Origin of the sequence: Pseudoalteromonas sp. 20-92, from assembly GCF_030847595.1 — a bacterium.
Lineage (GTDB): Bacteria > Pseudomonadota > Gammaproteobacteria > Enterobacterales > Alteromonadaceae > Pseudoalteromonas > Pseudoalteromonas fuliginea.
In genome coordinates, this window is the sequence record NZ_JANJGQ010000003.1 from 57,672 (window position 1) to 115,342 (window position 57,671).

47 protein-coding genes and 6 tRNA genes (2 of these 53 cut by a window edge) are annotated in these 57,671 nt (G+C 38.9%); 22 read left to right on the forward strand and 31 right to left on the reverse strand.

Annotated features, from left to right (window positions below; genetic code table 11):
• The 3 genes from NRL14_RS03965 to NRL14_RS03975 form a co-directional block, all read left to right on the forward strand.
• Positions 1 to 263 carry the final stretch of an oligopeptide/dipeptide ABC transporter ATP-binding protein gene (locus tag NRL14_RS03965; RefSeq protein WP_007376837.1) on the forward strand. 730 nt of this gene lie to the left of the window's left edge, so only the last 263 of its 993 coding nucleotides appear in the window; its start codon lies beyond the left edge, outside the window; the stop codon is at positions 261 to 263.
• A complete protein-coding gene (locus NRL14_RS03970) occupies positions 263 to 1,024 on the forward strand; it encodes an ATP-binding cassette domain-containing protein (RefSeq protein WP_007376838.1) in 762 nt (253 codons plus the stop codon). Before NRL14_RS03965 ends, NRL14_RS03970 begins: the two co-directional genes overlap by 1 nt.
• Before the next feature lie 421 nt (positions 1,025 to 1,445).
• Positions 1,446 to 1,937 carry a VOC family protein gene (locus NRL14_RS03975; RefSeq protein ID WP_306724068.1) on the forward strand — a complete coding sequence of 164 codons (492 nt, stop codon included), beginning with the start codon at positions 1,446 to 1,448 and terminating at the stop codon, positions 1,935 to 1,937.
• Between the two features lie 66 nt (positions 1,938 to 2,003).
• Here NRL14_RS03975 and NRL14_RS03980 read toward each other — a convergent pair whose 3' ends face one another.
• The 11 genes from NRL14_RS03980 to NRL14_RS04030 all read right to left on the reverse strand — a co-directional run bounded on the left by NRL14_RS03980 (position 2,004) and on the right by NRL14_RS04030 (position 11,499).
• Complete coding sequence (locus NRL14_RS03980) at positions 2,004 to 3,905, reverse strand: SurA N-terminal domain-containing protein (RefSeq protein WP_007376840.1); 1,902 nt, start codon at positions 3,903 to 3,905, stop codon at positions 2,004 to 2,006.
• A gap of 171 nt (positions 3,906 to 4,076) precedes the next feature.
• On the reverse strand, positions 4,077 to 4,367 hold the full coding sequence (locus tag NRL14_RS03985; protein ID WP_373462516.1) for an HU family DNA-binding protein: 291 nt from the start codon (positions 4,365 to 4,367) through the stop codon (positions 4,077 to 4,079).
• A gap of 191 nt (positions 4,368 to 4,558) precedes the next feature.
• Complete coding sequence (lon, locus tag NRL14_RS03990; protein ID WP_008134748.1) at positions 4,559 to 6,919, reverse strand: endopeptidase La; 2,361 nt, start codon at positions 6,917 to 6,919, stop codon at positions 4,559 to 4,561.
• A 151-nt stretch (positions 6,920 to 7,070) separates the two neighbouring features.
• Positions 7,071 to 8,354, reverse strand: coding sequence for an ATP-dependent protease ATP-binding subunit ClpX (gene clpX / locus NRL14_RS03995; protein WP_007376843.1), 1,284 nt, complete (start codon positions 8,352 to 8,354; stop codon positions 7,071 to 7,073).
• Between the two features lie 134 nt (positions 8,355 to 8,488).
• On the reverse strand, positions 8,489 to 9,106 hold the full coding sequence (gene clpP, locus NRL14_RS04000; protein WP_007376844.1) for an ATP-dependent Clp endopeptidase proteolytic subunit ClpP: 618 nt from the start codon (positions 9,104 to 9,106) through the stop codon (positions 8,489 to 8,491).
• Positions 9,107 to 9,271: 165 nt separating this feature from the next.
• On the reverse strand, positions 9,272 to 10,576 hold the full coding sequence (tig, locus tag NRL14_RS04005; RefSeq protein WP_007376845.1) for a trigger factor: 1,305 nt from the start codon (positions 10,574 to 10,576) through the stop codon (positions 9,272 to 9,274).
• A 377-nt stretch (positions 10,577 to 10,953) separates the two neighbouring features.
• Positions 10,954 to 11,030 (reverse strand) — tRNA-Pro (locus NRL14_RS04010).
• Positions 11,031 to 11,098: 68 nt separating this feature from the next.
• A tRNA-Pro gene (locus tag NRL14_RS04015) sits at positions 11,099 to 11,175 on the reverse strand.
• 14 nt (positions 11,176 to 11,189) lie between these two features.
• Positions 11,190 to 11,265, reverse strand: a tRNA-His gene (locus tag NRL14_RS04020).
• A 23-nt stretch (positions 11,266 to 11,288) separates the two neighbouring features.
• Positions 11,289 to 11,365, reverse strand: a tRNA-Arg gene (locus NRL14_RS04025).
• A 57-nt stretch (positions 11,366 to 11,422) separates the two neighbouring features.
• Positions 11,423 to 11,499 (reverse strand) — tRNA-Pro (locus NRL14_RS04030).
• 352 nt (positions 11,500 to 11,851) lie between these two features.
• Here NRL14_RS04030 and folD point away from each other — a divergent pair.
• Positions 11,852 to 12,706: a bifunctional methylenetetrahydrofolate dehydrogenase/methenyltetrahydrofolate cyclohydrolase FolD gene (gene folD, locus NRL14_RS04035; RefSeq protein WP_002958348.1), complete on the forward strand. Its 855-nt coding sequence runs from the start codon at positions 11,852 to 11,854 to the stop codon at positions 12,704 to 12,706.
• A 72-nt stretch (positions 12,707 to 12,778) separates the two neighbouring features.
• Here folD and cysS read toward each other — a convergent pair whose 3' ends face one another.
• The gene (cysS, locus tag NRL14_RS04040; protein ID WP_007376846.1) at positions 12,779 to 14,158 is read right to left on the reverse strand and encodes a cysteine--tRNA ligase; all 1,380 of its coding nucleotides are present in this window, start codon (positions 14,156 to 14,158) and stop codon (positions 12,779 to 12,781) included.
• Positions 14,159 to 14,313: 155 nt separating this feature from the next.
• Between cysS and NRL14_RS04045 the strand changes: the two genes are divergently transcribed.
• The 3 genes from NRL14_RS04045 (at position 14,314) to NRL14_RS04055 (ending at position 16,472) form a co-directional block, all read left to right on the forward strand.
• Positions 14,314 to 14,805 carry a peptidylprolyl isomerase gene (locus tag NRL14_RS04045; RefSeq protein WP_007376847.1) on the forward strand — a complete coding sequence of 164 codons (492 nt, stop codon included), beginning with the start codon at positions 14,314 to 14,316 and terminating at the stop codon, positions 14,803 to 14,805.
• Between the two features lie 89 nt (positions 14,806 to 14,894).
• Positions 14,895 to 15,632 carry a UDP-2,3-diacylglucosamine diphosphatase gene (locus tag NRL14_RS04050; protein WP_306724069.1) on the forward strand — a complete coding sequence of 246 codons (738 nt, stop codon included), beginning with the start codon at positions 14,895 to 14,897 and terminating at the stop codon, positions 15,630 to 15,632.
• A gap of 54 nt (positions 15,633 to 15,686) precedes the next feature.
• Complete coding sequence (locus NRL14_RS04055) at positions 15,687 to 16,472, forward strand: ABC transporter substrate-binding protein (RefSeq protein ID WP_306724070.1); 786 nt, start codon at positions 15,687 to 15,689, stop codon at positions 16,470 to 16,472.
• Here the strand turns inward: NRL14_RS04055 and miaE are convergent, their stop codons facing one another.
• Positions 16,473 to 17,240 (reverse strand): tRNA isopentenyl-2-thiomethyl-A-37 hydroxylase MiaE, encoded by a 768-nt coding sequence (gene miaE / locus NRL14_RS04060; protein ID WP_306724071.1) that lies wholly within the window; start codon positions 17,238 to 17,240, stop codon positions 16,473 to 16,475.
• A 205-nt stretch (positions 17,241 to 17,445) separates the two neighbouring features.
• On the opposite strand from miaE, the gene NRL14_RS04065 reads away from it, so the two are divergent.
• Entirely contained in the window at positions 17,446 to 18,045 is a 600-nt protein-coding gene (locus NRL14_RS04065) for a Yip1 family protein (RefSeq protein ID WP_306724072.1), read from the forward strand.
• Positions 18,046 to 18,161: 116 nt separating this feature from the next.
• On the opposite strand, the gene purF is transcribed toward NRL14_RS04065, so the two are convergent.
• From purF to fadI, 11 genes are all read right to left on the reverse strand, one after another.
• Positions 18,162 to 19,688 carry an amidophosphoribosyltransferase gene (gene purF / locus NRL14_RS04070; RefSeq protein ID WP_007376852.1) on the reverse strand — a complete coding sequence of 509 codons (1,527 nt, stop codon included), beginning with the start codon at positions 19,686 to 19,688 and terminating at the stop codon, positions 18,162 to 18,164.
• An 18-nt stretch (positions 19,689 to 19,706) separates the two neighbouring features.
• Complete coding sequence (locus NRL14_RS04075) at positions 19,707 to 20,201, reverse strand: CvpA family protein (RefSeq protein ID WP_007376853.1); 495 nt, start codon at positions 20,199 to 20,201, stop codon at positions 19,707 to 19,709.
• 195 nt (positions 20,202 to 20,396) lie between these two features.
• Positions 20,397 to 21,032 (reverse strand): SPOR domain-containing protein, encoded by a 636-nt coding sequence (locus tag NRL14_RS04080; RefSeq protein WP_007376854.1) that lies wholly within the window; start codon positions 21,030 to 21,032, stop codon positions 20,397 to 20,399.
• A gap of 11 nt (positions 21,033 to 21,043) precedes the next feature.
• The gene (folC, locus tag NRL14_RS04085) at positions 21,044 to 22,309 is read right to left on the reverse strand and encodes a bifunctional tetrahydrofolate synthase/dihydrofolate synthase (RefSeq protein WP_007376855.1); all 1,266 of its coding nucleotides are present in this window, start codon (positions 22,307 to 22,309) and stop codon (positions 21,044 to 21,046) included.
• Between the two features lie 25 nt (positions 22,310 to 22,334).
• The gene (accD, locus tag NRL14_RS04090) at positions 22,335 to 23,210 is read right to left on the reverse strand and encodes an acetyl-CoA carboxylase, carboxyltransferase subunit beta (protein ID WP_007376856.1); all 876 of its coding nucleotides are present in this window, start codon (positions 23,208 to 23,210) and stop codon (positions 22,335 to 22,337) included.
• 155 nt (positions 23,211 to 23,365) lie between these two features.
• Positions 23,366 to 24,160: a tRNA pseudouridine(38-40) synthase TruA gene (gene truA, locus NRL14_RS04095; RefSeq protein ID WP_007376857.1), complete on the reverse strand. Its 795-nt coding sequence runs from the start codon at positions 24,158 to 24,160 to the stop codon at positions 23,366 to 23,368.
• Between the two features lie 148 nt (positions 24,161 to 24,308).
• Positions 24,309 to 29,552, reverse strand: a complete 5,244-nt coding sequence (locus tag NRL14_RS04100) for a FimV/HubP family polar landmark protein (protein ID WP_306724073.1) — start codon at positions 29,550 to 29,552, stop codon at positions 24,309 to 24,311.
• Positions 29,553 to 29,905: 353 nt separating this feature from the next.
• Positions 29,906 to 30,922 (reverse strand): aspartate-semialdehyde dehydrogenase, encoded by a 1,017-nt coding sequence (locus NRL14_RS04105; protein WP_306724074.1) that lies wholly within the window; start codon positions 30,920 to 30,922, stop codon positions 29,906 to 29,908.
• A 48-nt stretch (positions 30,923 to 30,970) separates the two neighbouring features.
• Complete coding sequence (locus NRL14_RS04110; protein WP_306724076.1) at positions 30,971 to 32,092, reverse strand: 4-phosphoerythronate dehydrogenase; 1,122 nt, start codon at positions 32,090 to 32,092, stop codon at positions 30,971 to 30,973.
• 502 nt (positions 32,093 to 32,594) lie between these two features.
• On the reverse strand, positions 32,595 to 34,841 hold the full coding sequence (fadJ, locus tag NRL14_RS04115; RefSeq protein ID WP_306724077.1) for a fatty acid oxidation complex subunit alpha FadJ: 2,247 nt from the start codon (positions 34,839 to 34,841) through the stop codon (positions 32,595 to 32,597).
• The gene (fadI, locus tag NRL14_RS04120; protein ID WP_008138643.1) at positions 34,841 to 36,151 is read right to left on the reverse strand and encodes an acetyl-CoA C-acyltransferase FadI; all 1,311 of its coding nucleotides are present in this window, start codon (positions 36,149 to 36,151) and stop codon (positions 34,841 to 34,843) included. The genes fadJ and fadI overlap by 1 nt, the downstream gene beginning before the upstream one ends.
• A gap of 306 nt (positions 36,152 to 36,457) precedes the next feature.
• On the opposite strand from fadI, the gene NRL14_RS04125 reads away from it, so the two are divergent.
• The 9 genes from NRL14_RS04125 (at position 36,458) to NRL14_RS04165 (ending at position 45,749) form a co-directional block, all read left to right on the forward strand.
• The gene (locus NRL14_RS04125) at positions 36,458 to 37,414 is read left to right on the forward strand and encodes a MoxR family ATPase (protein WP_007377762.1); all 957 of its coding nucleotides are present in this window, start codon (positions 36,458 to 36,460) and stop codon (positions 37,412 to 37,414) included.
• A gap of 3 nt (positions 37,415 to 37,417) precedes the next feature.
• Positions 37,418 to 38,362: a DUF58 domain-containing protein gene (locus NRL14_RS04130; RefSeq protein WP_010554656.1), complete on the forward strand. Its 945-nt coding sequence runs from the start codon at positions 37,418 to 37,420 to the stop codon at positions 38,360 to 38,362.
• 2 nt (positions 38,363 to 38,364) lie between these two features.
• A complete protein-coding gene (locus tag NRL14_RS04135; RefSeq protein ID WP_004335624.1) occupies positions 38,365 to 38,799 on the forward strand; it encodes a DUF4381 domain-containing protein in 435 nt (144 codons plus the stop codon).
• Entirely contained in the window at positions 38,792 to 39,778 is a 987-nt protein-coding gene (locus tag NRL14_RS04140) for a VWA domain-containing protein (RefSeq protein ID WP_306724078.1), read from the forward strand. The genes NRL14_RS04135 and NRL14_RS04140 overlap by 8 nt, the downstream gene beginning before the upstream one ends.
• Positions 39,778 to 41,709, forward strand: a complete 1,932-nt coding sequence (locus NRL14_RS04145) for a VWA domain-containing protein (RefSeq protein ID WP_306724079.1) — start codon at positions 39,778 to 39,780, stop codon at positions 41,707 to 41,709. Before NRL14_RS04140 ends, NRL14_RS04145 begins: the two co-directional genes overlap by 1 nt.
• On the forward strand, positions 41,703 to 43,361 hold the full coding sequence (locus NRL14_RS04150; RefSeq protein WP_306724080.1) for a BatD family protein: 1,659 nt from the start codon (positions 41,703 to 41,705) through the stop codon (positions 43,359 to 43,361). Before NRL14_RS04145 ends, NRL14_RS04150 begins: the two co-directional genes overlap by 7 nt.
• Positions 43,362 to 43,422: 61 nt before the next feature.
• Positions 43,423 to 43,980, forward strand: a complete 558-nt coding sequence (locus NRL14_RS04155; protein WP_007377767.1) for a sigma-70 family RNA polymerase sigma factor — start codon at positions 43,423 to 43,425, stop codon at positions 43,978 to 43,980.
• On the forward strand, positions 43,980 to 44,732 hold the full coding sequence (locus NRL14_RS04160) for a DUF3379 family protein (RefSeq protein ID WP_306724081.1): 753 nt from the start codon (positions 43,980 to 43,982) through the stop codon (positions 44,730 to 44,732). Before NRL14_RS04155 ends, NRL14_RS04160 begins: the two co-directional genes overlap by 1 nt.
• Before the next feature lie 162 nt (positions 44,733 to 44,894).
• Entirely contained in the window at positions 44,895 to 45,749 is an 855-nt protein-coding gene (locus tag NRL14_RS04165; RefSeq protein ID WP_306724082.1) for a Tim44 domain-containing protein, read from the forward strand.
• Positions 45,750 to 45,797: 48 nt separating this feature from the next.
• Here NRL14_RS04165 and ggt read toward each other — a convergent pair whose 3' ends face one another.
• Together ggt and NRL14_RS04175 are read right to left on the reverse strand one after the other, a co-directional pair.
• The gene (gene ggt, locus NRL14_RS04170; RefSeq protein ID WP_306724083.1) at positions 45,798 to 47,471 is read right to left on the reverse strand and encodes a gamma-glutamyltransferase; all 1,674 of its coding nucleotides are present in this window, start codon (positions 47,469 to 47,471) and stop codon (positions 45,798 to 45,800) included.
• A 92-nt stretch (positions 47,472 to 47,563) separates the two neighbouring features.
• The gene (locus NRL14_RS04175; protein ID WP_306724084.1) at positions 47,564 to 48,106 is read right to left on the reverse strand and encodes a GNAT family N-acetyltransferase; all 543 of its coding nucleotides are present in this window, start codon (positions 48,104 to 48,106) and stop codon (positions 47,564 to 47,566) included.
• Positions 48,107 to 48,157: 51 nt separating this feature from the next.
• Between NRL14_RS04175 and NRL14_RS04180 the strand changes: the two genes are divergently transcribed.
• A complete protein-coding gene (locus NRL14_RS04180; RefSeq protein WP_008138625.1) occupies positions 48,158 to 48,523 on the forward strand; it encodes a hypothetical protein in 366 nt (121 codons plus the stop codon).
• Between the two features lie 74 nt (positions 48,524 to 48,597).
• Here NRL14_RS04180 and NRL14_RS04185 read toward each other — a convergent pair whose 3' ends face one another.
• Entirely contained in the window at positions 48,598 to 50,820 is a 2,223-nt protein-coding gene (locus tag NRL14_RS04185; RefSeq protein ID WP_306724085.1) for a TonB-dependent receptor, read from the reverse strand.
• A 557-nt stretch (positions 50,821 to 51,377) separates the two neighbouring features.
• On the opposite strand from NRL14_RS04185, the gene NRL14_RS04190 reads away from it, so the two are divergent.
• From NRL14_RS04190 to NRL14_RS04205, 4 genes are all read left to right on the forward strand, one after another.
• A complete protein-coding gene (locus NRL14_RS04190) occupies positions 51,378 to 52,505 on the forward strand; it encodes a porin (protein ID WP_306724086.1) in 1,128 nt (375 codons plus the stop codon).
• A 12-nt stretch (positions 52,506 to 52,517) separates the two neighbouring features.
• A complete protein-coding gene (locus tag NRL14_RS04195) occupies positions 52,518 to 52,925 on the forward strand; it encodes a phosphate ABC transporter substrate-binding protein (RefSeq protein ID WP_033015656.1) in 408 nt (135 codons plus the stop codon).
• Positions 52,926 to 53,308: 383 nt separating this feature from the next.
• The gene (locus tag NRL14_RS04200; RefSeq protein ID WP_008136002.1) at positions 53,309 to 54,454 is read left to right on the forward strand and encodes a porin; all 1,146 of its coding nucleotides are present in this window, start codon (positions 53,309 to 53,311) and stop codon (positions 54,452 to 54,454) included.
• A gap of 12 nt (positions 54,455 to 54,466) precedes the next feature.
• A complete protein-coding gene (locus NRL14_RS04205; RefSeq protein WP_306724087.1) occupies positions 54,467 to 54,874 on the forward strand; it encodes a phosphate ABC transporter substrate-binding protein in 408 nt (135 codons plus the stop codon).
• Positions 54,875 to 54,956: 82 nt separating this feature from the next.
• On the opposite strand, the gene NRL14_RS04210 is transcribed toward NRL14_RS04205, so the two are convergent.
• The 4 genes from NRL14_RS04210 to tpiA all read right to left on the reverse strand — a co-directional run.
• Complete coding sequence (locus NRL14_RS04210) at positions 54,957 to 56,582, reverse strand: methyl-accepting chemotaxis protein (RefSeq protein WP_306724088.1); 1,626 nt, start codon at positions 56,580 to 56,582, stop codon at positions 54,957 to 54,959.
• Positions 56,583 to 56,790: 208 nt separating this feature from the next.
• Positions 56,791 to 56,875 (reverse strand) — tRNA-Leu (locus tag NRL14_RS04215).
• A gap of 79 nt (positions 56,876 to 56,954) precedes the next feature.
• Positions 56,955 to 57,308: a preprotein translocase subunit SecG gene (gene secG, locus NRL14_RS04220; RefSeq protein WP_306724089.1), complete on the reverse strand. Its 354-nt coding sequence runs from the start codon at positions 57,306 to 57,308 to the stop codon at positions 56,955 to 56,957.
• 1 nt (position 57,309) lies between these two features.
• Positions 57,310 to 57,671 carry the 3' end of a triose-phosphate isomerase gene (gene tpiA / locus NRL14_RS04225; RefSeq protein WP_306724090.1) on the reverse strand. 388 nt of this gene lie beyond the right edge of the window, so the window shows 362 of its 750 coding nt (coding positions 389-750); its start codon lies off the right edge, out of view; its stop codon occupies positions 57,310 to 57,312.

The window sequence follows — 57,671 nt, forward strand, 5'->3', positions numbered from 1 at the left end:
ACAAAATTTTTAGTCAGCCTCGCCACCCTTATACACAAGCTTTATTAAAAAGCCTACCTGATTACGAACAAGGCCTAGCTCATAAAGAGCCTTTTTACGCATTAAAAGGCACCATACCTACATTACAGCATTTACCGATAGGTTGCCGATTAGGACCACGCTGCCCACAGGCTCAAAAAGCCTGCGTAGTTACACCTAAGCTTACAAAGCACAACGGGCACAGCTACGCGTGTCATTTCCCGCTGATTAAGGATATGAGATAATGCAACCAGTATTGAAAGTACAAGCTTTGTCTAAAACATTTAATATTCGTGCAGGCTTATTTAGTCGTAAAAAATTTGCGGTACTTAAAAATATTTCATTTTGCATTGGCAAAGGTGAAACTATTGCTGTTATAGGCGAAACGGGAGCGGGTAAAAGCACACTTGCCAAACTGCTTTCAGGCGCTGACAGCGCAGACTGCGGACAGATCTTATTAGAAGGCAATATTATTGAAGATAACGGTATTCGTGATAATCAGTGTCGCTATATTCGTATGATTTTTCAAGATTCAGCGGCCTCTCTTAATCCAGGTTTAACCATTGGTGATACGCTTGATGACTGCCTACAATACAATACTGACTTTGATAAAGCTGAACGGACTGAAAAAATTAGCGCTACGCTGTCAAAAGTTGGATTATTAGTCGATCACCAACATTACTATCCACACATGTTTAGTGTGGGGCAATTACAGCGCGTAGCACTTGCTCGTGCGTTAATTTTAGATCCAAAGGTTGTTGTACTTGATGAGGCACTATCATCACTAGACCCTTCTGTTCGAGCACAAATAGTTAATCTACTTCTCAAATTACAACAAGAAACAGGCCTGACATATGTGATGATCACTCATCATTTAAGCTTAGTTCGTCATATTAGCGACCAAGTTCTTGTACTTGATAAGGGAGAAGTCGTTGAATATGGCGCCACTGAAGTTGTTTTCCAAACACCTCAATCGAAAATCACCCAACGTTTATTAAGCTGTTAAAACAGAATTTTTTCGTATCTAACCTGAACTCTGGTTAAGAGATTTACTATCATATTGAATCATGGTGATATTTAAATTTAATTTCTCTAGCCAGAAATTTCCAGTGAAAACAAGGCGAATTTACGCGTCAATAGCTGCTCGAGATAGATTTACTATCCAGCGTTCAGGTTATCTATTCTGCTTTGTAATATAACCTCGTTTATTAAGGTCTCTTGTTAAATACAATGCATTTAACAGTTATACCAATTCGCTTAATTAAGTGATCTATTTTGAAGTAAGAAAATCGTGTCGATAACAAAGCAAAAATTTCGTTATTTAGTTGTTCTATATCAGAAATTTTTAACGCTTTTAACGCCAGATTTAATCCCTCAAACTGATTAAGTATTATTGCGGATTGGTATTAATACTACAAAGAGGATTTATGTTAAAAAAGACACTACTCGCTAGCATTTCATCGCTATTACTTTTATCAACAACGGTTATCGCGGATGTAGCACCTAATTCAAATGTTAAAAACTGGGTTGGCGGAGTTGACCACTTAGGATTAACCGTGTCAGACCTTGATTCGTCTAAAGTTTTTTTTACTGACGTACTTGGTTTTAAAGTGCTCGGGAGTAACCCAAGTTACCCAGCTTACTTTTTATCAAACGATAAAATAACGATTACGTTGTGGCGTGTTAAAAATGATGAAAAACGTGTGGAGTTTAATCGAGCAGAAAATGTGGGGTTACACCACTTAGCACTCAGTGTTGAGAGTATTGAAAAGTTAGCGCAGCTACACGATCATTTAAAAACGCAAAATAATATTAAAATAGAGTTTGCACCCGAAAATCTAGGTAAAGGTCCAACAAAACACATGATGATTAGAGAGCCTAGCGGTAATCGCATAGAGTTTATTGCAAGAGGCAAATAATACCAACTATATTGAAGACAATAAAAAAGGCGCTTTAAAAGCGCCTTTTTTTATGAGCTAAATTAATTACTCAACGGGTTGTGCAACCGTTGGTAAGTTAAGCTCAGCATTCGCTTTTAACGCTTCAATAAATACCATGTAGTTTTTATTAGCTTGCGCCATAGTGATACTTTGCTTTGCTTGTGGGTCAATATTAGCTGTAACTTGTGCATCTGTTACCGACTTAAGTGCAACAATTGCAGCATCACCATTATTTAAATCAACTACTTCAAACACTGCAGAACCTGCAGGATGAGCCATTTTAAATGCTTTAGTTACAATTGCTGGCGAAACAGTATAGCTTTGACGTGTTAATTGCGCTTCTTGGCGAAGTGTTAAGCTTTGCTCATTGGCTACATCACTTAAACTCTTACCTGCTTTTACTTCTGCAAATAAACTACGTGCTTTATCTTTAGCAAGCTCAGATGATTTTTCATTAACTAAACGTGCTTTAATTTGCTCGCTTACTTCACTTAGTGGCTTAGTGGCAGCTGGTTTGTGTTCATTTACACGAACAATAATCGCATGCTCATCGCCAAGCTCAATAACTTCAGAGTTAACTTTATCTTCCAGTAAATCAACTGACGATAACGCAGCAATTACAGAGGGCGTATTTAACGGCTCTGGTAATGCGTTAATTGCTAAAAGCGGCGTTGATTTAATCTCTACCTCTGCAACTTCGGCAGCATCGTCTAAGCGATCTGAAATTTCAAATGCTAGTGCACCCATTTCAGTTTGCTTTTCGTAAAAGGCATCTATTTTTTCAGCTTGTTCAAGCTCCGCACGTAAATCAGCTTTAACATCATCATATGCTTTAACTTGTTGCGGCTGAATATCAGTAAGTTTAATTATGTGGTAACCAAACTCTGATGCTACAACCTCTGAAAAGTCACCTTTATTTTTAAGCGCAAATGTCGCGTCTTCAAATGCCGGGTCCATTACATCGCGTTCAATCCATTCAAGGTCGCCGCCCATTTCACCACTAACAATATCATCAGATGATGACTCTGCTAATTCAGCAAAATCTGCACCTTGCTCTAATTGTGCGTGCAGTGCATTGGCTTTTTCTTTTGCTGCATCATCGTCTTCGCTGTTATCGATTAAGATATGTGAAACACGGCGTTTTTCTGGCTCAACGTATTGTGCCTTATTTTGATCGTAATACGCTTTAACATCATCTTCAGTAACTGACTCAACCGTAATATCTGTGGCTTTAAGCTCAATATAATTAACTGAGATAAGTTCTGGCGATAAAAACTGTGATGCATTTAGCTCGTAGTAATCAGATACTTCTTGCTCTGATACTTCAACACTTGCTGCTAGCGCTTCTTTGTTTACAACTAAGTAATCAATGCTGCGCGTTTGCTGCTGTAGAGAAATAGCGCTTTTAAGCTCGCTCTCAAGAGCAAAGTCAGTACCGGCTACGGCAGTAACAAGTTGACTGCGCGTCATATCTTTACGAAGGTATTCACGAAATGCATCTGGTTGAAAATTCATTTGACGAATAACTTGTAGGTAACGGTCGTTATTAAACTGCTCACCTACTTGAAAATACGGTAATTCTAAGATTGTTTTACGTACACTTTCGTCGCTTACGCGAAGGCCTAAATCAGCCGCTAGCTGTGATTGCAATTCTTGTTGTACTAAGCGGTCAACTACACCTTGACGTATTTGTGCCATGTAATTTGGATCTGCAGAAATTTGTGCAAAATATTCACCAAATTGTTGTTCTAATCGACTACGCTCATTTTGGAACGCACGATTAAATTCAGTTTGGCTAATTTTAATTCCATTTACTTCAGCAACAGGTTGTTCCGTGGTTTGACCTAGGTAACTACCAATCCCAGCTAAAGCAAAAGATAAAATCACCGCGCCTAAAATTATTTTGGCTACAGGTCCTTGTGAACCTTCTCTGATTTTCTCAAGCATTTGTTTATCTCTTTTTGATCAAGGTTTTTACCTTGTCACATGTAAAAAAAGCGTATCTTACCAGATACGCTTTTTCACTTGAAGTAATTGGCGGTAAAGTTACTTAATTCATCATTTAGATTGATTAAGTAAATTTACATTCGCCATAACTAAACTGTATGAAAACAGTGATTAGTTTACTGCGTCTTTAAGCGCTTTACCGGCTTTAAAAGCAGGAATATTTGCAGCAGCAATTTGAATAGCTTCACCAGTTTGCGGGTTACGACCTGCACGTGCAGCACGCTCACGTACTGAGAAAGTACCAAAGCCAACAAGTGCAACTGAGTCACCATCTTTTAGCGCACCAGATACAGATCCGATGAATGAATCTAGAGCACGACCTGCAGCCGCTTTAGAAATGTCAGCATCAGCTGCGATTTGATCGATCAATTGAGATTTATTCACAATATCATCCTCTTTCATTGTTATTATCAAGAGCGATGGTTTTTTAAACTAACATCACTTTTTTGAAAATTTTAGAGCAAACTAATTATGCTCACATGATTATATTTTTCTTAAGCCTAGGCCCCGTAAGGGCTAGGCTTGAAAACCAGTGCTTAACTTATCATATCGTTTAGATTTGAAAAGCCCTAAAAAGCACTTTTTTCGGTTTTTTACTGTTTTTTTGGTGTTTCGACTGAAAAACTCTCAACCGGATGCACTAAAGCCAGTTTTAAAACTTCGTCAATCCATGTAACTGGGTGAATATCTAAGCCCGCAAGCACATTGTCTGGGATCTCTTTTAAATCACGTTCATTAATTTTTGGAATGATGACTGTTTTAATTCCACCACGATGCGCCGCGAGTAATTTTTCTTTTAAACCACCAATTGGTAATACTTCACCACGTAGTGTAATTTCGCCGGTCATTGCAACATCCGCACGTACAGGGTTACCCGTTAAACTAGACACTAAACCAGTCACCATAGCAGCACCTGCGCTCGGACCATCTTTAGGTGTTGCACCTTCAGGCACATGCACGTGAATATCACGTTTTTCATAAAAGTCGCTATTAATACGAAATGTATCTGCACGATTACGCACGACCGTCATGGCCGCTTGAATCGACTCTTGCATTACATCGCCCAGTGAACCTGTATAAGTAAGCTTACCTTTACCTGGTACCGCTGCGCATTCAATAGTAAGTAAGTCACCGCCTACTTCAGTCCATGCAAGACCAGTTACTTGGCCAATACGGTCGCCATCTTCCGCTTTACCGTAATCGAAACGCTGTACACCTAAAAAGTCTTCTAGGTTATCTTGATTGATAGTCACGGTTTTAGTGTCTTTTTCAATTAAGATATTTTTAACCGCTTTACGACATAGTTTTGAAATTTCACGCTCAAGATTACGTACACCCGCTTCACGTGTGTAGTAGCGAATAATGCCAATAATTGCACTATCAGCAATCTCAATCTCATGCTCTTTCAGGCCATTACGTTTCACTTGTTTAGTAATTAAGTGCTCTTTTGCGATGTTTAGTTTTTCATCTTCGGTGTAACCCGATAAACGAATAACTTCCATACGATCCAGTAATGGACCAGGAATGTTAAAGCTGTTTGATGTCGCTACAAACATAACGTCAGATAAATCGTAATCTACTTCAAGGTAATGATCGGCAAAATGGCTGTTTTGTTCAGGATCAAGCACTTCTAATAGCGCTGATGCTGGGTCGCCACGCATGTCTGATGACATTTTATCGATTTCATCTAGCAAGAATAATGGATTTTTAACACCCACTTTAGTCATGTTTTGAATTAACTTACCTGGCATTGAACCAATATAAGTACGGCGATGGCCACGAATTTCAGCTTCATCACGCACACCGCCTAGCGCCATACGGATATATTTACGACCTGTAGAGCGTGCGATAGATTGCCCAAGTGATGTTTTACCCACACCCGGAGGGCCAACTAAACATAAGATTGGACCTTTTAGTTTATTAGTACGCTGTTGCACCGCAAGGTACTCCAGAATACGTTCTTTAACTTTATCAAGGCCATGGTGATCACTATCAAGAATTTTTTGCGCGCCTGCTAAGTCTTTTTTAACTTTAGAGCGCTTTTTCCACGGCACATTAATTAATGTATCTATATATGAACGCACTACGGTCGCTTCTGCTGACATTGGCGACATCATTTTGAGTTTATTAAGCTCTGTGGTCGCTTTATCTTGTGCTTCTGTTGGCATACCAGACTCTTCAATGCGCTTTTTAAGTGCTTCAAATTCATCCGGTACATCATCAAGCTCACCCAGCTCTTTTTGGATGGCTTTCATTTGCTCATTTAGATAATACTCACGCTGAGATTTTTCCATCTGCTTTTTAACGCGAGTACGAATCTTTTTCTCAACTTGCAGTAAGTCTATCTCGCCTTCCATAAGCGCCATTAAATATTCAAGACGCTCTGTAACGCTTGAAATTTCTAGCACTTTTTGCTTTTCAGGTACCTTTAATGGCATATGAGCAGCCATTGTATCGGCTAGCCGCGCAGGATCATCAATACCTGAAACTGACGTTAGTACTTCTGGTGGGATTTTTTTATTTAGCTTTACATAGCCTTCAAATTGGCTAATTGCGCTGCGAATAAATACATCTTGCTCTTGCTCATCAATTAAGTCAGATTCAATAAATTGAGCATTAGCAACAAAAAAGTCTTCGCTATCAACGAAGTCTTCAATTTGTGCACGTTGCGTCCCTTCTACTAAAACTTTAACGGTGCCGTCTGGTAACTTTAATAACTGAAGTACAGTAGCAATAGTACCAATACGATAAATATCATCTTGTTCTGGCTCATCTACAGTTGCATCTTTTTGTGCAACTAAGAAAATTTGTTTATCTTTGTCCATTGCCGCTTCAAGGCATTTTATTGATTTTTCACGGCCTACAAAAAGCGGGATCACCATGTGTGGATACACCACAACATCGCGCAGTGCTAGCACTGGGATTTCGACTCGGTCGGTTCTCTCAAGCGTCATTATAATTTCTCTTCGCACTTCATTTATTTTAAAGATTACTCAAGTATATGGGGATAACCTAATTAAAGTTCAACAATTTTCCCATACTCGATTAAATTAATTATAAAAAAAGGAGCCTAAGGCTCCTTTTTTCATTCAAATAGCTTAAAAACTATTCTGATGCAGCTTTATCTTGTTTATTATTTTCATAAATCAAGATTGGGTCAGATTCACCTTTAATAACGGTTTCATCAATAACCACTTTACTTACATCATCCATTGAAGGAAGCTCGTACATTGTATCAAGCAATACACCTTCAACGATTGAACGAAGACCACGCGCACCTGTTTTACGCTCCATTGCTTTGTGGGCAATTGCAGCTAAGGCATCATCGCGGAACTCAAGTTCAACGTCTTCCATGCCAAACAACACTGAAAACTGTTTAGTAATCGCGTTTTTAGGCTCACTCAAGATTTGTACAAGTGCTGCTTCATCAAGCTCAGTTAACGTTGCAACTACTGGCAAACGGCCTATAAATTCAGGGATTAAGCCGTATTTAACTAAATCTTCTGGTTCTACGTCTTTAAATGTTTCACTTAAAGAACGACTCGCCGCAGACTCTTTTACGCTAACGCCAAAACCGATACCGGTATTTTTATGGCTACGTTGCTCAATTACTTTATCTAGGCCTGAAAATGCACCACCACAAATAAACAAGATTTTAGATGTATCTACTTGTAAAAACTCTTGTTGTGGATGTTTACGACCACCTTGCGGTGGAACTGAGGCAATTGTACCTTCGATCAGTTTAAGTAGCGCCTGTTGAACGCCCTCACCCGATACGTCACGCGTAATTGATGGGTTATCTGATTTACGAGAAATCTTGTCAATTTCATCGATGTATACAATACCACGTTGTGCTTTTTCAACATCGTAATCGCACTTTTGTAAAAGCTTTTGAATGATGTTTTCAACATCTTCACCTACATAACCCGCTTCGGTTAATGTAGTGGCATCGGCCATAGTAAACGGCACATCAAGTAGACGCGCTAACGTTTCTGCAAGTAATGTTTTACCACTACCAGTTGGGCCGATAAGCAAAATATTACTTTTACTTAATTCAATATCTTGCTTAGTCGATTGATTGCGCAGTCGTTTATAGTGGTTATAAACTGCAACAGACAATACTTTTTTAGCATGATCTTGACCAATAACATAATCGTCTAAGTGTTTACGAATTTCTTTTGGTACAGGTAGTTTATCAGACGTGTCATGCTTAGGAGCAATGTCTTTAATTTCTTCCCTGATAATATCGTTACACAACTCTACACATTCATCACAAACGTATACTGATGGGCCTGCAATTAATTTACGTACTTCATGCTGGCTTTTGCCGCAAAAAGAGCAGTATAACAATTTATTACTTTTGTCGCCGTCTGTAGGAGTGTCAGACATTCAGCTACCTCATTTTATTACGTTGGCCACCAAAACTGTTGGTGGCTATTTCAATACGCTTTAACTATACCAAAATTTATTGGTTTTCGCATAGTAACTCTAAGTGGTAAGCAGATAACCTGCTCACCAAGCGCTTACTTTTTATCGCGATTTGTAAACACTGAATCAACCAAGCCGTAATCTACAGCCTGCGAAGCACTCATAAAGTTATCACGATCAGTATCTTTGGAAATCACATCTAACGGTTGGCCTGTATGCTCAGCCATTAAGCGATTTAGTTTGTCTTTAATAGACAGAATTTCTTTCGCATGAATTTCAAAGTCAGATGCTTGACCTTGGAAACCACCTAATGGTTGGTGAATCATCACGCGTGAGTTAGGTAGGCAAAAACGCTTACCTTTAGCACCAGCAGTAAGTAAAAAAGCACCCATGCTTGCAGCCTGACCTACACATATTGTACTTACATCAGGTTTGATGAAGTTCATAGTGTCATATATAGCCATACCTGCAGTTACTGAGCCACCTGGTGAGTTGATGTATAAAAAGATATCTTTATCAGGGTTTTCTGATTCTAAAAATAGCATTTGCGCTAAAATCAGATTTGCCATGTTGTCTTCAACTTGACCTGTTAAAAAGATAATACGCTCTTTTAATAATCTCGAATAAATATCATACGAGCGCTCGCCTTTAGGTGTTTGTTCAACAACCATAGGGACCAATGCATTTAGGGGATCTGTAATACCAGTATTCATACTTATTTAATTCCTTATGCGCTTATACTTATCCTTACTATAAGAAAAGCATAATTATCGTTTTTCGCAAATTAAAGGCCAAAAACTAAAATGGCCCGGGCACGCTGTATAAACAGAGTAGCACGAGCCATTTAATCGTTAGCGAGAGCTTAAGTCAATGACTTATTAAGCACCTTGCTGTGGATTCATGATGTCATCAAATGCTTTTTCAACGTCAGTTACAACTGCTTTAGCTAAAATAGCTTCAACAGCTTGCTCTTCCATTGCTACATTACGCATTTGCTGCATAAGTTGATCATTTGCTTTGTAGTATTCTACTACTTCAGTTGGATCTTCGTATGCAGAAGCAACTGTTGCGATTAATGCTTCAACTTTAGCATCATCAACTTTAATCTCGTTAGCTTTGATCACTTCACCTAATAAAAGGCCAGTTTTAACACGTGTTACAGCTTGCTCATGGAACAATTCAGCTGGAAGCTCAGGCATATTTTTAGCATCACCACCAAAACGTTGAGCCGCTTGCTGACGTAGTGCATCAACTTCTTGATCAACAAGCGCTTTAGGCACTTCAATTTCGTTGTTAGCTAAAAGACCTTTGATTGCTTGGTCTTTAACACTTGCTTTAACCGCTTGGTCTAGCTCACGTGTCATGTTCTTTTTAACTTCTTCTTTAAGCGCGTCTACGCCGCCTTCGGTAACACCGAATTTAGTTGCAAACTCTTCGCTTAATTCTGGTAATTCTTGCGCTTCAACTTTTTTCACTGTGATAGTGAATTGAGCCGCTTTACCTTTTAAGTTTTCAGCGTGGTAATCATCAGGGAACGTTACATCAGCAACTACTTCTTCGCCTGCTTTTTTACCTACGATGTTATCTTCAAAACCTGGGATCATACGACCTTGACCAAGTTCTAATGGGAAGTCTTCAGCTTTGCCGCCTTCAAATACTTCACCGTCGATAGTACCTACGAAATCAACTGTTACACGGTCGTTTTCGCCAGCAGCTGCATCAACATCAGCCCACGCTGCATGTTGCTTACGAAGTGTTTCTAGCATGTTAGCTAAATCTTCGTCAGTTACTGTTACCGCTGGTTTCTCAACAGTAATCTTATCTAAACCTTGAACTTCAACTTCAGGGTAAACTTCAAACGTTGCTGAAAACTCTAAATCTTTACCTGCTTCAAGTGATTTAGGAGCGAATGTAGGCGCGCCAGCTGGATTGATTTTTTCAGAAACGATTGCTTCGTAAAAATTACGTTGCATTACTTCGCCAGCAACTTCTTGACGAACTGCAGGGCCAAAACGCTTGTTAATTACAGATACTGGAACTTTACCAGCACGGAAACCATCTATACGCTGTGTTTTTGACAGTTGTTGTAGGCGTTTTTTTACTTCGGTCTCAACGTTCTCTGAAGGAACGGTGATAGTTATACGGCGCTCAAGGCCTTGGGTCGTCTCAACAGAAACTTGCATGATTTACCTCAATATTCAATTTTGGCGATTGTTCGCCTTCCTTACAAACAAAGTGATCTGCATGAGTCTTGATAAAGTTTAAGCGGTTTTTCACACTTAAAAGCATCCGTCGCTACCATGAGATACCATTGCTGCTTTGCCCTTCGGGCACTATGTTAAACAATAGACGCGGCATTATAACCTAATATTTATGATAGTCGAGTATAGGGCGCAATTATTTGGACTAGATATGGGACTATAGAAGCTAACTGAATAAAAAACAGACTAACTAAGCGTTAGATGAAATGAAATACAAATTATTTAATATAATTATAGGTTAACGTGTATTGATTTATAATATTAGAGGATTTTATTTACTAATCTTACTAGATAAGAAATGGTCGGCGATGCAGGATTTGAACCTGCGACCCCTTGGACCCAAACCAAGTGCGCTACCAAACTGCGCTAATCGCCGACATTGAAGAATTAACTTCTTTTTCATACTGAATACTTAAACTGAGAGCTTAAGACCATTTTAAGAAATGGTCGGCGATGCAGGATTTGAACCTGCGACCCCTTGGACCCAAACCAAGTGCGCTACCAAACTGCGCTAATCGCCGATATTCGTTGTAAATGGGGTGACTGATGGGGCTCGAACCCACGACAACCGGAATCACAATCCGGGGCTCTACCAACTGAGCTACAATCACCGCTATATTTACATGTTTTCAAATGGTGCACCCAGAAGGATTCGAACCTTCGACCCACGCCTTAGAAGGGCGTTGCTCTATCCAGCTGAGCTATGGGCGCATCGAAAACTTCGTAGTTTACCAATAAGCTATTCGATTATAATAAATTATAAAAAAATGGTCGGCGATGCAGGATTTGAACCTGCGACCCCTTGGACCCAAACCAAGTGCGCTACCAAACTGCGCTAATCGCCGATACTTACTATTGTTTGCGAGTGACCTCGTTGACAACGGGGTGCATAATAGTGATTTGACGGGGTTAGGTCAAACGTTTTTTTTATTAAATCAATCAAGTGTTCATTTTTAGTGCACAATGGTTAAATATTATAATAGAAGACTGAATTTTAAACTATTTAACCACTCAAGTACTATATAACTTAAAAGCAACTTGGCGCTGCAATGCTTTTCTGCGAAAATAGTAGGCACATTATAAAACGAGTTAAATAAAGACTGTATTTTCTTTATTAGCATTTTTACCCCTATTTTATTATGCATTCGTTTTTAGAGTATCGGTATCTAGTTAATTAACCCCAATTAAAGGTCACCCATGACGGCAAACATCATTGATGGTAAGGCAATCGCAAAACAAGTACGTAGCGCTGTAGCAGAACGCGTAAGTGAGCGTGTAGCAAATGGTTTACGTGCACCAGGACTTGCAGTAGTACTTGTAGGACTTGATCCAGCAAGCCAAGTTTACGTTGGTTCAAAACGTAAAGCCTGTGAAGAAGTAGGTTTTATTTCTAAATCATTTGATTTACCTGCGGACACACAAGAGCAAACTCTTTTAGATTTAATTGACGAGCTAAATAATGATGCCGAAGTTGATGGAATTTTAGTGCAGTTACCACTGCCCAAAGGTCTTGATGCTGAAAAGATTTTAGAACGTATTACCCCGCATAAAGATGTTGATGGATTTCATCCATATAACATTGGCCGATTAGCACAACGTATGCCTGCTCTTCGCCCATGTACGCCAAAAGGTATTATTACATTACTTGATTCTACGGGCGTACGTTATAAAGGTATGCATGCAGTTGTCGTTGGCGCATCAAATATTGTGGGTCGTCCAATGTCGTTAGAGCTTTTATTAGCCGGTTGTACAACCACAGTATGCCATAAGTTTACTCAAGACTTAGAAACGCATGTTCGCCGCGCTGACTTATTAGTTGTGGCTGTCGGTAAACCTGAATTTATACCTGGAGATTGGATAAAAGAAGGCGCTATAGTCATCGATGTAGGCATTAACCGTTTAGATACGGGTAAATTAGTCGGTGATGTTCAATACAGTGTGGCTGAACAAAAAGCGCATTTTATTACACCTGTACCAGGTGGCGTTGGCCCGATGACGGTCGCAAGCTTAATTGAAAACACACTTGAAGCGTGTGAGAAATATCACAGCTAAGCTGTTAAAAAATCAAAAAAGGGTTGCCATTTGGCAACCCTTTTTTAGTTGAACGTGAATTACTTTAAACGCTTACGCTTTACGCCACGTTGTTTTACCGGCTGAATCTTCAAGTATTACACCTAACGCATTAAGTGCATCACGAGCTTCATCAGCAGCAGCCCAATCTTTACTAGTACGCGCTTCATTACGTTTTACAATTAATGCTTCAATTGTCGCAACTTCGCCATCATCTTGCCCGCCTTGTAAAAAGGCTTCCGGTGCTTGTTGAGCAACACCCAAAACGTTACCAATACTGCGTAATATAAACGCAAGTTGCCCAGCTTGAACTACGTCACTTTCTTTTACGCGGTTTAACTCTTTAGCAAGTTCGAACAACACAGGTAGTGCTTCTGGTGTATTAAAGTCGTCATCCATCGCTTTTCTAAATTTAGCAACAAACTCATTGCCTTCTAAATCGCATTCTACTGGCTCAACATCACGAAGCGCTGTATAAATACGTTCAAGTGATGAACGCGCTTGGTCTAAATTTTCTTGTGAGTAATTTAATTGGCTACGGTAATGACCTGAAATTAAAAAGTAACGAACAGATTCAGCATCGTATGCTTTTAAAACTTCACGCACTGTAAAAAAATTATCTAACGACTTAGACATTTTTTCTTTATTTACTTGTACCATGCCAGTATGTATCCATGTATTTACATACTTGCCGTTGTTTGCACAGCACGACTGGGCAATTTCGTTTTCATGATGTGGAAACTGTAAATCAGACCCCCCACCGTGAATATCAAAATGCTCACCTAAATGCTTTGAGCTCATTGCCGAACATTCAATATGCCAACCAGGACGCCCTTCTCCCCACGGTGATGACCATGATGGTTCACCTGCTTTTGCTTTTTTCCATAACACAAAATCAAGTGGATCGTCTTTATCTTGCGCCACTTCAACGCGAGAACCTGATTGCAACATTGTTAAATCTTGCTGAGAAAGCGCGCCATATTGCTCAAACGTTGATACATCAAACAATACATCGCCATCAGCTGCGACATAGGCATGGCCTTTTTCAATCAAGCGCTTAACCATAACGATAATTTCATCCATATGGCTTGTAACTGTTGGTTCAATATCTGGGCGTAGCATATTTAGGCTATCAAAATCTTCATGCATCGCTTTAGTCATGCGAACAGTTAAGTCGTTTATTGACTCACCATTTTCGTTCGCACGTTTAATTATTTTATCGTCGATATCTGTAATGTTACGAACATATTTTAAATCGTAACCAATATGGCGTAAGTAGCGCACAATAACGTCAAAACCAACAAAAGTACGCGCGTGTCCAATATGGCAGTAATCATAAATGGTGATACCACACACATACATGTCGATTTTTCCTTCGACCATCGGTTTAAATTGCTCTTTTTGTCGCGTGAGTGTGTTGTATATATTTACCATTTACTTTGAGTCCTTGACTATTTACTTGAACAGTTATGTTACCACTTGAAAAGCCCCTGCTCTAGCGCTTTATAACAAACCAAACATCTACTTTGTTAATCTTAGCCAACTACGATAAAATAGCGCCAATATTTAAACCGGATATAGGAAAACACATGGTTGTTCTACACACTAATTTTGGTGACATCACCATTAAAATGTTTGAGCAAGAAGCTCCAAACACAGTTAAAAACTTTTTAGAGTATGCAAATGCTGATTTTTTCAACGGCACTATCTTTCATCGCGTAATCGATGGTTTTATGGTTCAAGGCGGTGGTTTTGTTCCAGGTATGGAACAAAAAGAAGTAAACGACCCAATTCAGAATGAAGCTAATAACGGCCTGTCTAATAAAATAGGCACTTTAGCTATGGCACGTACACCTGATCCTCATTCAGCTACAGCACAGTTTTTCATTAACGTGAACAACAACGACTTTTTAAACCACAGCAGCGAAACATCGCAAGGTTGGGGTTATTGTGTTTTTGCTGAAGTTGTAGAGGGCATGGACGTAGTCAATAAGATTAAAGCAGTTGCAACAGGTAGTACTGGTTTTCACCAAGACGTACCTCTTGAAGATGTGATCATCGAAAGCGTTACTGTTAGCTAATAGTACGTTTACCCACGTAATGTGGAGTATCAGCGGGCATTTACGCAATGTGTATACGCCCGCTTTATTTATATCGAAAAGATTGTTCTATGACTCACCAAACTTACTTTATTGCAGATTTACATCTAAGCGAAAACCGCCCCGACATTAGCGCTGCATTTTTTGACTTTTTAAATACACATATACTAAATAAAAATGTAGATGCACTTTATATTTTAGGTGATTTTTTTGAAGTTTGGGTTGGAGATGACTACATTACAGCGCTGAGTGCCGATGTAGCAAAGCATTTAAGCGCCGTTAATGATGGTGGGACACCTGTTTATTTTATACATGGCAATCGTGATTTCATCATGCGCAAGCAATATGCAGACATGGCCGCAATGACTTTACTCGATGAACAAACGGTCATTGATTTATATGGTACGCCAACAGTCATTTTACATGGCGACGAAATGTGCACTCAAGATACTGAGTATCAAAACTTTAGAAAAAAGAGCCGTGGTTGGTGGTGGCCAAAACTAATGCTTGCAATGCCGCTTTGGTATCGTAAAAAAATAGCGCGCAACGCCCGCGAAAAAAGTAAGTTAAGTCAAGCTGATAAACCTATCGAAATTTTAGACGTTGTCGATGACGCTGTACTTGCAACCTTTGCCAAACATAACGTTAATAATATGATTCATGGTCATACTCACCGCCCTAATGTTCATACATATAAAATTAATGAACAAACACTTACTCGCACAGTGCTAGGTGACTGGTATACCCAAGGTTCTTATTTAGTGGTCACCCCCAAATCACAAGAGTTAATCAACACGCCTTTCGCATAATTTCGAATTCTGACTACTCTTGTTCAGTAAAGTTTAATAAAAGTGAGGGGCTAAATGATAAAGCTGATAATTTTCATCCTAGTGACTGTTATTCCAACAAAGGCATTATGCGAGCAAACATGGCAAATTGTTACTGAGAACTTTCCCCCATACTTTAGTAATGACTTACCTAAAAACGGCTGGCTCTATGAGATAACCCGCGCGGCCCTTATAACACAAGGTATTAATAGTGAAATAGAATTTACCACATGGGATCGCGCTTTAAAATTATTAGAAAAAAAGAGAAAAACAGCTATTTTAGGCGCTTTTTATTCTGAAAAGCGGAATGAGGTTTTTTATTATTCTCGTCCACTTGCACGTGCCCACACTGGAATTTTTAAACGAAAAGAAAGTACAATTAATTTTGATGGCACCACTCAATCATTAGTACCTTATAGTATTGGTAAAGAAGATAGCGCTTTTATAAGCCAAGAATTCACTAGAAACACCGAATTGGCAATCACGTCCACTAAAAGCCTCCCTACTAGCTTATACTTACTGCAACAAGGGCGTATTGATCTGGTCGCAGGCACTAAAGAGGTTGGCAAGTATTGGCTTGAGTACAGTACAGAAGTTAATTTAGATAAGAATAAAATTGAGTACTTGTTACCCGATCTTGCTACTCACAAGTTATATTTAGTTGTTTCTCAATCAAACTATAGAGCTAAAGAATATTTACAAAAGTTTAATAGGGGGATTGATGCAATAGTAGAAAACGGAAGTATTGCTGATATTATGAAAAAACATAATTTCAGCAATGCAAAAATTACTGAATACATTAATTTTTTAAAAGAAAATTAACTAGTTTGACACTGTAGGTACGCCACTATGAAACTTAAAGTCAGTGTCAGTTGTAGAAATTAGTTCTTTTTCTTTTTCACCAAAAAAGTTCACGCGTTCGGTAATATCAAAATCAGCTATTTCTTGCGCTAAAGTTAAATAATCTTGGTAATGACGCGCTTCTGAGCGTAATAACGAAATATAAAAATCACCTAAACGTTTATCAACATGTGGCGCAAGCTTTGCAAAACGCTCACACGAACGTGCCTCAATATAAGCGCCTACTATTAGCTTATCGACTAATGCATCAGGCTCGAATGTTTTAACATGACGAAGCATACCTTTTGCATAACGACACGGTGTAATGCTTTGATACTCTACACCGTACTCGTCCATAATTTCGAGCACTTGATAAAAGTGATGCAGCTCTTCTTTTATTAATAAAACCATTTTATCGATTAGGCCTTGCCCGTATTGTGAGCTAGATTTAGGTATTATTGATTTAGTGAGTTTATTTTTAGCCGCCAGATCGCGCCAGTTACCTTCACGCTTATAAATAAGTGCTTCAAATGGCTTTAGCCATTCAAGTAAGGCATCACTTCCCTCTTTATCAACAGCATATTTACGTATTAAAAACATCGCACTTTGAGCCGCTTTTAATTCACAAATTAAGTGATCTATTAAAATGACTGATAGGTTTTCTTTTTTAATTGCGTGCTCCACCCATTGCTCTGGCGTGGTACACAATAAAAAGTTATTAATCGGCTCTAAAAGTTGGCTGTGTGGCACGTTGACTGCTCATTACTAAATAAATTTGATAGACCATTATTTTAACACGAAATTTTGCTTGGGATAAATCAAAGCCCTAACTTGCGTAAAAGTGTTAATAGCGAGTTAACTTGACTTTGCAAAATAAGTGAACCATAACTGTACATAGACTGTATAAAAATAAACCAACCAAAACAATAATACGTTCCTTTATGGAGTAAATACTATGATACTAAACCATCTTTGGGGAATCTATGCTCATCCCCTAGAAGAGTGGCAAACAATCGATAACCGCCACGAAAGTTTAACCTACAGCTTGTCACATATTTTATTAATTGCTATGTTCCCCTCAATAATGGGCTACTACTCGTCTGTTTATTTAGGATGGAGTATAGGCGCAGGTGATGCGGTATTTTTAACACACGATAGTGCACTGCTAATTGCAGGCGCGATGTATTTTGCTTTAATAGCGGGCGTATTCGCATTGGCGTATTTAGCCCATTGGATGGCGGTTACATTTGGCTCTAAGCCTACATTTACACAAACACTTGAACTTGCAGCATACACTGCAACTCCAGTGTTTATGTCGGCACTCGCCGCTTTTTGGCCTGTACTTTGGTTTGTAGTGTGTGTTGGAATTATTGCACTGGCTTACTCGGTTTATTTACTCTACACCGGCGTACCAATACTTATGCATATCCCAGAAGAGCGTGGCTTTATTTACGCCAGCTCGGTAGTAACGTGTGGATTAATATTACTGGTTATTATTTTAGCTGTAACAGCTATGCTTTGGACAAATGGGATTGTTAGTCCAATGTTTACTTAATAAAGTTTACCTAACAGAGAGTCGTGTTTGATAGAAATGTTCCCTTTCTTTCCTTCGCAAAAAAGGAGCTAATTAGCTCCTTTTTTTATGTTTAACGACTTTTTATTAACTAACTGTTAATCAGCTTCGTTTTCGTCTTGGTTGTGTATCTCTAAACCTGAAGACATTGCACTTTCGCGGGTGCTTTTTGCAGAATCGTTACGTAGCTTATCAATACGATTTAAATAGTTTTGATCAATATCGCCTGTAATATATTGGCCATCAAATACTGACGTTTCAAACTTAGTAATTTCAGGGTTTTCTTGGCTAACCGCAGCAATTAAATCTTTTAGCGATTGAAAGATTAAACCGTCAGAACCAATACTTGCATTAATATCTTCTACTTCACGTCCGTGAGCAATAAGCTCAGCTGCTGAAGGCATATCAATACCGTACACATTAGGGAAGCGTATTTCAGGCGCTGCTGATGCAAAGTAAACGTTTTTAGCGCCAGACTCTCGGGCCATTTCAACAATTTGTGCTGATGTTGTACCACGCACAATTGAGTCATCAACCAATAATACGTTTTTACCTTTAAACTCACGATCAATTGCATTTAGCTTTTGACGTACTGACTTTTTACGCATCTCTTGACCAGGCATGATAAACGTACGACCAATATAACGGTTTTTAACAAAGCCTTGGCGGTATGGTAAATCAAGCACACGTGCGATTTCCAGTGCTACATCACATGACGTTTCTGGGATTGGGATAACTACATCAATATCTTTGTCAGCCCATTCACGTGCAATTTTTTCGCCTAGTTTAGTCCCCATGTTTACGCGTGTTGCATACACAGACATACGGTCTATTGTTGAATCAGGACGTGCAAAATAAACGAATTCAAAAATACATGGCGAGTAAGATGCTTTATCAGCACAACTAAGCGAATGAAATTCACCTTCTTCTGTAACATATATAGCTTCGCCAGGCGCAACATCACGAATAAACTCAAAGCCATCAGGCTTTAACGCAACGCTCTCTGATGCAAACATGTATTCCGTACCCTTTTCGGTTTCGCGTTTACCAAATACAAGTGGGCGAATACCATTGGGGTCGCGAAAAGCAACAATACCGTGACCGATGATCATAGCAATTGTTGCATAACCACCGCTTACTTTATTATTTACTTCGGTTACCGCAGTAAAAATATCTTCAGGGTCTAAATGCAACTTATCAGATTTGCTTAATTCATGTGCCATAACATTAAGTAAAATTTCAGAGTCTGATGTTGTATTAACATGACGACGTGCTTCTGAGAATAACTGCTCTTTTAAAGTTTCTGCATTAGTAAGGTTACCATTATGGGCAAGCGCTATACCAAACGGTGAGTTAACATAAAAAGGCTGTGCTTCAGATGAGCTTGAAGATCCTGCGGTAGGATAACGCACATGGCCAAGACCAATTGTACCTTGTAGTCGTTTCATATGACGAGTGTGAAAGGCATCTTTCACTAAGCCATTTGCTTTGCGTAAGCTAAACGTATTATTCTCAATGGTAATGATACCCGCGGCATCTTGACCACGGTGCTGCAAAACAGTTAAGCCATCATAAATCGCCTGGTTAACAGGAGATGTTCCGACTATTCCAACGATACCACACATGTAATTTATCCTCGCCGATTAACGGTTTACTGAATTTAAAAAGCTCGAGTTGTTTTCTAGGTACGAAAAGAACCATTCAACAACAAAGCCAAATTCTGGAATCAAAATAGAATTGCCCCACCAGTGCGTATTGGGTGCACCAGTAAAAGCATCAAGAAAGAAGAGTAACGCGCTCACGACCAACACGCCTCGTAGAGCACCAAACACTATGCCAAAAACACGGTCGGTACCCGATAAACCAGTACGATGTACAAGCTCACCTAAAATATAGTTTAGTAAACCGCCTAACAGTAGCGTCGCAAAGAATAATATGGCTATGGCCGCAGCATTTCTTAAAAGGGGTTCAGAAATGGTTGTTAGGAAGGAAGCTAAATATTGGTAAAACAAGCTAGAGATGATAAAGGCGCCAGCCCATACCGCTAATGACATTGCTTCTTTTACAAAGCCGCGTATTAAACCGATGATGGTAGACAGTGCAATGATGCCAATAATGGCGTAATCAACCCAGATCATAAGAACCAATTAGTCGCTAATTTGGGGCGCATTCTATACCCAAACATCGTTAGTATGCAAGTTTAAACGGGAGAATACTGGGTTGTAGTCAATACAAAAAATTAACATTTTAGAATGGGTATTGCGGGCGAGTGATAATCATAAAAAAAAATATTAATAAATAAAAAAGGCTTGTTATACAAGCCTTTTTTATAATTATTTTGTTACTTCGTATTGCGTAACTTTACCATTTAATTTAGTAAGCTTTTTAAGCTGGGGGAGCTGCTTTTGTAATTCACTTTTATCAAGTGAAGGGCCAACAAATACTTTGGTTAATGTCCCATTTGGGGTTTTAATCGGTTTAGTAAACGTTTTAAACCCTTCAACCTTTAGTTTAGCTTGTAATGCTTTTACGTTTGCAACATGTGAAAAACTACCTAATTGAATAACATAAGCCATACTCGTTAGGTTTTCATCACTTTTACGCGGTGCAATCGGTTTTGGTTTAGCTTGAACAGGAGTCGTTGGTTTTGCTTTAGGCTCTATGCTTGCTTCAACGACTTTATCCTCTACAGCATAATCACTTTCCACTATTGCATTTTGCTGCTCAAAAGCCTCATCGTCAGCTTGAATATCTTCGATTTCATCTTGCTTTAGTGGCTCTGCGTTAGCAACATTTTCATCAATTGACTCTTGAAGATCGATTGTTTTGAACTCAGGGCGATCAGGAATCGCTTTAAAGCCTTCTTTATAATGCACTTTTTCGCCATCGAGTATATTAGGGATAAACACAATTGCTGCGATCACCACTATACTTGTTCCGACTAAGCGATTAATAAAACTTGAGTTCACCGACATCCTCTCTATTTTTTAAAGTAATTAATAGCGCCGGCCACAGTAAAAAAAGAACCAAATACAATCAACATAGTATCACGTTGTTGTTTTGGTAAAATTACACTTAGTGCCTGTGCCACACTATCATAGCTATTGATAGTATTATGATGAGACAATTCCTGCAGTGCATTTTGTAAATTACTTGCAGTGTCGCCTCGCGGGCTACTTAAGCTCGCTAACGACCACTCATCGACCAGGTTGCTTACTTCTTTAAGTACACCGACTTTGTCTTTATCAGCAAGCATAGCGACTAATGCATGAATTTTAAAGCCTTTATCTTTATAGCTTGATAACTTATTGGCTAAATAACGCGCCGACTCAGGGTTATGTGCCACATCTGTAAAGACTAAAGGCTCAGTACTTAACTGCTGAAACCGCCCTTCTACAACTAAATTAGCTAGGCAATCTCTTATTATCTGCACACTAGGTAATAAGTTTAAAACACTTAGCGCAGTTAGCGCAGTGGCTGCATTTTGACACGGTATTGCTGGCTTATCTATTTCAAGATTATGCTGTTTATATTGCCAATTAAAGCTCTCAGCATTTTCTTTGAAAATAAAGTCACTGCCCGACAACGTCATATTGGCATTAATTTCCTTGCCATAATCAGTCATTGTGTGAGGAATATTTAAATCCCCGATAATAGCGGGCGTATTTTCACGAAAAATACCGGCTTTATCATAAGCCACCAACTCACGGGTATCACCTAAATACTCTTTATGGTCTAAGTCTATAGTGGTAATCACACTTGCATACGGCGTTACTATATTTGTAGCGTCAAAGCGCCCACCTAAACCAACCTCAAGTAATACATAATCGACGTTACAGCGTTTAAAAATTGCCAATGCCCCCAAAGTACCATATTCAAAATAAGTCAGAGGAGTGTCTTTACGGCCTTGCTCAAGCTGGTGAAAAGCATCTATATGAAATTGGTCTGCCAATTCTTCCCCATTAACTCGTACACGCTCGTTATAACGAATTAAATGTGGAGATGCGTAAGTACCCACGCTAAAACCTTGCGCTAGTAATAGCGACTCTAAGCAACGTGCAGTGGTGCCCTTACCATTTGTACCGGCAATAAGAATAATTTTACTTGGAGTGTTTAAAAGGCCAATATTGTTGGCAACATTAGCAACTCGTTCTAAGCCCATTGCAATGTTAGCAGGGTGAACACTTTCTAAATAAAAAAGCCAATCATCAAGGCTTGATGATTGGCTAGGAATTGTTTTTGTCATAGCGTGTAATCAGTAAAGCTGAAATTTACGCTACTCTATGCTCTTGTTCCGTAGAAGGCAAGTTCATAAATTTAGCTAAAATGCGTGCAAGGGTATCGCGCATTTCACGGCGGTCAATAATCATGTCAATTGCACCGTGTTCTAGCAAAAATTCACTACGCTGAAAACCTTCAGGTAATGTTTCGCGAACAGTTTGCTCAATAACACGAGGACCCGCAAAACCAATTAACGCTTTAGGTTCTGCAACGTTAATATCGCCCAGCATAGCAAGTGATGCAGATACACCACCCATTGTTGGGTCAGTCATTACTGAAATAAACGGAAGGCCTTTTTCAGTCATTTTTGCAAGCGCAGCACTTGTTTTAGCCATTTGCATAAGCGACATAAGCGCTTCTTGCATACGTGCTCCGCCTGATGCAGAAAAACAGATAAGCGGCATATTGTGCTCTAAACATTGATCAACAGCATCAACAAAACGAGCACCAACAACCGAAGCCATTGAACCACCCATAAATGAGAACTCAAATGCTACCGCTGCCACTGGAATACCTTTTAATCGGCCTTTCATCGCCACAAGTGCATCTTTTTCACCACTTGCTTTTTGGGCTGCACTGATACGGTCAGAGTACTTTTTAGAATCTTTAAACTTAAGAATGTCTTTAGGCTCATGTTGTGTACCAAGCTCTTGACGATCACCTTCATCTAAAAAGTGCTCTAGGCGCTTACGGCCACTAACACGCATGTGGTGGTCACACTTAGGACATACGTTTAATGACTTTTCTAATTCAGCTTTATATAAAATTGAATCACACGATGTACACTTAGCCCAAACACCTTCTGGGATTTCTTTACGACCTGATGATTTTGTCGTTTTAGGTAAGATTTTTTCTAGCCAACTCATTTGCAACTCTCTTAATACTGTTCTGTGTCGCGAGCCTGCTAATAGCAATTAGCAGACAAATTTTTTCAATTAAAACATGAATTACACTAACGCGGTATAAAAAACTGGTCTTAGTAGTTAAAAGTGCTCATAAAAAGCACTTATACTAACCTTAATTAAACATCTATATCCGGCAAAAATAAAGGGCCTAAAGGTGTTTGAGGAATATCAAATTGCTCAGGGTAGTCAACATCCACTAAATACAAACCAGCAGCCTTAGCGGTAGCACTGGCCTTTGCGCGTTCTTTACAATCAAGTAGCTCTTTTATCCATATAGGTTGGTGTTTATGCAAACCAACATCCATTAAACTGCCTGTGATATTACGCACCATGTGATGTAAAAACGCATTCGCTTTAATATCAATAATAACGTAAGTACCTTGGCGACGTACCGATAAATGATGAATTGTTCTTGTCGGTGTATTCGCTTGACAATGAATGGCCCTAAAAGAAGTAAAGTCATGTTTGCCAATTAAATACTGACACGCTTCCTGCATTTTGGTTTCATCTAGTTGATGATGGAAATGCGTAACGCCTTCATTTAGTACAGCTCCTCGCAAAGGCGAGTTATAAATAATATAACGATAACGACGTGCTGTAGCACTAAAACGAGCGTGAAAATCATCTGCAACGGGTTGAGCAAAACGAATAGCAATATCTTTAGGCATTAAAGTATTCATACCTAGTGTAAATGCAACCATATCGCGATCGGCCTCAGTGTCAAAGTGTATTACTTGGCCTGTACCGTGTACACCCGCATCTGTACGACCTGCACATATAACTTCAACTGGATGATTACAAATGCGCGACAGCGCCTTTTCTACTTCTTGCTGTACGCTATTTACATGAGATTGACGTTGCCAACCACTATAACGTGCGCCGTTGTATTCAACTCCAAGTGCTACTCGCATAATTACTGCTTTACCTACTGTGCTAATGAACGAGGCATTTTATGCTATCTAACGATGCAATAAAAGGAGACCTGTCGTAATCAAACCAATACACATAAAAAAACCCGTATTTAGCTAAGCCAGATACGGGTTCTTATAAACATTTTAATTATTTTAGTTTAGCTTTTAAACTAAGCGCCTCTTCTTGAACTTCTTCAGGACCTTTGTTAATAACATCCTCAATGACTTTAAGCGCAGAATCAAAATCATCAATTTCAATATAAGCACGCGCTAAATCTAATTTAGCTGAGTAGCCACCACTTTCAGCATCAACATCCGTCGGATTATCACCGGCAAGTAACGCGTCAAATTCACTCAAGCCAACATCCATATTAACGTCGTTGTAAGGTTCGTGTTCAATTTCTGCGTCGTCACTTTCTTCTAATAATGAATCAATATCTACAAATTCATCATTATCAAGTTGCTCAACATTGTTACTTTGGACAAGCGGTTCTTCAACAACTAACGCCTCATCAACTCCTAAGTCTTCTTTTAGCAAACTGTCAAAATCAACGTCAAACTCACTACTATCTTCAACACTTAATTCTTCTGGCTCAGCTAATTCGTTAAGTAATGAATCAAAATCAGTTTCCGTTAGCTCAGCCATAAACTCATCATCAAGCTCATCATCTGATGCCATATCACTGCTATTAAATAACTCAGTTCTGGTTATTTCAGCTTCACGATCGGCATTCGTTTGCTCACCAGCGAGCTCATTAGAAAGCGCTTCATCTGGGTTTTCCGAAATCATAGTTTCAGAGCCTGCAGTGCTTTCTAATTCAGCATCAAGTTCCGTAAAATCATTCTCAAGTAACAGCTCGTCGTCAAAATCATCATCCAAGTTATTTAAATCGTTTCCAGCTGAGAGCGCATTCATTAAGTCTTGTTCGGTTTGACTCGGTAATGAATGTGTTGGTTCGTCATCTAAATTTACCGATAATTCATCGCTATCAGCATCATCCTCTACATTAAGAGTTTCATCTATTTCAGCGTTTGAATTATTTTGTGGCTCAGCATCAATTGCTAAATCTGTATCAAGCTGCGCAGAATCATTATCGAGTAATAATTCGTCGTCAGGCTCTAAAGTTTGAGTTTCTTCAAGCTTGGGAGTTTCAGGTTCATTAACCGTACTAGCATCATCTAAGCTTATCGGTAATTCATCGTTATCTGTATCAAGCTCCGTAAAGTCATTATCAAGCAATAATTCATCGTCAAAATCATCATCTAAGCTATTTAAATCATTTTCAGCTGAGAGAGCATTCATTAAGTCTTGTTCGGTTTGACTCGGTAATGAATGTGTTGGTTCGTCATCTAAATTTACCGATAATTCATCGTTATCCTCTACATTAAGAGCTTCATCTATTTCAGCGTTTGAATTATTTTGTGGCTCAGCATCAATTGCTAAATCTGTATCAAACTGTGCAGAATCATTATCGAGTAATAATTCGTCGTCCGGCTCTGTAGGTTGAGTTTCTTCAAGCTCGGGAGTTTCAGATTCATTAACCGAAATATCAGCATCTGAATTTACCGATAACTCATCGTTATCCTCTACATTAAGAGCTTCATCTATTTCAGCGTTTGAATTATTTTGTGGCTCAGCATCAATTGCTAAATCTGTATCAAGCTGAGCAGAATCATTATCTAAATTTACCGATAATTCATCGCTATCTTCTACATTAAGAGTTTCATCTATTTCAGCGTTTGAATTATTTTGAGGTTCAGCATCATTGACTAAATCTGTATCAAGCTGCGCAGAATCATTATCGAGTGATAATTCGTCGTCCGGCTCTGTAGGTTGAGTTTCTTCAAGCTCGGGAGTTTCAGATTCATTAACCGCAATATCAGCATCTGAATTTACCGATAACTCATCGTCATCCTCTACATTAAGAGTTTCATCTATTTCAGCGTTTGAATTATTTTGAAGTTCAGCATCATTAACTAAATCTGTATCAAGCTGAGTAGAATCATTATCGAGTAATAATTCGTCGTCAGGTTCTAAAGGTTGACTTTTTTCAAGCTCTGGAGTTTCAGATTCATTAACCGTAATATCATCATCTAAGCTTATCGGTAATTCATCATTATCGAATTCGTCAAGGTTTTCAACTATTTGACTGTTTTGTGGTTCAGCATCAATTGCTAGATCTTTATCAAGTTCAGTAAAGTCATTATCGAGTAACAGCTCATCGTCTAAATCATCCTCGAGGCTATCTAAATCGCTTCCTTGCGCAAGTGCACTCGCTAAATCTTGTTCAGTTTGACTTGCTATAACTTGTTTAGTCTCAGATTTTAAATCAATATCTTGCGTAGACTCAACATCTTGTTCATCAGTAGCATCTGAGTAAGGTTCGTCTATATCTAATTCAGTATATTCGTCTGAATTTTCATCACTCACTACCATATTGGTATCTGAATGTTCAGGTAATCGATTTGTGCTTGCATCATCTGCTAATGGATCATCACCTAAATCAATTTCAACTTCTTCAATATCATTATCTAAATCTTCTAAAGACCACTCTGGCGTTTCAATATAATCATCTTCTACTTGCTGTAACTCATTTAAGAGTTCATCGACACTTTTTAGTTCGTCATCATTGTATTCTTCTAGTGCATCTTCTGGATCAAGTAAGGTCTCTGAAGTATCTGAAAAATCATCTAGGTCTGCCGCAAGTTCAGGCTCTTCTATAAGCGCAGGCTCTTCTTCAAGTTCAGGCTCTTCTAAAAGCGCAGGCTCTTCTTCAAGTTCAGGCTCTTCTATAAGCGCAGGCTCTTCTTCAAGTTCAGGCTCTTCTACAAGTTCAGGCTCTTCTTCAAGTTCAGGCTCTTCTAAAAGAGCAGGCTCTTCTAAAAGCGCAGGCTCTTCTTCAAGCGCAGGCTCTTCTTCAAGTTCAGGCTCTTCTACAAGTTCAGGCTCTTCTTCAAGTTCAGGCTCTTCTAAAAGCGCAGGCTCTTCTTCAAGTTCAGGTTCTTCTAAAAGCTCAGGCTCTTCTTCAAGTTCAGGCTCTTCTAAAAGCGCAGGCTCTTCTTCAAGTTCAGGCTCTTCTACAAGTTCAGGCTCTTCTACAAGTTCAGGCTCTTCAATTAATGTAGATGCTAGAGACTCTACATCAGCAACATTTAATTCTTCCTGCGCTTCGGCTAAATCATCGGCAGAATCGGCTAATGCCACATTAATATCAGAGTCACGCTTTTCAGTCTCAGCTTCTTCATCTGCGGATTCATCAATTAAATTATCAATACCATCTAAATCAAAATCATCTTTTTCTTCGACTAACGCATCAGCTGCACTGTCATCCCCAGCGTCATCAATTAAACTATCAATATCATCTAAATCAAAATCATCATTTTCTTCGACTAACGCATCAGCAGCACTGTCATCCGCAGCGTCATCAATTAAACTATCAATATCGTCTAAATCAAAATCATCTTTTTCTTCGACTAACGCATCAGGCGCACTTTCATCCGCAGCGTCATCAATTAAACTATCAATATCGTCTAAATCAAAATCATCTTTTTCTTCGACTAACGCATCAGCAGCACTTTCATCCGCAGCGTCATCAATTAAACTATCAATATCGTCTAAATCGAAGTCGTCACTTTCTTCGACTAAGGCTTCATCAACGCTATCGTCTGTAGCCTGGTCAATTAAGCTATCAATGTCGTCTAAATCAAAATCATCTTTTTCTTCGACTAACGCATCAGGTGCAATGTCATCCGCAGCGTCATCAATTAAACTATCAATATCATCTAAATCAAAATCATCACTTTCTTCGACTAAGACTTCATCAACGCTATCGTCTGTAGCTTGATCAATTAAGCTATCAATATCGTCTAAATCAAAATCATCTTTTTCACTTGAAAGACTATCTTCTGTATTATCTAAATCTGATTCAGTATTTGTTTGATCTAATAAGTCATCAATATCAAAATCATCATCTTCAGCGAGTTCTTCGCTAAGGGCGGCCATTTCATCATTCGATTCTAGGCTATTATCTTCTTCTATATCGTTTGTTTGTGGTGAGTCAAACTCCGATAAGCCATCATCTTCATTAAATAAACTATCTAAATCATCATTACTTAAAATATCATCACTATTTGATGATTCTAGTGGCGAATCTAAATCAATATCACCTTCTGGGCTATCATCAGGTGATTTATCGAAATCTTGTTGCATGAAAATATCAAGTTCATCGTCTTCAATATTTTCATCGTCAAAAACAATATCATCGCTTAATAAACTTTCTAATTCATCCTGATCAAGTAGGCTATCAGACTCAGTAAAGTCCTCTAGGCTGTCATCAAAAGCAATATCATCATCCGGTAATGGGGTATCATCGTCCGGTAAGATATCATTTTCTAAACTATCATCTAGCTGAATACTTAAGTCATCAAGTGGTTCCGGGACGATAGGGTCTTCAATATTTTGAGTATCTAAATCGTCATCGTTTGCGTAGGTAGGTGTTTGTGGTAAAAAATCATCGTCGCTTTGGACATCATCTTTACTAGCCCGCTTGCGTAAGAACATCACAACAGCAAAAACAATCAATAACCCAGGAATAACCATCAATAATCCAAGAACAAAAGGATTAGATAAAAAAGATCCCAGATCAAATTCAGCTTCTGGCTCTATTTTCTCAGCCTTTTGCTGTTCTATCATTTCATTTTGTTTAATTATTAGTTCTTTTAACTGTTGCTGTATTTCACTGTCTTGACCGAGCTGCATACGCACATTTTCAAGCTCTTTGGAGATGCCCGTAAGCTGTTTTTTTAAATTATTATTTTCAACTAAAATTTCTTCTACGTTATCAACTGAACTTTTAAATTGTTGTTGAAGCTCAACTAACTTACTAGTTTGATCTGTTTTAATTTCTTTAATTTCTTTTTGTAATTCTTTTTTTGCGTCATCTACATCAACTTTACGAGCTTGAGTAACTTGAGTTTGAGCTGAATTAATTTCACTTTGCGTAAGCGTACCGTTTTTTTTCTTTTCCCATAACGCATCATCTTGTTCAGAACGTTGTTTAGCGAGTTGTGTATTAACATTTCTAATTTCAGCTAGAGTAGGAATTTTTAAATAGGCACCACTTTGCATGTGGTTAAGGTTTTGCTCTAAAAATGAATTAGGATTTTTGTTATACAAAGCCTGCATAACTTGATAAATGCTAACCGAGTTGTCCGGGCGTACCTTAGCCGCTATACGCCAAAGCGTATCCGTCGGTTTTATTGGCCCAATAGATCGCCCTTGCGCACCATAGTCAGCGCCCTTTGGCCCCTTTAACTGGGTACTGTCTTGAGAGTAAACTGATGTTACTATCAATGCAGACGCTAATATAATAAGTGTAGCTAAACCGCGCATGCTGATCCTTTAATGTTTAAATGTTAACGCAGCACCGAGAAAGTTAAGTGCATAAACATTGATTAATCTTGCTTTTATCAGTCAAATGACTGATTCACATTTGTTATTACAATCTATTTTTGTTGCAAGCTCTATTCCAATTACAAACTATAAACCAGTTCAGGAGTAATATCCATTGCAACACATTGAAAATAAATACCTAAAAACATTATTAATAATATAAATTTATCGAGGATTATCAGTAGGTTTATATACTTCGTGAGATAAGTGGCAAAAAAATGGCGGTAACCCGAATAAAAAGCGGCAAACAATTGGTGCTTACCGCTTCTAAACTAATCGTTAGCTATAAAATATTACATGTAATTAGCAATAAGTTCTTCTGCAATTTGTATACTGTTAGTTGCAGCGCCTTTACGCGTGTTGTCACTTACAACCCACATATTTAAACCATGAGGGTGCGAGATATCAGCTCGTAAACGACCAATATAAACAGCGTCATTTCCACTTGCATCAGATACTGCCGTTGGATAATCACCTTCATCGTCAATCAACTCAACACCAGGGGCATCTTTTAAAAGTTGCTTAACATGCTCAAAGTCATAAGGCATACGCGTTTCAATATTAATTGATTCAGAATGTCCAAAAAATACAGGCACACGTACGCATGTAGGATTTACAGCAATAGTCGTATCACCCAAAATTTTATGGGTTTCATTTACCATTTTCATTTCTTCGCGTGTGTAGCCGTTCTCTTCAAAGCTATCAATTTGAGGAATAACGTTAAATGCTATTTGCTTTGGAAAAACTTTATTATCCATAGGACGAGCATTCATTAAATTAGCAGTTTGTTTTGCAAGTTCATCAACCGCTTCTTTACCTGCGCCCGATACAGCTTGGTAAGTAGATACATTGATACGGTCTATTCCGTAAGCATCATAAATTGGTTTAAGTGCTAGCATCATCTGAATAGTTGAACAGTTAGGGTTAGCGATAATATTACGATTTCTAAAATCAGCTAGGCTTGACGCATTAACTTCTGGCACTACTAATGGGATTTCAAAATCATTTCTAAAGTGTGATGTGTTATCAATTACAATACAGCCGGCGTCTGCTGCAATAGGTGCATATTTTTCAGATACACTGCCACCAGCAGAAAACAAACCTATGTGCGCTTGGCTAAAGTCAAAGCCTTCAACGTCTAATACTTCAATGGTCTCACCACGAAACTTTATATCTTCACCCGCGCTGCGGCTGCTAGCAAGTAAAAAAAGCTGATCAACAGGAAACTTACGGTCTGCTAGCGTTTCAATGATTTGACGGCCTACTAAACCAGTAGCGCCAAGTACGGCAACGTTATATTTTTGCGACATATTTCTTCCTCTATAAACGACATTAAAACAACATCGTTAGTTAAATAACTATTTAGCTATGGTAAAACCAAGTTGACTAAGTGCAGCTAGTTGTAAGCTATCACCTTGTATCGACAAGGTGCTAAATTCTCGTCTTACCGGATAGCTTTTTCGTAAACTATCAAAACCATCACTTTCTAAGTGGCGAAGTAAAATACCATCATCACGGCGAACGTCGTAAATTAAATGCACTAAACGGGCAACATCCTGCTCATTGAAGTTTGGCGTAATAACCGATTGTGTAATAGCTGGAGTAGGTAAAAAATCATTCAACGATTTACTCGCATCGACACTTTTCAGTTCACACAGTTTTTGATACAGCATTTGTGTACCACGAGCTTTGCCTTCAAGCGTATGACCCGCAATATGCACACTGGCGTAGCGAACATGTTCTAGTAATTCAGTTAAAATATTGGGCTCTTTTTCCCATACATCAAGCACTAAATCCAGATCGGCTCCCGCTTCCATTACCTCAAGCAACGCTTGGTTATCAATTACATCGCCTCGGCTTGCATTAATCAGCGTAAGCCCTGGCTTAAGTGCTTTTAATCGCTCTTTACCCATCATGTGCAGCGTTTTATGCTCGCCACTTTTAACAAGGGGAACGTGAAAAGTAACAACATCTGATCTTGCTAATAACTCATCAAGCGCTATGTGATCTTGTAGTAAGCCTTGTTCGTGCTTAATTGGATCGCATAACAGTACATCAACATCTAGTGCTTTTAATTTTTCAGCTAAACACGTACCAATGTTGCCCATCCCGACGATACCTATTGTTTGACCACACAATGGGCGCGCATTTTCTTGGCTTAATGCAAATAAGCTACTAATTACATATTCAGCTACCGCAACGGCATTACAACCAGGCGCGCTAGTAAAAGCGATATCTCTATCATGCAGTAATTGCGTATCAATATGGTCAATGCCAATTGTGGCTGTACCCACAAAGCTAAGCTTATTAGCTTGTGACAACAGCTCATAATTAACATTGGTCACTGAACGAGTAAGGAGTACATCTACATCAATTAATTGTTCAGGGGTTAATTTACGACCATCAAAACGCTCAACCTCACCAAAGTCAGCAAAGTACTGCTCAACTAAAGGCATATTTTGATCGGCAAGAATTTTCATTACAGAGTCCGTTTAGCAATTAAGAGGCGCTATTGTAGCGAACAACCTAGCCTTTACACAAACTAAAAAGCGAGGGCTTGTTGACCTTTCAGGATTAAAATTTGCTCGTTCTAGGGGCAATTTAATTGCGGCATGAGGTTGTAACTTAGTGGGCTAAGTAAAAATCGAGCAAAGCTTCCGCCCCTTACCTACACCCATTTAGGCAACAAAGAGTAAATTTCCCCTAGGGCGAACGCAAGGACAGTGTATGTTTAACCTCGAAAATAAACAGGATCTAGTCAGTCCATTTTTGAAAAAATCACCTTTAAAGGATCATATTAAGCTTTTGGATTACCGGTCAATTTAGAGAGGATTTATCACAGTATTATATTTTTAACCTGTGAGCTTAATAACGACACCGCTGTACATTTAATTTCTAAAGATAAAAATGTGTTGAAGTAACTCCCTAAAAAATGCAGCTCATCTAAACGAGCTGCATTTAATCAAAAGTAACTTTGAAGGATTACTTTACTATTTTATCTTCGTTTACTTCAACAACCTCAGGCGAGGCTTCTGTAGCATCTTCTTGCGTAACTTCAACGTCCGCTTTAACCGCAATCGCTGCATCCACAGTTGCTTGCTCACCAGCTATATCGGCTTGTAAAACAGTGTAAAAAGTAGCACCAGAGCTTGCCATTGTTACCAGTGACTCACATGGAGCAAAATTAGCATCGCTGTTAGCCAATGTAGACATATCAGAGCTTATTTTACTTGCGCCTAATTTATCCATATAGCTAAACGGGCCACCTAAAAATGGTGGGAAACCAATACCAAATATTGCACCAATGTCGCCATCACGTGGGCTGGCAATAATGCCATCATCTAAACAGCGTACTGCTTCGTTAAGCATTTTCGATACACAACGCTTAGCAATTTCGCTTTTGTTTAAACGTGGAGCTGGGGTAACACCCAGTAGTTCGTAAACTGACTCATCAACCTTTTTGCCTTTTTTGTCGTACTCATAAAAACCACGACCTGATTTACGGCCAAGGCGTTTTGAATCAATCATACGCACAAATGCATCAGGGCCTTTAAAACGCTCACCTAATTCTTTTTCAAGAATTGGGGCAATTTTAGAGCCAATATCAATACCTACTTCATCAAGTAGAGCCAGCGGTCCTACCGGAAAGCCAAACTCGACTAGGGCTGCATCAATCTTTTCAATTGGCTCACCCGCAAGCATTAAGTTAGCTGCTTCGTTTAAATAAGGCGCTAAAATACGGTTTACGTAAAAACCAGCCATGTCTTTTACAACAATTGGCGTTTTACCTTGCTTACGTGCAAAGTTAACAACGCGAGCAATGGTCTCTTGAGACGTACCTTCGTGTGGAATAATTTCCACTAATGGCATTTTTTCCACTGGTGAAAAATAATGTAAGCCAATTACATTTTCAGGACGTGCTGCCTGCGCTGCAATTTGCGATATTGGTAATGATGACGTGTTACTAGCAAAAATGGTATTTGCTTGGCATTGCTGCTCTACGTCAGCAACCATACCTTGCTTAAGTGCAAGATCTTCAAACACCGCCTCTATCACTAAATCAATGTGTTTAAAGCCACTGTAGTCAGTTGTACCTGTAATGCGGTTCATTGTTAACTGCACATCAGCTTTAGACATAATACGACGCTTAAGGCGCTTATCTAAAATTTTGTAGGTGTAGCTCATTGCATTACTAATGCCCTGCTCTGCTACATCTTTAATACGTACCGGTACTTTAGCTTTAACTGCACTTACGTGCGCAATACCTGCGCCCATTAGTCCACCACCTAAAACAGCCGTTTTACTGATTGCGGGTGCGTCATCATTGCGCCACTCTTTTTTCATTTCAGTGGTTGCAAAGAAAATACCGCGAAGCGCTTTAGATTCGTCACTCATTACAAGTGTTGCAAAACTTTCAGCTTCTGTTTTATACGCTTTTAGCTCATCAAGCTCTACACTAGCACGCACTGCTTTAATAATAGCGAGTGGTGCTGGGTAGTGCCCGCCCGTTTTTTTAAGTACGTTTTCTTTGGCTTTTTTAAAGATAAAGTTACGACCAAACGGGTTTGACTCTAATAATTTACTAATATTGTCGAGCTTTGGCTCTTTTGCTTGTGGCTTTTTCTTAGTCGCAAATTCTTTTGCAACTTTTAACAGCACACTGTGCGGTACGCAATCATCAAGCACGCCTGCTTTTTTAGCTTGCTTAGGGCGAATTTGTTTACCTGTTAGCATCCACTCTAGTGCTTTTTGAATACCAACAATTTTAGTTAAACGCTGCGTGCCGCCGCCACCTGGTAGTAAACCAAGTTGCACTTCTGGTAAGCCAATTTTTGTTAAATCGCTGTCGGTACCAACACGGTAATCACACGCTAAAGCAAATTCTAAACCACCACCTAATGCAGCGCCATGAATCGCACTTACTGTAGTGTATGGCAGTTTTGTCATATCAAAAAAAGCTTGATGGCATAGTTCGCTAATCGCTAGCGCATCTTCACGCTTTTGAACGCTATCGAGCATTTTTACATCGGCGCCCGCGATAAAGTTATCGCTTTTTCCGCTTATAAATACCATGCCTTTTACATTTTGCGACTTAGCGTCTTCTAATAATGCTTTTAAGTCATCGGCAAAACTACTGCGCAGGGTATTCATTTTCTCCCCTGGCACATCAATAGTTACAACGGCGATTTTATTTTCATCTACCGCTAAATTAAATACTGAATCTGTCATTACGCGCTCTCCAATACAAAGGCTGCACCTAAACCACCAGCAGCACACGCTGTTGTTAATGCTAAACCGCCACCACGACGTTTAAGCTCGTGTAAGCTTTGCGTAATTAAGCGTGCACCTGTTGCTGCAAATGGGTGACCATATGCTAAAGAGCCGCCGTTAACGTTAAACTTATCCATGTTAATTTCGCCAATTGCTTTGCTGCGACCCAAATGCTCTTGTGCAAATTTGTCTGAGGCAAACATTTTCATATTGGCAAGTGTTTGCGATGCAAACGCTTCGTGCATTTCAATTAAATCTAAATCAGCAAGCGTAATACCCGCTCTATCTAGTGCAATAGGCGTTGAATGAGCTGGGCCCATTAACATGTCTTTTTCTACACCAATTGCCGAAAATGCAAAGCTACGTACGTAACCTAGTATTTCGTAGCCAAGTGCTTTTGCTTTGCTTTCGCTCATCATAAGTACAGCCGCTGCACCATCAGTTAATGGTGTTGCATTTGCGGCGGTAACAGTACCGTGCTGACGGTCAAAAACAGGCTTAAGCTTTGCGTAGCCTTCAACCGTTGAGTTTTTACGAATGTTGTTATCTTCTTCAATAAAGCTTTTATATGGCGGTAAATGCGCCGTCATTACTTCGTCTTTTAACTTTCCATCAGCCCATGCTTGCGTTGCAAGTGAGTGAGAACGATGCGCTAATGCATCTTGATCTTCACGGCTAATATTATGTGTTTTAGCCATTTGCTCAGCAGTTTGCCCCATTGAAAGGCCTGTTGAGTACTCTGCAACTGCAGGAGGCACTGGTAATAAGTCTTTTAAACGCAGTTTTGAAAATATTTTTAAGCGTTGACCAAGCGTACGTGCTTTATTTAAATCAACTAAGCTGCCTGCTAGCTTTTTACTAACACCAATTGGCAGTACTGATGACGAGTCTGCGCCGCCTGCAATACCTACACTTACAGATCCCGCCATAATAGACTCAGCTACATTAGCAATAGCCTGAAAGCTGGTAGCACATGCGCGCGATACAGAATATGCATCAACCGATACCGGCATACCTGTACCCAATACAATTTCACGTGCAATATTTGGCGCTTCTGGCATTTGTACTACTTGACCAAATACAAGTTGATCAATTTCTGACTTATTGAAATTTAATCGTTCAAGCATTTCGTTAACCACCAATTTACCCATATCAAGTGCTGGTACATGGTGAAACGCTGTTGCTTGTTTTGCAAAAGGTGTACGTAAGCCGCTAACGATGGCAATACGGTCGCCCTTTGGTGTTTTTAGTATGTTTTGCTCAGACATTTATGCTCTCCCGCTGACAGGTCTGACCTGTTTGTTTTCCTCGATTCTAAACAACCCGTGCCCTAAAGCCAATAGATAAACACAAATTTATATAAACAGTGTTTAATTACGATTATCACAATAGGCTTTTTTAGACGCATTTACAAAGTTTTGTGGTACGCTAAAAATCGTTAAGAAATAACGAACTATTTTAAAAAATACAGTCTAACCCTTGAGTTACTCAATTATAAACCTTATAAATAGGTCAGTATTTATCACCTAGCACTATTAGGTACAAACCCAGCTGACGAGGACAGTCCACTTATTATGGCAGCTAACGCATTTTCACAATTAAAAACGTACTTAGATACACAAATCATTGGCCAGCCAGAGCTTACACAAGCGCTACTTATTGCTATTTTAGCTGATGGTCACTTATTAGTAGAAGGCCCTCCTGGGCTTGCAAAAACACGTGCAGTTAATGCACTTGCTAAAGGCATTGAAGGCTCATTTCAGCGCGTACAGTTTACGCCAGATTTATTACCGGCTGATGTTACAGGTACCGACATTTACCGCCAACAAACTAGCGAGTTTGTATTTGAAAAAGGCCCTCTTTTTCACAACCTAATTTTAGCTGACGAAATTAACCGTGCACCAGCAAAAGTACAATCAGCACTATTAGAAGCCATGGCAGAGCGACAAGTTACCGTGGGTAAAAATACCTATCCGCTTAGCGAACTGTTTTTAGTTATGGCAACGCAAAACCCGCTAGAGCAAGAAGGAACTTACCCGTTACCAGAAGCCCAGCTGGATCGCTTTTTACTGCACCTAAGTATTGACTACCCTGGCGCAGAGCATGAGCTTGATATACTGCGTTTAACACGTGGCGAAGCGCTTAACGAGCAACAACCAGTAATGCAAAAAATTAGTCAAAGCGACTTATTTGCAGCGCGTAAAGAAATACTAGGCCTTTATTTAGCAGAGCCACTTGAGCAATATTTAGTACAACTTATTATAGCCACCCGTGAAGGCGCTAAATTAGACGCACAACTTGGTAGCTGGATTGAGTTTGGTGCAAGCCCGCGTGCAACAATAGCACTTGATAAATGTGCTCGTGCTCATGCATGGCTTCAAGGCCGTGATTTTGTAGCACCTGATGATATTCAAGCTGTTGTGCATAATGTACTGCGTCATCGCATTATTTTAAGTTACGAAGCCCAAGCCGATGGCATTACTAAAGATCAAGTAATAAGCCGTATAGTTGAACTTGTAGCCGTACCATAAGTTATGCAAAAACAATTAGAATCCCAAGCATGGCTCAAACAGAGCCATAGCCACGGTGTTAATTTAGCACTCAAAGAGCTGATGTATTACAAAGCCAAAGCGCAATTGCTTGAACTTGCCCCTAAGGTAAAAATAAAAAATACCTTAACAGGGCAATACCTTGCACCGCACAAAGGCCGAGGAATGGAATTTGCCGAAGTGCGACATTATCAGCAAGGTGACGATATTCGCTCTATTGATTGGCGAGTTACTGCGCGTACCGGCGAGACTCACACAAAGCTCTTTCAAGAAGAAAAAGAGCGCCCTGTGTTTGTATTTACTGATTTTTCAAACTCAATGCTGTTTGGTTCAAAGTTACTATTAAAGTCGGTGCAAGCTGCGCATATAAGCGCTCTTGTTGCATGGTCAGCGTGTCAGCGCGGCGATAGAATTGGCGGTATTGTGTTTAATCAGCACTCGCATTTAGAGCTAAAACCCAGTGCCCGTGAAAAAGCAGTGCTTAAGCTTTGCCATAATTTATGCGATAACCACCAGCAAGCGCTTAACAATATTGATAAAACAGCCCCTAACAACTTTAGCGATAACCTAAAGCGCCTTAATCATTTAGCAAAACCAGGTAGCTTAGTGTATTTAGTGTCTGATTTTAATGCTCTGGATGATGCCAGCTTTAAGCAACTCGAAATATTAAGCCGCCACTGCGAGCTGATTGGTTGCCACATAAGCGATCCATTTGAGCATCAGTTACCTGCGTTTAAGCAAGCCGTTACTGTTAATGCAAATGGTCAGGACTTTGCCCTACCATTAATGGATAACAGCTTTAGAGAACGCTTTGCTAAAAATGCTGAGCAAGCATTTAGTACGCGCTTTAATCGCCTAACTAAATCGGGTCTTAATTTAATATCATTCAATGCAGCAACACCGCTTGAGCTGCAATTAGTGAGAAAATAACCATGCAAACCAATCCACTCGATGGCCTGCACGATATAATAGCGCCAAGCCAAGTTAATTGGTGGCCACTCGCCCCTGCTTGGTGGGTTATTATTGCACTGCTGTTTTTAGCACTGTGCGCAGCTATTTATATATTTTATAAAAAACATAAATTTAAAAAGCCTAAACGCTACGCAATACAATTGAGCCAAAGTGAGCAAAACCCTCAGCAACTGCATATTATTTTAAAACGTTTAGTGATTGAATATTACGACAAGCGACTTGCTGCACAATCTACCTCTAAATGGTGCACAACACTTAATACACTCACCGGTTTAAGCTTTACAGAACAAGAAATACTAAGCTTGTATAACCCCAGCCAAAAAGATACAACACTGTGCGAGAAATTTCGCCAAGGTATTAAGCAATTTAAAATAAAGGAGTCAGTAAATGTTTGAATTTAGCTGGCCATGGTTATTTTTATTACTACCCTTGCCTTTATTACTTTTACTATTAAAACCCGCTGCAAGTAATGCCAGTACGCGTTTACGTATACCCAGTTTTGCAAAGCACAATTTAACCAGCCAAAGCATCGAGCCGCAGTCACGACGTTTAAATCCCCTCGAGTGGGTAATTTGGTTATTACTTGTTACTGCCGCTGCCAATCCAACATGGTTAGATGAGCCAATCTCATTACCAAATGAAGGACGCGATATAATGTTAGCAGTTGACTTATCAGGCTCGATGACCGAACAAGACATGGCTTATAATGGCCAATATGTTGACCGCCTTACCATGGTAAAAGCTGTACTCAGTGATTTTATAGAACAGCGTCAAGGCGACAGGCTTGGGCTGATATTATTTGGCGACACCGCGTTTTTACAAACCCCGCTCACCCGCGACGTTAAAACAGTAAGTAAAATGCTCAGCGAAGCGCAAATTGGTTTAGTGGGGCGCGCAACAGCCATTGGTGATGCATTGGGTCTTTCGGTAAAACGCTTTGCCAATAAAGATGAAAGTAACCGTATTGTGGTGCTATTAACCGACGGACAAAATACCGCTGGTAATTTAAACCCTGAAGATGCCCTACTGCTAGCTCGCGAAGAAGGTATTAAAGTCTACACCATTGGTGTTGGCTCAGATAATCCGCGCGGCTTTAGTCTCTTTAATATGGGTGGCTCTAGTGGCAGTAATTTAGATGAAAGCTTACTTAAAAAGATTGCCGAGCAAACTGGCGGATTATACTTTAGAGCCAAAGATGTAGCAGGCCTTCAACAAATTTACGCAGAGCTTGATAAACTTGAACCTATTAGCGCTGATGAACAAACATTTCGCCCACAAAGCTCATTATTTTACTACCCGTTACTTATCGCTATTTTACTTATTAGCTTAAAAGTAATGCTTAGTACACTGCGTGCATTAAAGGAGCCAAACTAATGGATTTTGAATTTATTCGCCCCGCTCTTTTATGGTTACTAATACCTGCTGTGGCATTATTTTTTGTTGCCTTAATTAAGCATAAAAAAACGACTAGTGAGCAGCTAATTGCACCTCATTTAGCACAATTTATAATGAGCGAAGCAAATACTAAAGCCAGCCAGCCACTTTGGTTAGTTGCTTTGTTTTGCAGCCTTGGCATTTTATTTAGTGCTGGGCCTAGTTTTGAGAAAAAACAAGTTCCTGTATTTCAAAGTAAAAGTGCCCGTGTAATTGTTATGGATATGTCGTACTCAATGTACAGCACCGATATTTTGCCAAATCGTTTAATGCAATCACGCTTTAAAGCGCTTGATATGATTGAGCTATTTAAAGAAGGTGATACCGCGCTTGTAGCTTACGCAGGCACGGCCTATATAATATCGCCACTAACAAACGACGCCACAACACTTAGTAATTTAATTCCAAGCTTGAGCCCTGAAATAATGCCAGACAAAGGCTCAAACGTTTTAGCGGGTCTTGATATGGCCAAAGAGCTATTAACGCAAGCGGGTTATATTGATGGCGACATTATTTTAGTGACCGACGGTATTGACCAACAAGAACAAAGCGACGTTAGTAGTTTTACCAGTAACACCCAATATAGATTAAATATATACGGTGTAGGTACCGCTCAAGGCGCACCAATTAAGTTACCTGAAGGTGGTTTTTTGAAAGACAGATACGGCCAAATTGTAGTACCTACTCTCAATGCCAGTCAGCTTAAAAATTTAGCATCGAGCAGTGGTGGTAAATTTGCTAGTTACCAGCCTAGTAATAACGACATAAATACGTTTGCCCCAAATGCACAGAGTGAATTATTGAAAGACGAAAAACAAAGCCACGCACTTTGGCGAATAGATGCCGGTATATACGGACTCTTGTTATTACTGCCATTTGGCTTGTATTTATTTAGACGCGCTGCCTTGCTGGGGGCTTTTTTAGCCTTTAGCTTTTTACCGCAGCAAAATGCGTATGCCGTAGAGCTTCCTACTCTTTTGCAAAATGCAGATCAACGTGCATTGCAGGCTTACAAAAATAAAGAATACGATGCAGCAACACAGGCGCAATCGAGTGAGTTAAAAGGCGCGGCGCTTTACCAGCAAGGTAATTTTGATGCTGCACTTAATGAGTTTAGTAATGATAAGTCGGCTACCGGTTTATACAACTACGGTAATGCCCTTGCCAAAGCTGGCAAGCTTGAGGACGCCATTGAAGCCTACAAACAAGCCCAAACCTTACAAGACGACTTTACACAAGCAACTGACAACCAAGCTTTAGTTGAGCAATTACTCAATCAACAAGAGCAACAAAACCAGCAAGATCAGCAAAGCGACGGCGACGACTCTCAAGACCAAGATGATAGTCAGAAAAAAGATGAGCAAAACCAAGGGCAAAATTCTGATGAGTCAAAACAGGATCAGCAACAAAATGGTGATAAAAGCGATTCTGAAAAAGGCGAAAACGAAAATCAAAGCCCGAGCGATAAAGAATCAGATAAAGAGTCTGAACAATCAAAAGATCAACAAGGTGAGCCTGGCGAGCAATCAGATAAGCAAAATGAACCTGATATGCAAGCCCAGCCACAAAGCGAACAAGGGCAAAATAAAGACGCTGACCAGCCTAAAGAGGATGAGCAGCAACAAAGTAAGCCACAAGCTATGAGTGAGCAACCTGCTACTGATGAGCAAAAACAAAGTGCTCAGCAACAAGCGATGCAAGCCCAAGCAAGTGAGCTCACTAATGAAGAAAAAGAAAAAGCACAACAGCTTAATCAACTACTTAGAAAAGTCCCGGATGATCCGGCTATTTTATTACGGAATAAAATGCAATTAGAAGCCCAAAAAAGACAATATAAACGTCGCCCTACAGGAGTCGAAAAATCATGGTAATGCGATTATTTTGCTGTTTATTGCTATTAAGTGCGATGCCTTCGTGGGCTGCCACCAAATTAGAAGCCAGCGTAGATAAAAACCCTGTATTAGCGGGTGAATTTTTTATGCTTAATATATCGGTAGACGATACAGTTAAAGGCGAGCAACCAGACACCTCATCGCTGTTAAAAGACTTTGTTGTAGGCCCGACGAGCTTGAGCTCTCGTACCAACATTATTAATGGCAGCATTAATAAACAAACTACGTGGTCGGTCAAATTAATGACTCGCACGGAGGGTGATTACACGATTCCGGCATTTAGCGTTGCAGGGCTAACCTCAGAGCCTATTAAATTAAAAGTGGCAAAACGCTCAGTTGATGCAGATAAAAATAACGAAATATTTTTAAAAACGTCGCTCTCGAGTAATTCATTATTTGTGCAAGAAGCCGGTGTTTACACTGTTAAGCTCTACCTTGCCAAAGAACTGCTTGATGGCAGCTTAAGCACACCAAGTATGGAAGACGCTCAGCTTACTCAATTAGGTAAACAAACCGAGAGTTATGAGTTGGTTGATGGCAAGCGCTACCTTGTTATTACTCGTGAGTATTTAATTCAGCCACAAAAAAGTGGTGCCTACACGATTGCAGGCCCTGCTTTTCAAGGGCGAGTACAACAAAATTACCGTCAATTAGAAGTATCCGCTCTTGGCGACGACCAACAAATAGAAATCAAGCCAATTCCGAGTGATTATAAGGGAACGTGGTTACCAAGCGAGTTGGTTAATCTAGACGAAGAATGGCAACCTAACGACAACACCGTAGAAGTCGGGACGCCTATAACACGTACTATTACACTTACCGCGCTTGGTGTTACAAAAGAGCAATTACCTGAAATCTCTATGCCTACCATTGATGGCATACGCAGCTACCCTGATAAAAAAGAAAATAACAATGCAGTACGTGACGGGCGTGTTGTATCGCAGCAAACTGCATCGTATGCATTACTGCCGCAAAAACCAGGTACTTACACTTTACCTGAAATACAGCTGCCTTGGTTTAATACTAAAATGAACCGTATTAGCGTAGCTACATTACCCAAGCGTACTATAACTGTTACACCTAGTAGTACAGCTATTAGCCCAACAACTAACAGTAATCAACAAACTATCGATACGCTAACATCTTCGCCAAATAATAATGTAGATGCTACACAGTTAGAATCAATGCAAGTACAAAAAAATATACCATTGTGGCTTATTGCTGTTGCGATATTAGGTTATGTTTTATGGATTGTGACTGTAATTTTTTATTGGTTTAACCGTTCTACTAGCAATACCACTAAGAAAGTACAATCAACTGCGGATATAATTAACCAACCAAGCTTGAAAAAGCTGGTTGCGGTAGCAAAATCAAACGATAATAAAGTGTTTTATAATGAGCTTAATAATTATGCGGTCCTGGTTACGAATAAAAATGTGGGCGCAATTGATGAACTATGCTGCATTGTAAGCAATAGTGAGTTAAATAACTATATTATGCAATTGCAGGCACAGCTTTACAGTAATAGAACTACAAACTGTGATCTTAATGCTATTATTAAAATTCTTGAGAACCATCAAACTCAGGCATTAAAGTCGCAACAAGCTGTATTAAAAGACCTTTATGATTAATAACTACGATACTCAGGTCTTTTTTTGCAATAAATAATAATTTTTAATTAAAAAAGTGCTTATGCTTGGAAAGAAAAAATCAAACAATCAGGTCTTAATCGATATGGCAGAGAAACAAAAGCGTTATGAAGCCTTGGTCCACGTTTACAATAAAGAGCTTTATCGCTTTGCTTATTGGCTATGTCGTGATCCGCACATAGCAGATGATCTAGTACAAGAAACGTTTTTACGCGCTTGGCGTTCACTCGACTCTTTACTTGATCAAAAAGCAGCTAAACCCTGGTTGCTTACTATATTACGAAGAGAAAACGCACGCCGATTTGAACGTAAACAGTTTGATTACAGCGACGTAGAAAACGATACACTTGTTGATGAAACCAGCCACTCATTAGATGATGAAATGGAACAAACGGTTATTCAACGCCAGATTGCACTGCTATCTGATGAATACCGAGAGCCGTTATTACTGCAAGTTGTAATGGGCTGCTCTGGTGAAGAGATTGCAGACATACTTAATTTAAATAAAAACACGGTAATGACCCGTTTATACCGTGCCCGAAATCAACTTAAAGAGGCTTTAAGCCGTGATGATGAACAACTTAAAGGGGCATCAAAATAATGGATGAACTTGAGTTTCGTCGCCGCACTATTGCGCAGCCAAACGACATTGACAAGGAGCTTATGGAGTTTGCTGACAGTAATCCTGAGCGACAAAGTTTTATTAACGATATGAAAGATTTTGATAAATTTATTCAAGATTCTTTAGACATACCTGTGCCTGAAAACCTTGCAGATCGCATTCTTTTAAATACATCGTTAAAAGAAAAAGCACTACAAGAAGAACAAGCAACAGGCAAAAACGTGGTTGATGCCCGATCGCGTTTTAAGTTTGATCGCGTGCATCTTGCGTTAGCAGCGTCTTTTGTAGTGGCTATTAGTGCCTTCTTTTTTAGTACAGAGCAAAATATTGCACACGAAGCGGGTGAACATGCACTAGCTCATGTGTACTACGAAATTAATGCGCTTGATAAAAAAGATCCTATTAGCTTGCAAAGTGTAAACGATAAGTTAGCTGTTTTAGGCGGTCATATTGATGAACTTCCTGGTGCAGTCACTTACGCTATGTTTTGTGATTTTAAAGGCGAAAAAGGCCTGCATTTAATATTTGAATCTGACTTTGGCCCTATGACCGTATTTATAGTACCTTCTGAAAATCAATCATTTGGATTTGGTGATGATGATTTTAAAGATGAGCGCTTTGAAGGCCATATCAACCGAGGTTCACAAGCTGATACTATTTTAGTGGCAAGTGTTGGAGCACCTTTAAATACTTATAACGAACGCGTTACAGGCGCCATTCGTTGGCTTTAAAAAACAAATTTACCGCTTAGTTTCTACTGAGCGGTTTTTTTATTAAATACCCTCTAATAAATCCTCCCTTTTATACCTAAAAACTCTGATTTTTAAACTAATTAATTAAATTCCTCATGAAAGTAAATTATAATCGCGGCTCGATTAAAATTAAGGAATTTCATGAAGAATATCATCGTTATTTTTTCACTATTGGCATTGTTATGTACTGCCAGTTTTGATGCACACGCACGTAAAAAATTTGGCAGCAGTAAACGCGGAAAAACGCCTGCAACACAACAAACAGCGCAAAAACAAAAAGCTGATACAACAACCCCAACGGCTGCCCCCAAAGCTAAATCAAATAAAAAAGGCATTATGGCAGGCGTTTTAGGTGGCCTTTTAGCGGGTGGCTTAATTGCAGCAATGCTAGGCGACAATTTTGAAGGTTTTCAGCTATTAGAAATGATTTTATTAGCTGGCGGGCTCTTTATTTTATTTAAGCTAGTAACGGGCTTTTTACGTGCTAATCGCGCCCCACAACTTGCCAGTGCAAGTACAAGTGCTCAGCAAAATGCTTTTAAACAAGCACCTATCGAGCAACCAACAAGTACAGGCTTTGCAAGCAGCGCCTCACAAGGTGAAAGTGTACCTTTTAATTTACCACCTAACTTTGACGTTAATGGCTTTTTGCAAGGTGCCCGTAGTCATTACCATACGCTACAAACTGCATGGAATAGTGCCGATTACACCACAATGGCTGAATACTTGACCCCTGCACTTGTTGCCGAATTTAAAGCTGAGCGTGAAGCTATACAAAGCGTAGAAACAGAAGTAATGTTTATTGATGCCGAACTTGTACGTGCAGATACAAATGCGCAATCGTGGCAGGTTAGTGTTCGCTTTAAAGGTAAGTACCGTGATTTAGGCGATAAAAAAGAAGAGCCTATTTTAGAAATTTGGCACTTAGAGCGTCTAATTTCAGACGATGCTCCATGGCTAATAGTGGGTGTTGAAGATTTAATTGATACTCAATAAGTTTTTATTATTTTAAACACCGCGCTTTTTAGCGCGGTGTTTTTTTATTCAAAAAACAATTGATTTACCGCGCCCTGATACTTCAGAAGCGGCATCTAATTGACCCTCTTTATTAATAATAACGTGTAAGTCACCAAAGTGATTCTCGTCTATGGTGTAACCCATTTTTATAAGCTCTGCTTTTACGCTATCGGTTAAACCTATGTGCGTTCTAATTATATTTTTAGGCCACAATTGATGATGAAAACGAGGACTATTTACAACCTGCTCTGCACTCATATCAAACTCTATCGCATTTAAGATAGATTCGTACACAGAGCTAATAATGGTTGTGCCACCAGGCGAGCCTGTCACCATTTTAACGGTGTTGTCTTTAAGTAGTATTGTAGGTGTCATAGAACTCAACATACGCTTGTGTGGCTGTATTTCATTAGCTTTACCGCCTATTGCACCAAACACATTCATAACGCCTGGTTTGGCGCTAAAGTCGTCCATTTCATCATTTAAAATAAACCCTGCACCTTCAACAACCACACCGCTACCAAACCCTAAGTTTATTGTGGTGGTATTTGCGACAGCGTTACCCATTTTATCAACGATTGAAAAGTGCGTAGTTTGCTCACTTTCTTTAAGGCCCGGTTTAATATTTTCAGTAGTCGAGATAGCGGTTAACGAAATGCCATCACTGCGCTCTTTGAGGTAGTTAATATTAGTTAATGCGCTGACTGGTACATCAAAAAAGTCAGGATCGCCTAAATGTTCTGCCCTATCTGCAAATACACGTTTACCTATTTCAGAAAGTAAGTGTACATACTGAGTAGAGTTATGCGCTAAGCCCGCATCTGGTTTTTGTAACTCATACATTTTAAGCCACTGCAAAATAGCAATACCACCTGAACTCGGCGGTGGCGAAGTAAGTACTTCATAACCATTCCAACTCGCTTTAATAGGTGTACGTGATTTAGCGGTGTAACCTTTTAAATCATCTTGATTAATTATACCGCCATGTTGGTGCATAAATTTAGCAATAATATTTGCAGTTTCGCCTTTATAAAACCCATCTTGTCCGTTATCACGAATACGCTTTAACGTTGCCGCTAACTCGGGTTGCTTAAATACTTTATTAGCTGTTACATCAGCAAAGTATTTTTCGAAGTTTACATTTATTTTTTGCTCTTTTAGATGGGCTATATAATTGCTCACACCTTTTGCTAACTTGGGCGGAACTACAAACCCTTGCTCAGCCAATGTTACCGCTGGTTGTACTAGTGCTTCCCACTCTAAAGTGCCATGTTTTTGATGGGCAAGCCACATGCCCGCTACACTGCCAGGTACACCGCTTGCGTGGATGCCATATATTGATTTGTTTGCAATAACATTACCTTGCTCATCTAAATACATATCACGATGAGCCGCTGTTGGCGCTGTTTCGCGATAGTCTATAAAATCGCCCTTGCCATTTTTTTGAATAAGCATAAACCCCCCGCCGCCAATATTGCCGGCTTCAGGAAGCGTTACTGCAAGTACAAATTGTGCCGTTATAGCCGCATCAACAGCATTACCGCCTTGCTCTAATATATTTTTAGCAGCATCGGCACTGAACGAGTCAGGCATTGCGACCGCGCTTTGCGATAAAGGCTGCGCTAAAACACTAAAAGCAGCGAACTGTAAAACCAGCACACTTTTGACGATTAATTTACGTGGTGAAAAAAACAATCCCATACAACATCCTTAATTTATTATTTTTGTTGCCTATATTAATGCACGTCATTTAAAGACAGGTCAATCTTTATACTATTGATATTTAATCATCTTCAAACGTTTTTTGAATAAAGCACCGCTGGTAAGTCGCCTTGCTCATCTGTATGTGTGTAATTTTTTATAAATTGCAGACCTAACTTTTTCATTATTTTTATAGAGGCTGTATTATCTTTGAGTGCCGTTGCACTTATCGCCTTAACGTCATCTTGTTTTATAAGTTCATCACATAATGCTAAAGCCGCCTCGGTTGCATAACCATGCCCCCAACTTGATTGCTTAAAACGCCAGCCTATTTCAATATCATCGTAATTTGGTGCATCACTAAAAAAATCCATAGGCCTTATTAATACCCAGCCTATAAATGTATTAGTTTGCTTTATAGTGATACTCCACAGCCCCCAGCCTTTTAGCTCATTTCGATATGCGAGCATACGAGGTACTCCCTCATTTTTTATTTGCTCTAAAGAGGTAGGTTCACCTCGTGTTAAATACTGCATTACAGCTGGGTCTTGGTCGAGTTCAAATAGTTGAGGCCAATCATGCTCATTCATTAATTTAAAATTTAATCGTTTTGTTACGGGGACGTTCATTTTCATTGTTGTATAGTCTGCCTCGAATTAATTATCAGTCTCTAAAGGAGATAGCACATGAATAAATTAGCAGGTTTAGCTTTATTAGGCACTTTAATTACATTAACTGGTTGTGAAGATGCCAACGAAGTAAAAGAAGATGCAAAAGATAAAAGCGCACAAATGCAAGAAAAGCTTGGTGATGCATGGAACGACGTTAAAGAGACAACTAACGATCTTAAAAATGACGAGTCTTTAAACGAGCTATTAGAGCAAAGTAAAACAATGGGCTTAGACATGTACGACGACGGCAAAGAGATTGCGGTTGACGCATGGGTTAAAAGCAAAGAAGCTGCTGGCGAATTAACTGAAAAAACCAAGCAAAAAGCGCAAGAAATTGCTGACGAAATTGAACAAGCGCGTAAAGAACATAACGAAGGTTAATTTTACCTTCAATAATAAAAAAGGAAAGCCTCGGCTTTCCTTTTTTGTTTTCAATATTTGTTAATACTGACTAATTATAGCTCAAAATCTTTTTTGAATTTCAAACCAAACTCGCTGCGGTCATTACTGCGCATTACACCAACAAAACCTGATTGTTGTAAGCGACCTACATCATAAACTTCATTTAGAACATTCTCGCCGTATAACGTTACTTCCATATCGCCATATGGATTCGTGTACGAAATATTAAAGCCAACCAATTCTCGAGAATCAATCGTTTCACTTTTGTTAAAAACAGATTGACCTTGCATATCACTTCTAAATGAATAATTAGCATTAAGTGCTAACGTTCCGCCATTACTTAAATCCATAAAGTAAGATGGTGCAATCATTACAGTCCAGCGAGGTGTCAGTGCTGGTGAATCACCTTTACCAATACCTTGAACCCCTTCTGATACTTCGGTAATTTCAGAGTCTAAGTAGCCTACCGCACTTCTAATTGTAAAATCATCAGTAATAGCCACTGTTGTTTCAAGCTCAATACCTTGCGCTTTAGATTGACCAGCATTTTCGACAATAGTCACAAACCCACCACCTGAAGTAGGGTCAGAGAACGGTAATGCTAAATCGGTGTAATCAGTCACAAATACCGCAAGCATCATAGACACATTTTCGTGTACTTGACCCTTTAAGCCTATTTCGTAGTTAATCGCTTTTGTTTCATCAAACGATACAAACTGGTCTGGCCCGCCAAATGGACGCGGTGGGAAACCACCTGTTTGATAGCCTTTTTGAACTTGCCCATAAACATTCATATTATTGCTAAGCTGATAAGAAGCATTAATATCCCACGTAACTGCATCAAAATCTGCACTGACATACTTACGAGTAGGAAATGATGGGAATATAGCATTTGCATCTTTTTCATCTTTTGAATAACGAAGACCACCACCAAGCGTTAAATCGTCAGTTAAATCATAGCTTGCATTGATGTACGCGGCATATGAGTTAGTTTCTTGGTTAATTTCAAAGTCGCCGTAACCACCAAATGATTCCGTTACACCATCATTTAATAAACCATTAGGTGTATTAAATGGGCTAAAAACAAACGGACCTGAACGTGTAAAGCCATCTTCATTAAAGAAGTAAAGACCCGATACAAAGTCCATATTATCGAATGTGGCGTTTAGCTGAACTTCAAAAGAGTACTGATCTGCACCGCCCTCTTCAGGGAATTCAGATAAGTTTAAAGGTGATGCATCATCATCTAGGCCACCTTCATACTCAGATGTACGGTAGCTTGAAATGAATTTAGCAGTATAAGTATCGTTAATTGCCCAATCGGCTGAAAACGATGTGCCCCAACCTGAGTAAGAGGTAGATTCAATACCCGCAACAGTTGTGCCTAAATCATCAGGGTCTGATGGAATTAAATCTTGAGTCAATAATGGGAAGTCGCCATTAAAAACATCATTTGAGTCTAGTGGGTCTGTCAATTCAATTGTATAAGGCGATTGGCCAGATTCGTTATCAACACCATCTAAAGAAAAAGTGAATGCTAAGTCGGTATTTGCTTGCCATTTAAGTGCAACACGACCACTAAATTCTTCTTCTTCACCAATTTCTTTTTCTGGGTTTGCTAAATTAACAGCTTCGCCCACACCATCACGTGTTTTGTACGATGCACTTGCAGACATACTTACATCATCTGTTAGTGAGTTATTAAAATAAACATCACCGGCAATACGTCCACGACTTCCCAGCTTAGCTGTAGTAGTAACAATACCTTCATCACCAGGTTGCTTTGTAATTACATTTACAGCGCCCCCTAATGTATTACGACCATATAAAGTACCTTGCGGGCCACGAAGCACTTCAACACGCTCAACATTAGGTAATGATAAGTTAGAACCCATTTGACGACCTAAGTACACACCATCAAGATACACACCCACACCCGGATCGGTAGTTATTATGTGATCTTGCAAACCTATACCGCGGATAAATACAGACGCATGCGCAGAATTGCCCACGCCATAGCGGGTAATATTTAAATTTGGAACATATTTACCAATATCTTCTAGGTTACTCATATTGGCTTTATCAATTAGGTTAGCGCCAATTGAAGTGATAGCGGTTGGAGATTCAAACAAGCTCTCTGTACGTTTACGAGCTGTGACTTCTATCTTTTCAAATGCGTCTTGTTTAGCTGTTGTTTTAGTTTCTTCGGCGTTTACAGAGGTAGTGAGTGCAGCAAAAATTGCTAGACTTAGCTGTGAGAGGTTACGTAATTTCAAAATATTCTCCAAAGGATACCGTGTGATTTAGTTATGCATTTATACTTAAAAGTATAAATTTCAGGCATAAAAAAAGATGCGTAATGCATCTTTCCTCTGGAGGGGTATTATATGGCAGAATTGTAAATAAATGTATAAATTTTTCATAAAACATCTATAAAAGCGACTTATGCTGTTACTTAACCTGAACCTGGTCAAGAGATTTACTAATATAGTGAATCATGGTGATATTTAAATTTATTTTGTTTAGCCCGATATTCTCAATAAAAACAAGGCGAATTTACGCATCAATAGCTGGCCTGTTGCAAGCAAATTCAGCGCAGTTAGCGCTGAAAACAGCTCTTTTATCCAGTTCTCAAGTTAATTAGCGCAACCAAAGTTCGGGCTTATCTACATAAAGCTTATTAAAGTATTTCGTTATACATTTATAGACTTCTGACTTAATCTCGTAAAATGATAAAGTTAAACAACAAAATCATTCTGTTAATTAGATAAATTGTTTTTATGCTACTACAATTAAAGTGAATTAACATTTAAACAACAAGTAGGAAACATACATGAATAAGCTATCAGTAGCAGTAGCGGTTTGTTGCGCGCTTGCAACAAACTATGTAAATGCCGAAGTAAGAATTAATGGCTTTGCATCAATTATAGGCGGAAAAAGTCTAGATAGTGAGCAAACTATTTATGGTTATGACGACGACATATCATTTAAAAATGAAAGTGTTTTTGCATTACAATTATCAGCGGATTTACAAGAGAAATTAACAGCCACTGCACAGATTGTTGCTCGTGGTGACAATGATTTTGATGCCGATTTTGAATGGGCTTATTTAACATATCAATTAAACGATGAAATACAAATAAGCGCAGGTAAAATGCGAGCTCCATTTTATAAGTACTCTGATTTTTTAGATGTAGGCTATGCATATAGATGGGTACGCCCCCCACAATCAGTATATAGCATTGCTTTTTCGACATATGAGGGATTAAGCTTGCTATATGACACTCAAATGGGTGATTGGGACTCTTCATTACAACTTATTTATGGATCATTCGATGGAAACCTCGACGGCTCTGCCTCTAAAACTATATTAAATGATTTTACTGGTATTAACTGGTCTGTAACACGAGACTGGTTTAGTGCGCGAGTAGCTTATTTACAGGCAGAGTCATCTGTAGAGCTATCAACCGATAGCTCACTATATGGCTTATTAGCAACACTGAACGAAAATGGTCTTGTCGAACAAGCAAAAAGTTTAGACATAGATGAAGAAGATGCACGATTTTACGCTTTAGGCTTTTCTATAGATTATAATGATGTGCTTTTTGATGCTGAATACACTAAGTTAACCCAAGGTGACAGCCTACTGCCAGAAGAAACACAATACTATGCATCTATCGGTTATCGAATGGATGAAATAATTGTTCATTTTACTTATGAAGATAATGATGATGGTAGTGACTCGTCAAGCTATGACCAAATACCAGAGATCCCTGCACTAAACGCTGCAATTAATGGCTCTTTTGATGCATTCAATGCCCAAGATAATGTCTATACAATAGGTGTTCGTTATGATTTTCATCCTTCAGCAGCCTTTAAAATTGACTTCAGCCGATATGAAAATAACATAACAGACACTGAAACCGATGTTGTTGCTGTCGGCGTTGATTTAGTATTTTAATTGGAGCAAGTGATGAAAAAAATTATTTTAGCTGGCGTATTTTCATTGTGCTCAATCAGCACATTTGCAGAAGTAGCCGTTATTATTAATCCGAGCAACGCAAGTAATATTGATGCGGACACAATCAAAAAGATCTACTTAGGAAAAAGTAAGTCATTTGACAATGGAACAAAGGTCAATCCGGTAAATCAAAATGACAATGCAATAGCCGACGAATTTAATGATAAAGTTGTGGGAAAATCAAGTAACCAACTTAATGCATACTGGTCGAAACTTATATTTACAGGCAAAGGAACTCCCCCTGTAAAATTAGATAACGACCAAGCAGTGCTAGATTTTGTCGCAGCAAATGGTGATGCTATAGGTTATGTCGAAAGTGGGAAAGTAAATGATAAAGTCAAGGTCGTTGGAAAGTTTTGAGACTAACTTTATTGTTAAGTGCTTATCCGATATAAAACAGCGTTAGCAATACACATATTTAAAATATGAATTGACAAAAAATACAAAAATTGTAACTTAGCCTGCTAAGTTACAATTTTTTTTGTCATTGAATAACCTTACATTTTCAACTAATTAAAATCTCAATAATCCCAACAATATTAATCGTCAATACTCATCCTGTGTCGGGAGTCATATTATCAATATAACAAATAACAACAATTCGTATAATTATTATTATAACCTTTAAAAAGAAGCGCTTATATTTTATATAATAATATAAACGTCTCTATTTATTAGATATATTTTAAATAAGTACCTATAATGAAAATGAAATCAACATTTAAATTAAACAGGAAATACATATGAAAAAGCTATCTGTAGCAGTAGCAGTATGTGCAGCTTTAGTATCAAGTTATACAAGTGCTGAAGTACGAATAAATGGATTTGCATCAATTGTTGGCGGAAAAAGCCTAGATAGCGATAGCACATTATATGGGTATGACGACAACATTTCGTTTAAAAACGAAAGTGTATTTGCGCTGCAGTTATCTGCGGATTTGCAAGATAAGTTAAGCGCAACAGCTCAAATTGTAGCCCGTGGTGATAATGATTTCGACGCGGAGTTTGAATGGGCATATGTTACTTATGAGTTTTCAGATGAGTTGCAGTTAAGCGCAGGTAAAATGCGAGTTCCTTTTTACCGTTATTCTGACTTTATTGATGTAGGCTATGCCTATAGATGGGTTAGGCCTCCACAATCTGTTTACAACATTCCATTTTCAACTTATGAAGGCTTAAGTCTACTACACAACACTCAATTAGGTGATTGGGATTCAACCCTACAGGTTATTTACGGTGGTTTTGATGGTGAAATTGATGCTGTAAGTGCTAACGATAAAGCCGAGTTAAACAATTTTGCAGGTATAAACTGGACAATGTCTCGCGATTGGTTAAGCCTCCGTGCAGCTTACTTAGTTGCTGAAACCTCTTTTGAGCTTGATTCAAATGACTCAACAGGCGCAGCATTGAACGGCCTGGAAGATATACTTAGAGCAAGTAATTTGACTAGCCTAGCGGATGATATAGCTATTGATGAAGATAATAGCACATTCATTGGTTTAGGTTTTTCAATTGACTACAACGACATTTTGTTTGATGCAGAATACACACAGCTTGAAGTTGAGAACAGTATTTTAGCTGAGCAATCTCAATATTATGCATCAGTAGGTTACAGATTAGATGACGTCATCATTCATTTCACCTATGAAGACAATGACGATAAACATGATTCTTCTCGTTTTGATAAAATTCAAGCGATTCCAAGTCTTAATGCCGCAGTGAATGGCGCTTTAGAAGGTGTTCGTGCACAAAGTAATGTTTACACTATTGGTGCTCGATACGACTTCCACCCTTCTGCTGCATTTAAAATAGATTTTAGTCGATTTGAAGATGACATAACAGATACAGAAACTGATGTTATTGCTGTAGGCATAGACCTAGTATTTTAATTGGAGCAAACCATGAAGAAGTTAATTTTAGCCAGTGCACTAACATTATGCTCAATCAGCGCCTCTGCTGAGGTAGCTGTTATCGTAAATGCGAGTAATACAAGTAACCTTGATGCAGATACAATCAAAAAGATTTATTTAGGTAAAAGTAAATCATTTGATAATGGTACGAAAGTGAATCCAGTAAACCAAAATGGCAATAGTGTTGCCGATGAGTTTAATGATAAGGTTGTTGGTAAATCGAGTAGTCAGCTCAATGCCTATTGGTCAAAGCTGGTATTTACAGGTAAAGGAACCCCTCCTGAAAAGCTAGATAATGATCAAGCAGTACTCGACTTTGTTGCAGCAAACAACGACGCAATAGGTTATGTTGATAGTGCAAAGGTCAATGATAGCGTAAAGGTAGTTGGTAAATTTTAATTTACTGATGAATAAAAAAACCACAATTATTTTTAATTGTGGTTTTTTTAGTTTTAATAAATATAGTTACTTAAAAGTATTACTACTCTATTCTAAATTTAGCTGTTGCATCTAATAAGTTATCTGATAGGTAATGAAGGTTTTTAGCAACATCACGTGCTGCCAATAATGAGTCCATGGTATCCTCAAACGATACGTGCATATTCGATACGTTTTCTACTACCATTGCAGCTACAGAGGTTTGTTCTTCCGTAGCAGCAGCTATTTGAGAGTTCATTCCATTTATTTCGAGCATTTGCTCTGCAATTTTTTCAATAGAAATCCCTGTTTTTTCTGCTGCGGTCGCATTATCAGTAGCCATGTCTCTTGCCGAAGTCATCGCTGTCACAGATTCATTAGCAGCCGTTGTTAATGCACCTAATAACTCGCGTATTTCATTGGTCGAATGTGCTGTACGAGATGCTAATTCTCGAACTTCATCAGCTACAACAGCAAAACCACGGCCATGCTCACCAGCACGAGCTGCCTCAATGGCGGCGTTAAGTGCAAGTAAATTAGTTTGATCTGCAATAGAAGTAATTACATTCAATATTTGTGATACATTTTTTGTATCATCCGCCAGTTTATTTATTGTAGTAGCAGCTTGGTTTATTTCATTACTAAGCGTGCGAGATGCAGTTACTGACATCTGTACTTGAGTTCTGCTTTGTTCGACCTCTTTTTCTGCTGTTTCAGCTGCATGGGAAGCACTAGCGGCTGATTGAGAGATATCACCAACGCTTTGCTTCATTTCTTCCATTGATTGCTTAACAATTTCAGCATCGGTAGTTTGTTTCGTTGTGGCACGCTCAGCTTGCTCCATCCCCTGAACAAGTCGCGTAGAATTTTCCATCAAAGGTTCGCACACGGCAATAACCTCAAGTACAGTTTCTCTAAGCAGAGTAATAAACGCATTAAAGTTAATTGATACTTGCCCTATTTCATCTTCAGAGCTTACTTTTAATTGTGTACTAAGAGAGCCTTTACCGCTTGCTAATAAGCTTAAGTTATTTGCAGCATCACTAGCTGACGAGCCAATTCCTCTGGCAATCCAGACGGCCATAAATAATAGTAATATTAACGATACGACGGATACGACTAGCATTAAAGTTAATGCATAGTCAGAACGATCTTTGGTACTAGTAACAAGTTCAAAAAAACGGTTGTCTGCTTTTTGTTGCGCACTTTTAAAATTACTTAAGACCTCGTTATAAAGAGATGTTTTTAACTGAGCTTGCTGTTGAATTTTACTAAAATCAGCAGTGCCACTAACCATCCCATTGGCAATAATCGAAGATATCTCTTCATAATTAGCTAACTGCTTTTTTGTCTCACTGTTTATATAGGATTCATTTATCTGTTCAATTAAATTAATGTTCGTTTCTAACAATTTATAAGTGTCACTTGCTTTAACAACAAGGTCTTGCTCACCGAATGTGACAGCTTGAGTATAAAGCTCGTCTAACTTTTCTAAAGTACTAACATTTTCTGAAGTAAGCTTAACAACCTTGTATGTAGAGCTCTCCATTTCATTAAGTGATATCCTATTATCATTCATTGCAAAATAATTGATCAGAACGATCGCTAAAAAAGCCAAAACTGCAATACATGTTATTGCATGTATTTTTTTAGTTATGCTTAGGTTTTGAAAAGAGAAGCCTGAGGCCATATTGATTACCTTATTTTATTGTCTATAACTATTATCGGCTTAATAACCATAAGTGTTAACTATATTTGTAATATTTCTAGTTTTTTTGTGATTTTTCGCGAATTTATAAGAAATAATGTAAAAACAGGCTTGAATAGTTCGAAAAACAATCAAAATTATTTTTATTAAAAAAAAACCAGTAACATTGCTGTTACTGGCTTATTAAATTTGGTGCGGATGGGGGGACTTGAACCCCCACGCCCTAAAGCACCACCCCCTCAAGGTGGCGTGTCTACCAATTCCACCACATCCGCATTTCAAGCTTTCGCTTAAGTGTTAAACTTAATGATTTAAATGAGGAATATAAATCGTCTAACATTTATTTAAGTTAAATTAATTTGGTATGTCAGAGCTTTTCTCTTTCGTAGATGTTACAGGAACATCCTCTTCTACAGGAGACACTGTTTCAACTGCAGGCGCTGCTTCTAGATTTTCCCATTCGTCAGTCTTTTTAATTTGACCCGCAGTAAGGTTACCTAAAACAATGCTTAAAACAAAAAATACAGTTGCCAAACTTGTCGTTGTTTTCGTCATGAAATTACCAGCACCTGACGATCCAAAAACAGTAGCAGACGCACCGGCACCAAATGAAGAGCCCATATCTGCGCCTTTACCTTGTTGGATTAAAACCATACCAACTAATGCCAAGGCAACAACTAAATAAACTACTAATAAAATTTCGTACATCTTATACGGTTCCTTCTGCACTTTTACAAATTGCAATAAATGAATCTGCTTTTAGACTAGCACCACCAATTAGGCCACCGTCTATATCTGTTTGTGCAAATAATAATTCGCTATTTTTTTCATTAACGCTACCACCATATAAGATGGTAAGCCCTTGTGCTAAATTGCCATCTAATGAAGCAATTTTATCACGGATAAATTTGTGAACGTTTTGTGCCTGTTCTGGCGATGCAGTTTTACCTGTGCCGATGGCCCAAACGGGTTCGTATGCTATCACAGAATCTTTTAGTGCCGCTACACCTAATTTATTAATTATTGCATCAATTTGTATAGAAACGACAAGCTCAGTTTTACCATTTTCTT

What these genes read in the sequence shown, in the direction of transcription:
- NRL14_RS04100 (WP_306724073.1), bottom strand. Translation starts at nt 29,552, where the DNA reads ATGCGCGGTTTAGCTACACTTATTATATTAGCGTCTGCATTGATAGTA.
- secG (WP_306724089.1), bottom strand. Translation starts at nt 57,308, where the DNA reads ATGTACGAAATTTTATTAGTAGTTTATTTAGTTGTTGCCTTGGCATTA.
- NRL14_RS04210 (WP_306724088.1), bottom strand. Translation starts at nt 56,582, where the DNA reads ATGGCCTCAGGCTTCTCTTTTCAAAACCTAAGCATAACTAAAAAAATA.
- NRL14_RS04180 (WP_008138625.1), top strand. Translation starts at nt 48,158, where the DNA reads ATGAATAAATTAGCAGGTTTAGCTTTATTAGGCACTTTAATTACATTA.
- fadJ (WP_306724077.1), bottom strand. Translation starts at nt 34,841, where the DNA reads ATGACAGATTCAGTATTTAATTTAGCGGTAGATGAAAATAAAATCGCC.
- tig (WP_007376845.1), bottom strand. Translation starts at nt 10,576, where the DNA reads ATGCAAGTTTCTGTTGAGACGACCCAAGGCCTTGAGCGCCGTATAACT.
- ggt (WP_306724083.1), bottom strand. Translation starts at nt 47,471, where the DNA reads ATGGGATTGTTTTTTTCACCACGTAAATTAATCGTCAAAAGTGTGCTG.
- accD (WP_007376856.1), bottom strand. Translation starts at nt 23,210, where the DNA reads ATGAGTTGGCTAGAAAAAATCTTACCTAAAACGACAAAATCATCAGGT.
- NRL14_RS04140 (WP_306724078.1), top strand. Translation starts at nt 38,792, where the DNA reads ATGTTTGAATTTAGCTGGCCATGGTTATTTTTATTACTACCCTTGCCT.
- NRL14_RS04065 (WP_306724072.1), top strand. Translation starts at nt 17,446, where the DNA reads ATGATACTAAACCATCTTTGGGGAATCTATGCTCATCCCCTAGAAGAG.
- clpX (WP_007376843.1), bottom strand. Translation starts at nt 8,354, where the DNA reads ATGTCTGACACTCCTACAGACGGCGACAAAAGTAATAAATTGTTATAC.
- NRL14_RS04205 (WP_306724087.1), top strand. Translation starts at nt 54,467, where the DNA reads ATGAAGAAGTTAATTTTAGCCAGTGCACTAACATTATGCTCAATCAGC.
- NRL14_RS04175 (WP_306724084.1), bottom strand. Translation starts at nt 48,106, where the DNA reads ATGAAAATGAACGTCCCCGTAACAAAACGATTAAATTTTAAATTAATG.
- truA (WP_007376857.1), bottom strand. Translation starts at nt 24,160, where the DNA reads ATGCGAGTAGCACTTGGAGTTGAATACAACGGCGCACGTTATAGTGGT.
- NRL14_RS04145 (WP_306724079.1), top strand. Translation starts at nt 39,778, where the DNA reads ATGGATTTTGAATTTATTCGCCCCGCTCTTTTATGGTTACTAATACCT.
- NRL14_RS04105 (WP_306724074.1), bottom strand. Translation starts at nt 30,922, where the DNA reads ATGTCGCAAAAATATAACGTTGCCGTACTTGGCGCTACTGGTTTAGTA.
- NRL14_RS04135 (WP_004335624.1), top strand. Translation starts at nt 38,365, where the DNA reads ATGCAAACCAATCCACTCGATGGCCTGCACGATATAATAGCGCCAAGC.
- NRL14_RS04125 (WP_007377762.1), top strand. Translation starts at nt 36,458, where the DNA reads ATGGCAGCTAACGCATTTTCACAATTAAAAACGTACTTAGATACACAA.
- NRL14_RS04150 (WP_306724080.1), top strand. Translation starts at nt 41,703, where the DNA reads ATGGTAATGCGATTATTTTGCTGTTTATTGCTATTAAGTGCGATGCCT.
- NRL14_RS04075 (WP_007376853.1), bottom strand. Translation starts at nt 20,201, where the DNA reads ATGATCTGGGTTGATTACGCCATTATTGGCATCATTGCACTGTCTACC.
- NRL14_RS04045 (WP_007376847.1), top strand. Translation starts at nt 14,314, where the DNA reads ATGGTTGTTCTACACACTAATTTTGGTGACATCACCATTAAAATGTTT.
- purF (WP_007376852.1), bottom strand. Translation starts at nt 19,688, where the DNA reads ATGTGTGGTATCGTTGGAATAGTCGGAACATCTCCTGTTAACCAGGCG.
- NRL14_RS04160 (WP_306724081.1), top strand. Translation starts at nt 43,980, where the DNA reads ATGGATGAACTTGAGTTTCGTCGCCGCACTATTGCGCAGCCAAACGAC.
- NRL14_RS04200 (WP_008136002.1), top strand. Translation starts at nt 53,309, where the DNA reads ATGAAAAAGCTATCTGTAGCAGTAGCAGTATGTGCAGCTTTAGTATCA.
- fadI (WP_008138643.1), bottom strand. Translation starts at nt 36,151, where the DNA reads ATGTCTGAGCAAAACATACTAAAAACACCAAAGGGCGACCGTATTGCC.
- NRL14_RS04155 (WP_007377767.1), top strand. Translation starts at nt 43,423, where the DNA reads ATGCTTGGAAAGAAAAAATCAAACAATCAGGTCTTAATCGATATGGCA.
- clpP (WP_007376844.1), bottom strand. Translation starts at nt 9,106, where the DNA reads ATGAATACTGGTATTACAGATCCCCTAAATGCATTGGTCCCTATGGTT.
- lon (WP_008134748.1), bottom strand. Translation starts at nt 6,919, where the DNA reads ATGACGCTTGAGAGAACCGACCGAGTCGAAATCCCAGTGCTAGCACTG.
- folC (WP_007376855.1), bottom strand. Translation starts at nt 22,309, where the DNA reads ATGACAAAAACAATTCCTAGCCAATCATCAAGCCTTGATGATTGGCTT.
- cysS (WP_007376846.1), bottom strand. Translation starts at nt 14,158, where the DNA reads ATGGTAAATATATACAACACACTCACGCGACAAAAAGAGCAATTTAAA.
- NRL14_RS04165 (WP_306724082.1), top strand. Translation starts at nt 44,895, where the DNA reads ATGAAGAATATCATCGTTATTTTTTCACTATTGGCATTGTTATGTACT.
- NRL14_RS04110 (WP_306724076.1), bottom strand. Translation starts at nt 32,092, where the DNA reads ATGAAAATTCTTGCCGATCAAAATATGCCTTTAGTTGAGCAGTACTTT.
- NRL14_RS04130 (WP_010554656.1), top strand. Translation starts at nt 37,418, where the DNA reads ATGCAAAAACAATTAGAATCCCAAGCATGGCTCAAACAGAGCCATAGC.
- NRL14_RS03985 (WP_373462516.1), bottom strand. Translation starts at nt 4,367, where the DNA reads ATGAAAGAGGATGATATTGTGAATAAATCTCAATTGATCGATCAAATC.
- NRL14_RS04190 (WP_306724086.1), top strand. Translation starts at nt 51,378, where the DNA reads ATGAATAAGCTATCAGTAGCAGTAGCGGTTTGTTGCGCGCTTGCAACA.
- NRL14_RS04195 (WP_033015656.1), top strand. Translation starts at nt 52,518, where the DNA reads ATGAAAAAAATTATTTTAGCTGGCGTATTTTCATTGTGCTCAATCAGC.
- NRL14_RS03980 (WP_007376840.1), bottom strand. Translation starts at nt 3,905, where the DNA reads ATGCTTGAGAAAATCAGAGAAGGTTCACAAGGACCTGTAGCCAAAATA.
- NRL14_RS04050 (WP_306724069.1), top strand. Translation starts at nt 14,895, where the DNA reads ATGACTCACCAAACTTACTTTATTGCAGATTTACATCTAAGCGAAAAC.
- NRL14_RS04055 (WP_306724070.1), top strand. Translation starts at nt 15,687, where the DNA reads ATGATAAAGCTGATAATTTTCATCCTAGTGACTGTTATTCCAACAAAG.
- NRL14_RS03970 (WP_007376838.1), top strand. Translation starts at nt 263, where the DNA reads ATGCAACCAGTATTGAAAGTACAAGCTTTGTCTAAAACATTTAATATT.
- NRL14_RS03975 (WP_306724068.1), top strand. Translation starts at nt 1,446, where the DNA reads ATGTTAAAAAAGACACTACTCGCTAGCATTTCATCGCTATTACTTTTA.
- folD (WP_002958348.1), top strand. Translation starts at nt 11,852, where the DNA reads ATGACGGCAAACATCATTGATGGTAAGGCAATCGCAAAACAAGTACGT.